General features: G+C 44.2%; 48 protein-coding genes and 1 pseudogene (1 of these 49 running past the window's edge). 18 read left to right on the top strand and 31 right to left on the bottom strand.

The genetic code is table 11. From position 1 onward, the window contains the following. The 6 genes from A7325_RS00965 to ispH all read right to left on the bottom strand — a co-directional run. Positions 1–483, bottom strand: partial view of a C13 family peptidase gene (locus A7325_RS00965; protein WP_068403834.1) — the beginning only. The gene continues 990 nt to the left of window position 1, outside the view; 483 of the gene's 1473 nt are visible here — the first part of the coding sequence; the start codon lies at positions 481–483; the stop codon falls past the left edge of the window. A gap of 252 nt (positions 484–735) precedes the next feature. Then, positions 736–2742: a molecular chaperone HtpG gene (gene htpG / locus A7325_RS00960; protein ID WP_227514911.1), complete on the bottom strand. Its 2007-nt coding sequence runs from the start codon at positions 2740–2742 to the stop codon at positions 736–738. A gap of 308 nt (positions 2743–3050) precedes the next feature. Next, positions 3051–4571 (bottom strand): catalase, encoded by a 1521-nt coding sequence (locus tag A7325_RS00955; RefSeq protein WP_068403854.1) that lies wholly within the window; start codon positions 4569–4571, stop codon positions 3051–3053. A 332-nt stretch (positions 4572–4903) separates the two neighbouring features. Continuing rightward, the gene (locus tag A7325_RS00950) at positions 4904–5719 is read right to left on the bottom strand and encodes a thioesterase family protein (protein ID WP_068403833.1); all 816 of its coding nucleotides are present in this window, start codon (positions 5717–5719) and stop codon (positions 4904–4906) included. Between the two features lie 101 nt (positions 5720–5820). Beyond that, positions 5821–6066, bottom strand: a complete 246-nt coding sequence (locus A7325_RS00945; RefSeq protein WP_068403832.1) for a hypothetical protein — start codon at positions 6064–6066, stop codon at positions 5821–5823. A 1-nt stretch (position 6067) separates the two neighbouring features. Beyond that, positions 6068–7024 (bottom strand): 4-hydroxy-3-methylbut-2-enyl diphosphate reductase, encoded by a 957-nt coding sequence (gene ispH / locus A7325_RS00940; RefSeq protein ID WP_068403830.1) that lies wholly within the window; start codon positions 7022–7024, stop codon positions 6068–6070. 431 nt (positions 7025–7455) lie between these two features. Here ispH and gmk point away from each other — a divergent pair, with 431 nt between their 5' ends. The 6 genes from gmk (at position 7456) to A7325_RS00910 (ending at position 15592) form a co-directional block, all read left to right on the top strand. After that, positions 7456–8082 (top strand): guanylate kinase, encoded by a 627-nt coding sequence (gmk, locus tag A7325_RS00935; RefSeq protein ID WP_068403828.1) that lies wholly within the window; start codon positions 7456–7458, stop codon positions 8080–8082. Positions 8083–8284: 202 nt separating this feature from the next. Beyond that, positions 8285–8545 (top strand): DNA-directed RNA polymerase subunit omega, encoded by a 261-nt coding sequence (gene rpoZ, locus A7325_RS00930; RefSeq protein WP_068403827.1) that lies wholly within the window; start codon positions 8285–8287, stop codon positions 8543–8545. A 449-nt stretch (positions 8546–8994) separates the two neighbouring features. After that, on the top strand, positions 8995–11184 hold the full coding sequence (locus A7325_RS00925; protein ID WP_068403825.1) for a RelA/SpoT family protein: 2190 nt from the start codon (positions 8995–8997) through the stop codon (positions 11182–11184). Between the two features lie 128 nt (positions 11185–11312). Next, positions 11313–11693 (top strand): RidA family protein, encoded by a 381-nt coding sequence (locus A7325_RS00920; protein WP_068403824.1) that lies wholly within the window; start codon positions 11313–11315, stop codon positions 11691–11693. Between the two features lie 160 nt (positions 11694–11853). Continuing rightward, positions 11854–14151: a primosomal protein N' gene (locus A7325_RS00915; protein ID WP_068403823.1), complete on the top strand. Its 2298-nt coding sequence runs from the start codon at positions 11854–11856 to the stop codon at positions 14149–14151. Positions 14152–14386: 235 nt separating this feature from the next. Then, positions 14387–15592 carry a cation diffusion facilitator family transporter gene (locus tag A7325_RS00910; protein WP_068403822.1) on the top strand — a complete coding sequence of 402 codons (1206 nt, stop codon included), beginning with the start codon at positions 14387–14389 and terminating at the stop codon, positions 15590–15592. Positions 15593–15756: 164 nt separating this feature from the next. On the opposite strand, the gene A7325_RS00905 is transcribed toward A7325_RS00910, so the two are convergent. Continuing rightward, complete coding sequence (locus tag A7325_RS00905) at positions 15757–16071, bottom strand: hypothetical protein (protein ID WP_068403821.1); 315 nt, start codon at positions 16069–16071, stop codon at positions 15757–15759. A 180-nt stretch (positions 16072–16251) separates the two neighbouring features. On the opposite strand from A7325_RS00905, the gene A7325_RS00900 reads away from it, so the two are divergent. Together A7325_RS00900 and A7325_RS00895 are read left to right on the top strand one after the other, a co-directional pair. Next, complete coding sequence (locus A7325_RS00900; RefSeq protein WP_068403819.1) at positions 16252–16956, top strand: hypothetical protein; 705 nt, start codon at positions 16252–16254, stop codon at positions 16954–16956. Between the two features lie 75 nt (positions 16957–17031). After that, positions 17032–18918 (top strand): monovalent cation:proton antiporter-2 (CPA2) family protein, encoded by a 1887-nt coding sequence (locus tag A7325_RS00895; RefSeq protein ID WP_068403818.1) that lies wholly within the window; start codon positions 17032–17034, stop codon positions 18916–18918. Between the two features lie 24 nt (positions 18919–18942). Here the strand turns inward: A7325_RS00895 and A7325_RS00890 are convergent, their stop codons facing one another. After that, entirely contained in the window at positions 18943–19872 is a 930-nt protein-coding gene (locus A7325_RS00890) for a DUF2628 domain-containing protein (protein WP_068403817.1), read from the bottom strand. Positions 19873–20261: 389 nt separating this feature from the next. Here A7325_RS00890 and trmB point away from each other — a divergent pair, with 389 nt between their 5' ends. The 3 genes from trmB (at position 20262) to A7325_RS00870 (ending at position 24357) form a co-directional block, all read left to right on the top strand. Further along, a complete protein-coding gene (gene trmB, locus A7325_RS00885) occupies positions 20262–21077 on the top strand; it encodes a tRNA (guanosine(46)-N7)-methyltransferase TrmB (protein ID WP_068403853.1) in 816 nt (271 codons plus the stop codon). A 1092-nt stretch (positions 21078–22169) separates the two neighbouring features. Further along, positions 22170–23228, top strand: a complete 1059-nt coding sequence (gene recA, locus A7325_RS00875; RefSeq protein ID WP_068403815.1) for a recombinase RecA — start codon at positions 22170–22172, stop codon at positions 23226–23228. A gap of 40 nt (positions 23229–23268) precedes the next feature. After that, entirely contained in the window at positions 23269–24357 is a 1089-nt protein-coding gene (locus tag A7325_RS00870) for a regulatory protein RecX (RefSeq protein ID WP_068403814.1), read from the top strand. 49 nt (positions 24358–24406) lie between these two features. Here A7325_RS00870 and A7325_RS00865 read toward each other — a convergent pair whose 3' ends face one another. The 7 genes from A7325_RS00865 to A7325_RS00835 form a co-directional block, all read right to left on the bottom strand. Then, positions 24407–25864 (bottom strand): anion permease, encoded by a 1458-nt coding sequence (locus A7325_RS00865; RefSeq protein ID WP_068403812.1) that lies wholly within the window; start codon positions 25862–25864, stop codon positions 24407–24409. 326 nt (positions 25865–26190) lie between these two features. After that, positions 26191–26919 (bottom strand): YidB family protein, encoded by a 729-nt coding sequence (locus tag A7325_RS00860; protein ID WP_068403810.1) that lies wholly within the window; start codon positions 26917–26919, stop codon positions 26191–26193. Between the two features lie 383 nt (positions 26920–27302). Then, positions 27303–27674 carry a hypothetical protein gene (locus A7325_RS00855; protein WP_227514910.1) on the bottom strand — a complete coding sequence of 124 codons (372 nt, stop codon included), beginning with the start codon at positions 27672–27674 and terminating at the stop codon, positions 27303–27305. Positions 27675–27756: 82 nt separating this feature from the next. Further along, complete coding sequence (locus A7325_RS00850) at positions 27757–28050, bottom strand: succinate dehydrogenase assembly factor 2 (RefSeq protein WP_068403808.1); 294 nt, start codon at positions 28048–28050, stop codon at positions 27757–27759. Between the two features lie 153 nt (positions 28051–28203). Further along, entirely contained in the window at positions 28204–29109 is a 906-nt protein-coding gene (gene folP, locus A7325_RS00845) for a dihydropteroate synthase (protein ID WP_068403807.1), read from the bottom strand. Positions 29110–29300: 191 nt separating this feature from the next. Then, the gene (gene ftsH / locus A7325_RS00840; protein WP_068403805.1) at positions 29301–31196 is read right to left on the bottom strand and encodes an ATP-dependent zinc metalloprotease FtsH; all 1896 of its coding nucleotides are present in this window, start codon (positions 31194–31196) and stop codon (positions 29301–29303) included. Between the two features lie 450 nt (positions 31197–31646). Then, positions 31647–32279 carry an RlmE family RNA methyltransferase gene (locus A7325_RS00835; protein ID WP_068403803.1) on the bottom strand — a complete coding sequence of 211 codons (633 nt, stop codon included), beginning with the start codon at positions 32277–32279 and terminating at the stop codon, positions 31647–31649. A 400-nt stretch (positions 32280–32679) separates the two neighbouring features. Between A7325_RS00835 and A7325_RS00830 the strand changes: the two genes are divergently transcribed. Together A7325_RS00830 and A7325_RS00825 are read left to right on the top strand one after the other, a co-directional pair. Then, positions 32680–32991 (top strand): YhbY family RNA-binding protein, encoded by a 312-nt coding sequence (locus A7325_RS00830; RefSeq protein WP_068403801.1) that lies wholly within the window; start codon positions 32680–32682, stop codon positions 32989–32991. Between the two features lie 158 nt (positions 32992–33149). Then, positions 33150–33980 carry a hypothetical protein gene (locus A7325_RS00825; RefSeq protein ID WP_068403799.1) on the top strand — a complete coding sequence of 277 codons (831 nt, stop codon included), beginning with the start codon at positions 33150–33152 and terminating at the stop codon, positions 33978–33980. 165 nt (positions 33981–34145) lie between these two features. Here the strand turns inward: A7325_RS00825 and A7325_RS00820 are convergent, their stop codons facing one another. Continuing rightward, positions 34146–34871 (bottom strand): CHAP domain-containing protein, encoded by a 726-nt coding sequence (locus tag A7325_RS00820; protein WP_068403797.1) that lies wholly within the window; start codon positions 34869–34871, stop codon positions 34146–34148. 164 nt (positions 34872–35035) lie between these two features. Between A7325_RS00820 and A7325_RS00815 the strand changes: the two genes are divergently transcribed. Further along, positions 35036–35551, top strand: coding sequence for a hypothetical protein (locus A7325_RS00815; protein ID WP_068403795.1), 516 nt, complete (start codon positions 35036–35038; stop codon positions 35549–35551). Between the two features lie 298 nt (positions 35552–35849). On the opposite strand, the gene lpxC is transcribed toward A7325_RS00815, so the two are convergent. The 12 genes from lpxC to A7325_RS00755 all read right to left on the bottom strand — a co-directional run bounded on the left by lpxC (position 35850) and on the right by A7325_RS00755 (position 51582). Further along, positions 35850–36767: a UDP-3-O-acyl-N-acetylglucosamine deacetylase gene (lpxC, locus tag A7325_RS00810; RefSeq protein WP_068403793.1), complete on the bottom strand. Its 918-nt coding sequence runs from the start codon at positions 36765–36767 to the stop codon at positions 35850–35852. A gap of 294 nt (positions 36768–37061) precedes the next feature. Further along, positions 37062–38258 carry a cell division protein FtsZ gene (ftsZ, locus tag A7325_RS00805; protein ID WP_068403791.1) on the bottom strand — a complete coding sequence of 399 codons (1197 nt, stop codon included), beginning with the start codon at positions 38256–38258 and terminating at the stop codon, positions 37062–37064. Between the two features lie 242 nt (positions 38259–38500). After that, a complete protein-coding gene (gene ftsA / locus A7325_RS00800; RefSeq protein WP_197488851.1) occupies positions 38501–39793 on the bottom strand; it encodes a cell division protein FtsA in 1293 nt (430 codons plus the stop codon). A gap of 195 nt (positions 39794–39988) precedes the next feature. Next, complete coding sequence (locus A7325_RS00795; protein WP_068403787.1) at positions 39989–40786, bottom strand: cell division protein FtsQ/DivIB; 798 nt, start codon at positions 40784–40786, stop codon at positions 39989–39991. A gap of 479 nt (positions 40787–41265) precedes the next feature. Then, positions 41266–42387, bottom strand: coding sequence for a D-alanine--D-alanine ligase (locus A7325_RS00790; RefSeq protein WP_227514909.1), 1122 nt, complete (start codon positions 42385–42387; stop codon positions 41266–41268). A gap of 11 nt (positions 42388–42398) precedes the next feature. Beyond that, a complete protein-coding gene (gene murC / locus A7325_RS00785) occupies positions 42399–43856 on the bottom strand; it encodes a UDP-N-acetylmuramate--L-alanine ligase (protein WP_068403785.1) in 1458 nt (485 codons plus the stop codon). Between the two features lie 77 nt (positions 43857–43933). Continuing rightward, complete coding sequence (gene murG, locus A7325_RS00780) at positions 43934–45019, bottom strand: undecaprenyldiphospho-muramoylpentapeptide beta-N-acetylglucosaminyltransferase (protein WP_068403783.1); 1086 nt, start codon at positions 45017–45019, stop codon at positions 43934–43936. Between the two features lie 400 nt (positions 45020–45419). After that, the gene (gshB, locus tag A7325_RS00775) at positions 45420–46391 is read right to left on the bottom strand and encodes a glutathione synthase (RefSeq protein WP_068403781.1); all 972 of its coding nucleotides are present in this window, start codon (positions 46389–46391) and stop codon (positions 45420–45422) included. 134 nt (positions 46392–46525) lie between these two features. Then, a complete protein-coding gene (gene pyrE, locus A7325_RS00770) occupies positions 46526–47257 on the bottom strand; it encodes an orotate phosphoribosyltransferase (protein WP_068403780.1) in 732 nt (243 codons plus the stop codon). A 76-nt stretch (positions 47258–47333) separates the two neighbouring features. Beyond that, positions 47334–48320, bottom strand: a complete 987-nt coding sequence (locus A7325_RS00765) for a hypothetical protein (RefSeq protein WP_068403778.1) — start codon at positions 48318–48320, stop codon at positions 47334–47336. A 61-nt stretch (positions 48321–48381) separates the two neighbouring features. Further along, positions 48382–49239 carry an NAD-dependent epimerase/dehydratase family protein gene (locus A7325_RS00760; RefSeq protein ID WP_068403776.1) on the bottom strand — a complete coding sequence of 286 codons (858 nt, stop codon included), beginning with the start codon at positions 49237–49239 and terminating at the stop codon, positions 48382–48384. An 81-nt stretch (positions 49240–49320) separates the two neighbouring features. Continuing rightward, positions 49321–51582, bottom strand: coding sequence for a DUF4105 domain-containing protein (locus A7325_RS00755; protein ID WP_227514908.1), 2262 nt, complete (start codon positions 51580–51582; stop codon positions 49321–49323). A 208-nt stretch (positions 51583–51790) separates the two neighbouring features. On the opposite strand from A7325_RS00755, the gene ampD reads away from it, so the two are divergent. From ampD to A7325_RS00740, 3 genes are all read left to right on the top strand, one after another. After that, positions 51791–52405, top strand: a complete 615-nt coding sequence (gene ampD, locus A7325_RS00750) for a 1,6-anhydro-N-acetylmuramyl-L-alanine amidase AmpD (protein ID WP_068403774.1) — start codon at positions 51791–51793, stop codon at positions 52403–52405. A 154-nt stretch (positions 52406–52559) separates the two neighbouring features. After that, positions 52560–54110 (top strand): murein biosynthesis integral membrane protein MurJ, encoded by a 1551-nt coding sequence (murJ, locus tag A7325_RS00745; protein ID WP_068403772.1) that lies wholly within the window; start codon positions 52560–52562, stop codon positions 54108–54110. Positions 54111–54253: 143 nt separating this feature from the next. Beyond that, complete coding sequence (locus A7325_RS00740) at positions 54254–54910, top strand: hypothetical protein (protein ID WP_068403771.1); 657 nt, start codon at positions 54254–54256, stop codon at positions 54908–54910. 81 nt (positions 54911–54991) lie between these two features. Here the strand turns inward: A7325_RS00740 and A7325_RS00735 are convergent, their stop codons facing one another. Further along, the gene (locus A7325_RS00735; RefSeq protein ID WP_082894233.1) at positions 54992–55627 is read right to left on the bottom strand and encodes a GNAT family N-acetyltransferase; all 636 of its coding nucleotides are present in this window, start codon (positions 55625–55627) and stop codon (positions 54992–54994) included. Positions 55628–55880: 253 nt separating this feature from the next. On the opposite strand from A7325_RS00735, the gene ribF reads away from it, so the two are divergent. Next, complete coding sequence (gene ribF, locus A7325_RS00730) at positions 55881–56894, top strand: riboflavin biosynthesis protein RibF (protein WP_068403847.1); 1014 nt, start codon at positions 55881–55883, stop codon at positions 56892–56894. A 105-nt stretch (positions 56895–56999) separates the two neighbouring features. On the opposite strand, the gene A7325_RS00725 is transcribed toward ribF, so the two are convergent. Together A7325_RS00725 and A7325_RS13900 are read right to left on the bottom strand one after the other, a co-directional pair. Continuing rightward, a complete protein-coding gene (locus A7325_RS00725; protein WP_068403769.1) occupies positions 57000–57239 on the bottom strand; it encodes a DUF2789 domain-containing protein in 240 nt (79 codons plus the stop codon). A gap of 174 nt (positions 57240–57413) precedes the next feature. Further along, positions 57414–57671: pseudogene (locus A7325_RS13900) on the bottom strand (DDE transposase); the annotation flags it as partial.

Here is a 57671-nt window from a genome sequence, read left to right as displayed (position 1 = left end):
GAAAAATATCCATAATAAAGCGAGTGTCTGCCATAAAAACAGCACTAAAAATAAAATAGGTAAAAAAGAATAACTCCAACTTGGCAACCACCCATAGCTGCCAAAAAACTGTACCAGGCTTTGCAGTAACGCTGATAGCGTATCAGCAACCAGCCATAAAATGACAGGCACAAAAACCAGCGCTTGGTTACCAGCGCGGCGAGCTAAAATAATACCGCCGAGCAAAATAATCATTGGCCAAATTAAATAGCTGACCAATCCTTGCTCATTAAAGACGCTACCATTTGCGGCGGCTAACCACGAGAATAGGACATTACTACCCAGTGCCAATATGGCGAATACCGCAAACTGGATAAAGGTGGGTTTTACCCAAGAGAACGCCCGCGTCGACCCGACCAGCATCCACAAGGTGGCAATAATATTGGCCGCGAAATTGAGCGAGAAGCGCTGAAGCGATACGGTTTTTAATGACGCAAGTGACAAAGACTTAGACCTCTAGCCAGTCGAGAGAAATAACGCCAATTTATTATTATTTGACGATAAAATAGGATTGAAAAGCGAGAAATCTAACTTAATATTTTAGCTCGCTAATCTATCGCGATTGTAACGGATTGTCGCTCAAGAGGATAAGGCTGATTTGTAAAAACTGCCGAAAAATTACTCTAAACGTTGATTGACAATCCATTAAAAAAGGAGGCCTTAAAATCAAGACCTCCTTTTATTAAGCAGCAATTATTATCGCATCAATAGCTCATTGACGCGTTTTAGATAAGCGGCTGGATCTTCTAGTTGACCGCCATCGGCAAGTAACGCTTGGTCAAAAATGACCTGCGCCAGCTTGTCAAAATTGTCGTCAGACTGCTCGCTACTCTCTAACTTTTTAATCAGTGGATGGTCAGGATTGACCTCAAGCGTTGGTTTGCTTTCTGGTACATCTTGACCCATTTGCTTCAGCATCTGAATCATTTGCGGTGACAGCTCACCTTCACCAATGACTAGACACGCTGGACTATCAACCAAACGCGTTGAGACTTTAACGTCTTTTGCGCGCGCGCCAAGTGCTGTTTTTAGCTTATCAACGACAGGCTTCATGGTCTCTTGCGCTTTTTCAGCTTCAGCTTTTTCGGCTTCGTCCTGCAAGTCGCCTAAATCAACCGCACCCTTAGCGATATTTTGCAGCGGCGTGCCATCAAATTGGGTCAAGAAGTTCATCGCCCATTCATCAACACGGCTGGTCATCAAGATAACTTCGATGCCTTTTTTCTTAAACAGCTCAAGCTGCGGACTGTTTTTAGCAGCTGCTAAATTATCCGCCGTCAGATAATAGATGGCTTTTTGTCCGTCAATCATACGACCTTTATAATCTTCAAAGCTGATCTCAACCTTGTCGTTGGTGCTAGTGGCATAACGCAGCAATTTGGCAATACGCTCTTGATTGCCCATATCCTCGCCAAGGCCTTCTTTAATCACATCGCCAAATTCGCTATAGAATTGGGCAAATTTTTCTTGTTTATCGCTATCTTCGCTGTTAGCAAGGCTCGCTAGCAAGGTCAAAATACGGCGCGCGTTACCATCTCGGATAGATTTAACATCGCGCGATTCTTGCAAGATTTCGCGGCTGACGTTAAGCGGCAGATCCGCTGAATCAATGACCCCTTTCACAAAACGCAAATACATCGGCAGCAATTGCTCAGCATCGTCCATAATAAAGACGCGCTTCACATAAAGCTTTAAGCCGTGCTGCTGCTCACGCGTGTATAAATCCATCGGCGCTTTTTTCGGAATATATAAAAGCTGGGTATACTGAACGCGACCTTCAACGCGGTTGTGTGTCCATGTTAGCGGCGCATCCATGTCATAAGTGATGTTTTTATAAAAATCGACATACTCATCATCTTCAACCTCAGATGCTGAGCGGGTCCAAAGCGCACTGGCTTTGTTAATGGTTTCCCACTCGTCGGTCAAGACCATCTGACCGCCTGCTGGCGCGTCACTGTCGTCGCCCTCTTCTTTCACATCTTCTTGCCAGACTTCTTTACGCATCTGAATCGGCAAGCTAATATGGTCTGAGTACTTATTGACCAAACGCTTGATTTTGCCGCGGTCTAGATAATTATCTTCGCCTTCGCTGTACTCTTCTTTTAGATGCAAAGTAATGCTGGTACCGCGCGTCTCTTTGGTAATTGGCTCAACGGTAAAGCTACCGGTGCCGTCTGAAACCCAGCGTACACCTTTATCGGCAGGCTCGCCCGCTTTTCGTGACTCAACGCTAATGGTATCAGCCACGATAAATCCAGAGTAAAAACCAACCCCAAATTGACCAATTAATTGTCCATCTTGCTTTTGCGATTCAGACAATTTGTCGAGGAAAGCCTTAGTACCAGATTTGGCAATCGTTCCTAAGTTTTCGATGGCGTCGGCTTCATTCATACCGATGCCGTTATCGATAAAGGTAATGGTTTTGGCATCTTCATCGACAGCGATACGAATCTTTAACTCGCCGTCATCTTCATAAAGACTGTCGTCATTGGTCGCTTCAAAGCGCAATTTGTCGCAAGCGTCCGATGCGTTCGAAACCAATTCACGCACAAAAATATCGGCATTAGAATAAAGCGAATGCGTCACCAAATGCAGCAGCTGCGCCACTTCTGCTTCAAAACTGTGTTTTTTTAATTCTGGGCTGTCTTTATTAATATTGATGTCATTAGCGTTTTTATTATCCGCTTGGGTCTGTTCACTCATAAAAACTCCTATTATTGATACCAAAAATGCTGTTACCAGCACGCATAAATCACAAATTTTCAAATACTAGCAGTTTAGCCAATTTGATTACCCAATCTAATTACTAAATTTGATTAGCAAGAAGGCGCTGTAAATACTGCTAGGCTGCCTAATCAGATAGGGGCACGGGTAAAAATTTCAAGATCAAATAGGCTAAACTAAGCTAAAAAAATAATTAAGCATAAAAAAAACCGCCCCAGTTTCCTAAGGCGGTGTTTTTAGATAAATATAGAACAGCTAAATTCTATCGTTTTTATTTTCTACAGAGATTATAAACAGCTAGGTAAATGACGAGCAGGATCATTCTCACGTGCTGCCATAGCGTCTTCAACGCTCATGCCAAGGGCTTTGGCAACGCCTACGCCATAAGCAGGGTCGCACCAGTTACAGTTGCGAATATGACGATATTTAATAAAATCAAGCGCATCACCCATCGCGCGGGCGGTATTATCAAACAACACTTGCTTTTGCTCATCGTTCATTAGGTTAAACAGTGCGCGCGGCTGGCTAAAATAATCACTATCGTCTTCACGGAAATCGTAATGCGCTGCGTAGCCATCAATCTTTAAAGCTGGCTCAGCGTACTGCGGCTGATCTTGCCACTGCTCAAAGCTGTTTGGCGTATAGTGTGGACGACCACCGTAGTTATCATCGACACGCATTTGACCGTCGCGGTGGTTACTGGTCACCGGACAACGTGGTTTATTGACTGGGATCTGCTTGTGATTGACGCCAACGCGATAACGCTGAGCATCGGCGTAGCTAAAGAGACGCGCTTGTAGCATACGGTCTGGTGAGGCACTGATGCCAGTCACGAGATTGTTCGGCGCAAAAGCCGCTTGCTCGACGTCTAAGAAATAATTGTCTGAGTTTTTATTAAGCTCAATCTCGCCAACTTCAATCAGCGGATAATCCCCTTTTGGCCATACCTTGGTCAAATCAAACGGATGATAAGGCACTTTATCGGCATCGGTTTCTGGCATGATTTGCACGTACATTTTCCACTTTGGAAAATCGCCATTGTCGATGGCACTGAGCAAATCTTCTTGATGGCTTTCACGATTCGAGGCGATGATTTCAGCGGCTTCGGCATCGGTTAAGTTTTTGATACCTTGCTGAGTACGGAAATGAAATTTGACCCAAAAACGCTCATTGTCGCTATTGATAAAGCTATACGTATGCGAGCCAAAGCCATGCATATGTCTATAAGAGGCTGGGATACCTCGGTCGCTCATGGTAATGGTGACTTGGTGCAAAGATTCTGGCAATAACGTCCAAAAGTCCCAGTTATTGGTTGCCGAACGCATATTGGTACGTGGGTCACGCTTGACCGCTTTGTTTAAATCTGGAAATTTGCGCGGGTCACGAACGAAAAATACCGGCGTATTATTACCGACCAAATCCCAAATGCCTTGCTCGGTATAGAATTTTAGGGCAAAACCGCGAATATCACGCTCAGCATCAGCAGCGCCGCGCTCACCTGCCACCGTACTAAAGCGCGCAAACATCTCCGTTTGCTTACCCACTTCGCTAAAAATATCAGCACGCGTATATTGAGTAATGTCATTGGTGACAGTGAAAGTACCAAACGCGCCCGAACCTTTGGCGTGCATACGGCGTTCAGGAATAACCTCTCGGTTTAGATCAGCAAGCTTCTCGTTAAGCCATAAGTCCTCTGCGAGTAGAGGACCGCGTTTGCCCGCGGTTTTACTATTTTCATTATCAACCACTGGCGCGCCATTACTCATGGTCAACGGCGTCATATCGTAAGGGCATTTTTTATCGTTCATATCGTTCATGGTCATATTCCTTTAGTTATCGTTGTTGCAAGGATAAAGTGAAAGGTAACCTTCACTATCAAAACCCATCATAGCAGTTTTGAATCACCTTGCCTCGTTGTGGTATTCCATTACAACCGATTTTCAATTATTTGTATAATCAATTAACTATATACTTTTGATTTATTTTATATAATTAGATAACAAAATTTTTATAGCCTAACGTTATGAACTAAATGCCATTTGACAGGGCAAGTTGCAACTTTGATAACGTTACGTTTGGTTGCTCGTTGTTTAATGTTTAACCCATACTTATTTAACGCATAGTTGTTCAATAACTAAAATTAACGCGGCATAGGGCGGATAGTCAAGATTTGCTCACTACGACCAAACGGCCCGTGCACATCATGCAGCACGGCACTGGTCAGTCCAATACCGTCATCGCCGTATTGTTGCACCGCTTCGATGCCAAGCCAGCGCCCTTTTGGCGCGCGATGCATATGGATTTGCAAATCCGTATTGGGGAACATCCATTGCAATTTTGATAAGCCGAGTCCCAAGCGTGGCACGACGCCATTGGCGGTATCGACCATCCCCATTAGATGTACCAAATCGTCAGTCGTTTCGCCTTCTACCATCTCAACATCATTGGTAATCCATACCATACCACGACCAGCACGGCGGTCGGGCTCGGCAACCAAGTGGACGCTTTCGATAAAACCGCCCGGCCAGCCTTTCATACCATCCCAAACAGGCAAATCCTCAGGCTGATACAGCGCTTTTTGATCTTCAAGTCCGGCAATCTCACTAGTATCTTGGGTCAGCAGTCGCCAAGCACGGGCGATAATGGCATCACGGCCACGACTGCTCATGACCGCCTCAATTAGCTCAATCGTTCTACCCGGACGGATACAACGCGTGGTAACGGTAAACTCATCAAGCGGTATCAAGCCTAAAATATCCAGACTGATACGAGCGATACGCATATTTGCTTGCGGCGCATAACTTTCAAGCTCAGCGGTCAGCAGGCCAGTCGCTGGTGCCATATGCTGCTCGTGTTCATTCCAAGCGCCTTGTGCATGTTTGGTTGGCTGATAATGGGCAACGCTAACGCCACCTTCTAGCTGCTCGCGTTTGATAAACTGATAATAAGCTGGCATGAACATCCTTAATCTAATCTTCTTTATTAATGCTGTATTCTCGACCACTTTAATAGGTTGGTCTTTCATAATAACGGTTATATTTAATTTACCTTTAGCATTTACTTGGTAAGCTGTTGTTTTCTCATCATAAGCATGGTGCGACTTTTGGCCATTATAAATAGAAAAAACGCCATGACAGCGATAAGCGCGCCATATAAAAGACTATACTCTTTCATAAATTGCGCAGTGTTCAGCACCAGCATGACAATCAGCACAACGATGGTAAACAGATTAATTTTTAACTGTTTATTAATCTCAGCAAGCGTCGCTTCTGCTAACACAAAGCCTTTTTTCTGCTTATTCATGCTATTTACCTACTTGCGTGACCGGAATTCGCAGCGCTTTTGGCAAGCTAAAGGTCACGTTTTCTTCGATACCTGACAGCTCACTTGGTAAATCTCCGCCCCAATCTTGCAATTGTTGTAGCACTTCTTGGATTAATATCTCAGGCGCAGACGCGCCAGCAGTAACGCCAACACTTTGAATGCCATCAAACCAGTTTCTATCCATCTCAGTGGCATTATCAATCAGATAGGCGCGGCAATCCATACGCTCAGCCAACTCACGCAAGCGATTAGAGTTTGACGAGTTTGGCGAACCAACCACCAACACCACTTCACAACGACCGGCTAAATCTTTGACCGCGTCTTGGCGGTTTTGGGTGGCATAGCAAATATCGTCTTTGCGTGGGCCTTGAATACTGGGGAATTTTTCACGCAGCGCATCAATAACGCGCGCGGTATCATCCATCGAAAGAGTCGTTTGGGTTACAAAAGCCAAATGCTCAGCGTTTTGCACATTTAAAGCCTCAACATCGCTTTCATTTTCGACCAAATGAATTTGCCCGCCGTGGCGACGATTAAAACGCCCCATAGTGCCTTCAACCTCAGGGTGTCCTGCGTGACCAATCAATACCGCATCCATCCCGTCTTGGGCAAATCGTGCCACCTCGATATGTACTTTGGTAACCAATGGACAAGTGGCGTCAAATACGGTCAAATCACGGCGCTCTGCTTCATCTTCGACCGCCTTTGAGACACCATGCGCTGAGAAAATCACGATTGAACCATCCGGCACTTCGTGCAGCTCTTCGACAAAAACCGCGCCGCGATTGGCCAAATCTGAGACCACAAATTTGTTATGCACGACTTCATGACGCACATAAATGGGTGGCTCAAAACGTGTCAATGCTTCGTTCACTATCGCAATCGCGCGATCCACACCAGCACAAAATCCACGTGGATTGGCAAGATAAATTTGCATAAGAGGGCCTATCATTAGATAATTTATGGTTAAAGCTTAACGTCAAACTGCTTAACCTCAAAACTTGGGATAACATCCATGCTCTACTTTAGCATAATTTGCTTTTATTGCCTTTGAAAATAGCCCTGTTTCAAATGAACTGAGCATTAACGTTCATTGACACAGAGCCTTTTAATGCAAAAACAGACAATAAATAAGATTAAGTGCTAAAAAGCTTGCGCGAATTAAATAAAAGCGCGCCAAGCAGTTTATAATGACGTATCAATGAGAAATCAATACAACTTTATAGCGCCATACTTGATGGCGTTTTTTGTTTTTACCAGCTCAACACTTATTTGCGCCGTTTTTAGCTTTTTATTAGCGCATACTTTACTAGTACCTATTCCATTGTGGCACCTTACATTAGCAAACTATCCATTAGGAAAAACCGTATGACAGGTTCATTATTTATTATTACCGCCGCCTCAGGCACGGGCAAAACCTCACTGGTCAAACAGCTACTGGCCACCACCAACGACTTGACCGTTAGCGTATCGCACACCACGCGCGCGCCGCGTCCCGGCGAGATTGATGGTCAGCATTACCATTTTACCGACGTTGATAAATTTGTCACGGCTATCGGCGAAGGCAAGTTTTTAGAGCATGCCGAAGTGTTTGGCAATTATTATGGCACATCAGAGCAAAGCGTGCGCGCGCAGCTGGAGGCAGGCGTCGATGTTATCCTTGAGATTGATTGGCAAGGCGCGCTACAAGTGAAAAAGATATTTACCGATGCGACGATGATTTTTATCTTGCCGCCAAGTTTAGCGACCTTACGTCAGCGCTTATCGACGCGTGCGCAGGATACCATGGAAGTCATCGAGCAACGCTTGGCGGGCGCGGTCACGGAGATGGCGCAATATGTACATTTTGATTTTGTGGTGATTAATGACAATTTTGAAGTGGCGTTAACCGAACTAAAAGCCATTATCGTCGCCGACAGACAAACCCTTAAACGCCAGCAGCAGCGCTATCATCGCACTATTGCCAATTTGCTAAATAGCCAAGTCGACGAATAAGCAAAGAAAACCTAGGGGAAAGAAAGCTTAAAAGTAAAAAATCTCGATTTTCGTATAACTAACAGCAGATATAAAAAGCAACTACGCGCCTAAGCAAAAAATGCTATAATGTCCAGCTATCCCCCTTTTATATTTTTGATATTATTTTTATTGAGTGACGGACAAGCGCCGTGACTGATAAAAACAACCGAGGTAGCTATTTATGGCACGAGTGACGATTGAAGATTGTTTGGATAATGTTGATAATCGCTTTGAGCTGATTTTGGTCGCCAGTAAGCGCGCCCGTCAATTGGCCAAGGGTATCGCTGAGCCGATGGTTGACGTCGATAACGACAAGCCTACGGTCTTGGCATTACGTGAAATTGCTGCCGGCAAAATCACCCGTGATATTTTAAATCAGCCAGAGCATAACTTTGCGACAAGCTCATTAGATTTGGCTTTGTCGGGCGATCATAGCTTTTAATACAGAGCTGTTTTTAGTAAAGCCTAACTTTTAGCAATAAGCACGACCACTTTATTCCGTGCTGACATTACTAAAAGATAAGAACCACAGCATCGGCTGTGGTTTTTTGGTTATGAAACGACTGATAACACCAAACGCTTGCCAATTTTTGCGACCATTTATAGCGAAAATCATATCACTCAGGTAGAATTTTTTATTTTCTGCCTGACTTACGCGCATAAGAGTTGACATTGAGAACGATTTACGATTAATTAGAGGGTGGTCTGCCCTCTTTTCGCTTTGTGCGTTTTAAGTTAGTATGCTTTGACCTAATAGCTTACTCTTTTGCATAACCGCCGCTTATTCATCCAGCTATCATTTACCCAACAGTCCTGAACCCATTAAAAGTCCGTAGCCGACGAACCGTCCTGAACTGATAAATAGGTATTGGAAAATAGGATTACCACCTTATGACTCAAACCTTGCCCAAACTCAGTCATCCTTTAGTTGATGATGCTCAATACAACCTGCTGCGCTCAGTAGGTTATCTCACTGCGGCTGAACGTAGTGATATTATTGATGCCTGTGAGTTCGGTGATATAGCGCATATCAAAGATAAGCGTAAATCAGGGGAGCCTTATATCACGCATCCGATTGCCGTCGCCGAAATATTGGCAGGCTTTCGCTTGGATCGCGATACCATTATTGCAGCAATCCTTCATGATACGGTAGAAGATACCGAGGTTACCGCTGAAGATATTGAGCAGCGTTACGGTAAAATAGTATCCAGACTGGTCGATGGCGTGACCAAATTAAAATCATCAACCCATAACAAGCAAGAAAACAAAGCCGCCACCTTTCATAAAATCTTGACCGCTACCCTTGCTGACCCGCGCGTCTTGATTATTAAACTGGCTGACCGCTTGCACAATATGTCGACGCTCGATGCGGTACGCCCCGAAAAACAGCGAACTACTGCACAAGAAACGTTAGATTTTTATGTACCTTTTGCGCGCTTGATGGGCCTCAATGACATTGCCGATTATATCGAAGTGCTTTGTTATCGTAATCTTGATTCTGATATGTATAACAAGCTGTCTGATAAGCTGCTGCAACATGGACTTGGGCGTAATTTTCAAAGAGAAGCCATTCATCGCTACTTGAGCATTGTGCTAAACAACCTTGATCTGAATGGCATGGTCAAAGTTTTAGACAATCGCGTGGTTATCTTCCGGCAGTTTTTCCGTAATCGCGGTGAAATCAATGCGCTACTGCGCCATTATGCGTTTGAGATTGTGCTTGATAACATCGAAGCTTGTGACAAGCTCGCTTATTATCTCATTAAAAAATATCAGATTGATGACAGTCATATCGCCGATAACATTCGGCGTCCGCTGCCCGGTGGCAATCAGTCGCTCACCCTTATTTATGAGCGTGACAATGATTTTGTTAAAGTCACCATCTTAACCAAGCAAATGCAAAACGCGGCAAGGCTTGGCGTTATTGGTGCCGAACACGCCTCCGATGTCAGCCAGTCGGTTATTCAAGCATCACTGCGTAATATGAAAGACTTGGTTGACGAAGACACGTTAGATGCCGACAGTCCTGATTTTTCCGCGGCCGTTTCTACTATTAATGAGCTGATGGATTATCTACACTCGAGTAAAATCATCTGCTACAGCCCGCAAGGCCGCGCTTATGAGCTGCCACAAGGCGCCACAGCCCTAGACTTTGCTTACGCCGTCGGCCCTATGGTGGGCAATGTCGCGGTCGGTGCCAATGTCGATAACAAGCATGCAAAACTCGGGACGGTGCTGAAAAACGGGCAGTTGGTCGAGATTGAAGTCAGCAGTCATTCTGAACCAAAAGCGGAATGGCTCGGCTTTGTGGTGACCAATAAAGCCCGCGTGGAGATTTTACGTTGGTTTAAAGACTTATCGCCTGCAGATAAACAGCATCATGGCAGAGAGGCTTTAGACCGCGCGCTAAAAACCTATCAGAAAAGCCTCGATGATTTGACCGAAAGCGATTGGAAAAACCTGACCGAATGGCGGGGTCTAACAGAAAAAAATGCGCTGTTTGAGCAAATCAGCTCGGGCACGCTGCTGCCGCAACTGGTGGTCACCCGTTTGTTTAGCGATGAAGTCAGTGATATGCAATCGCAAGAAAGCGTTGATGATATGACCCAACCGCAACAATTGATTGTCAACGCTTCAGGCGTTGAGCTTGATTTTGCCAATTGTTGTCATCCGATTTATGGCGACCCTATCGTTGGCCATTTATCACGTCATGGTCTGGTTGTGCATCGCCATAAGTGCTTTTCGTTAGACGATATCCGTAAAGACAATCCTTATCAAGTTATCCAACTGCGCTGGCGCAATGATAAAGCCATTAAGCAAGGCGACTCATCCGGGGAACATAACAGCAAAATCCGCTTCCCTGCTTACTTAAAACTATCTATTGCTCTAAGCGACGAGCAAATCAGTGAAGTGATTTATCATCTGCGCCAGTTAAATATCGGGGTCGAAAAGGTCGACGTGCGTAGCAGCGACACCATTATTCATATCGTCGTGCGTAGTCGCAATCATTTAGCGCAAGGCATTCGCGAGTTGCGTTCGCTACTTGGCTTCCCTAATATTATTAGGCTTTATCAATTATAAAAGCCGTTAAAATACATGTTAAAATCTATCCCTTTTAAATCCATTCAATATTGAGCATTTAATATCGCCTGAAATTTTTTGGCCAATTTTTTAACCAAAAAACATCAAAAACATCATAAGGAAATCATATGACCCGTCAAACCATTCAAACCGATAAAGCGCCAGCCGCCGTTGGCACCTATTCACAAGCGGTAAAAGTAGGCAATACTGTTTATATTTCCGGTCAACTGGGCTTTGACCCTGATACCATGGAGCTAAAAGAAGGCTTTGAAGCACAAGCTAAGCAAGTATTTGCAAACATCAAAGCCATCTGTGAGGCAGCCGGTGGCAGTTTAAATGATGTGGTTAAATTCAACGTCTCTTTAACCGATTTAAATGACTTTGCCGCGCTAAACGACGTATTTATCGCCAACTTAAGCGAGCCATATCCTGCCCGCGCTGCCGTACAAGTGGCGGCGCTACCTAAAGGCGGTGTGGTTGAAATCGAATCTATCATGTATATTGAATAAGACGATTATTGAGCATTACTGAGCATTACTGAGCATTACTGGTTTATAGTAAATGATAATAAGCTTAGCTTCATGCTAAGCTTATTTGTCTGTGCCTGTTTAGATTTGCGTTGTTGTTTCTATCCTCTATTCATTCGATAAAAGACTGCGAAGCCCAGTTATGTTGCTACAAGTTGCCCTGCCCGTGCCCCTTTATCGGGTATTTGACTACCGCTTGCCGGCAAACACGCCGACATTAGCAAATGGCGCTGCCATGGCGCTACCAGCGATTGGTAGCCGTGTTGAGGTACCTTTTGGTCGTCAAACCTTAATCGGTATTGTCATTGCTCATATTGAGGAAGCGGCTAGCGACGTACCGACGAATAAGCTCAAACCTATTAATAAATGCTTAGATGCTGAGCCCATTTTAGACAGCAATATGCTAAAGCTCGCGCATTGGCTGGCGCGTTATTACCACTATCCGCTCGGTGACGTGTTAGCGGTGATGTTGCCAACCCTCGTACGCCAAGGTAAGCCGCTGGATTTACTCACTACCCATTGGCGGATTTTACCGCACGTCACTGATGCTGACTTTCATAGCAATGCCAAAAAACAAAAGCAGCAGTTTGAGATGCTTAAGCTACACGGTGAGCACGGCGCTAGTGAAGACGTCCTATTATTAGAAGGTATGCAGCGACCCTTCTTAAAGATGCTAGAAGAAAAAGGGCTTATCGAGCGCTATATTGAAGCGAAATCTGCGCCCGCGCCCGTTACTTTAGCAAAAATGCCGCTTGACCTAAATGAGGAGCAACGGCTTGCCGTCGATGGCATTATTGCTGCGCATGAAAATAAGCAATATACGGGGTTTTTATTAAATGGCATTACCGGTAGTGGTAAGACTGAAGTCTACTTGCAAGCGATGCAAGCGGTCTTGGAAGCGGGCAAACAAGTTTTGATACTAGTGCCAGAGATTGGATTGACGCCGCAGACGCGCGCGCGCTTTGCCAGTCGCTTTGCCGCTCATATAGTCTTATTACATTCGGGTATGAACAATACCCACCGCCTGCAAGGTTGGCAAGATTGCCGTACTGGTCACGCGCAAATTATCATCGGTACACGCTCGGCGGTGCTGTATCCGTTTGCGAATTTGGGCTTAATTGTCGTCGATGAAGCGCATGATGGTTCTTATAAACAGCAAGACACGCTGCGCTATCATGCCGCTGACGTCGCGCTGTATCGCGGACTCCAAGCCAATATTCCCGTCGTACTTGGTACTGCGACGCCTTCGCTTGAACATCTAAAACTGGTCGATGATGGCAAGCTTATCGAATACCAACTGCAAACTCGCCCTGGTAACGCCAAACCTGCAACCATGCAGCTGATTGACGCGCGCCAGCAAAGCACCCATCAACAGACGACAGACGACGGTGCACGTTATGATACCGGATTGACCGACGCGCTTATCGGCGCGATACGGCAAACGCTAGAAGCGGGCGACCAAGTATTGATATTTTTAAATCGCCGCGGCTATGCGCCAGTTTTGCTCTGCGAAGCGTGCGGTTGGCAAGCCGATTGCCCGCGCTGTGATGCGCATTTAACCGTGCATTATAATAGCCAATCGCAATCCAATTCCTATTCAAACAGCTCTTATTTAAAGTGTCATCACTGCGACTGGCAGGCCTATATTCCGACGGTTTGCCCTGATTGTGGTAGTCAAAATTTGGACGCCAAAGGTATCGGAACGACGAGGCTAAGTGAAAATTTGCATGCAATTTTTGCCAATCCGCAAACCAGTAAAGCGCTGTATCCTATTATCCAAATCGATCGCGATACCACCAGACGTAAAGACAGCTGGGAGAATATTTATCAGCGTATCAATGAAGGCAAGCCTGCCATCTTAGTCGGTACGCAAATGGTCGCCAAAGGTCATCATTTTCCCAACGTCACGCTTGTCTGCTTGCCTAATGCCGATCGCGGTTTTTTGTCCGCCGACTTTCGCTCGCCGGAGCATACCGCCCAGCTCATGATTCAAGTGGCAGGCCGTGCTGGTCGCGGGGACAAATCGGGGCGCGTGCTTATTCAAACGCTGCAACCTGATAATGCGCTGTTATTAAAATTGGTAAAAGACGGTTACTTATCATTCGCACGTGAGCTATTGCAAGAGCGTAAAATGATGGGCTTGCCACCGCATAGTTATGCTGCCCTAATACGCTGCGAAGGTAAAACGTTAGCTGCCACCACGCAAGCGCTAAAAGATGCCGTTGGTATTCTTCCAAACGCTCATAATCTTGCTGTTCTCGGCCCTATCGATGCGCCGATGAGTAAAAAGAACAGCCGCTACCACGCGCAATTACTGCTATTAGGCAAAGACCGACAGCAATTACATAGGGTACTCAATCACTGGTGGCAACCTGTACTTGCTTTGCCAAGCGCCAAATATCTAAAACTGACCTTAGATATCGACCCTGTCGGCTGGTAAACGTTCAATCTTAGAATACACCGCGCCAGTTTTAATCGTCATTCTATACATTAGCGTCAATAAAGAACGCTAGCCAAAATTCGCCTTATATCGTTTACTGCCTAGATACAGCAAGCCTTTAGTAAATGTGCTAAATTCTCTATAACTGTCTGGTTATGCATCGCAAGCCCAACTTTATAAGCAATCAAAGCTTTATAAATCCTCTATTTCACCTTTTATTATCCCGAGTATTGTTATGAATCAAGAGCGCCCGAAATCTAAACAACATGACCATTCTCATCAGAATGCGGCGATTGATACCCATAAACATGCTCAAAATCATGCAGATAATAGTAATATTCAAGACAGGTATACCAAGGATAATCAACACCATCATGACCACGATGAGCATCTAGAAGAGACGGTTGCACCGCGCGATACCAAGGGTTATCAGCGCACTTTGCTGTTTAGCTTTATCATCATTACAGGCTATATGTTTGTCGAAGCCATTGGCGGCTGGCTCACGGGTAGTTTGGCGCTGCTGTCTGATGCTGGTCATATGCTCAGTGACGCGGTAGCGCTTGGCGCGACGTTAATGGCCTTTAAAATTGGTGAAAAAGCGGCCACCCATCAAAAAACCTTTGGCTATAAACGCTTTGAGATTTTGGTGGCGACGGTCAATGGTGCAACGCTGGTTATTATTGCCATCATGATTTTTTATGAGGCGATTAAACGTTTTAACTCGCCGCCTGAGATTGCGACCCAAGGGATGCTTATCGTTGCGACCATTGGTATGCTGGTCAATATTGTGGTCGCTTGGCTGATGCATCGCGGCAGTCGCGGCACTGATACGCATGGGCATGCACATAATCATAACCATGGCGACAACCATGCACAGCAAGATGGACAAACTGAAGCTAAAGCACCAGTTAATTTAAATATGCAAAGTGCTTATTTGCACGTATTAAGTGACTTAATGGGTTCGGTTGCCGCTATCGTTGCCGCGCTTTTGATGATGAGCTTTGGCTGGGTTTGGGCAGATGCGGCAGCGTCGGTCATTGTGGCCATATTGATTTTATTTAGTGGTTATCGCGTGGTACGTGATTCGGTACATATCTTGATGGAAGGCACGCCAGAAGGCATCTCACTGGTAGAGGTCGAAGATAAACTACTTACCCATCCACAAGTCCAAAAAGTCCATGACCTACATGTTTGGAGTATCACCAGCGGTCTCAACGCCCTATCTTGTCACGTGGTCGTCGATGGTGAAATGAGTATTTATGAATCGAGTATCTTGATTGCCAGTTTAGAGCAGAGCCTTCTTGAGCTTGATATTCATCACGCAACGATACAGGTTGAAAGCTTAGCGCATCCGCAAACCAAAACCCATAGCGACGCCTTAGTCTGCGATATCTCCCAGCAGGCGACTAATAGCAATAGTCATATTGGTCACAACCATTAGGCATGATTTTAGGTAAGATTTCTAAGACACTAAACTTTAAACATTAGCCATTAATAAGCCAGATACGACATATCAAAAACAGTGCCCTTCTTATAACAATCAATTAAAACTAACCATCCATTAAAACCAACTATCCATTAAAACGTCGTCTATTTATGTTTCATTTATAAGCGACGTTTTGTCAAATAGTACTTTATCAAGTAATGGCTATAACGCAGCACAAACCAAATGAACCAAACTGCTGTTATGAGCCAAATACTTAGCCCCAGCCCCAACAGCGTCATGCGAATCCAAAAATCTAGCGCGCCGTCCATAAACTGTGGCAGATAAACCGGTCCCATATTTGACGCCAGTAGCAACCAAAATCCAAATACTAGCGCCAATCCTGCACCGGTAATTTTTAAAATCACTCTACTAAAAATTCTTAAGAAGCTCCGCCGATTATGATGATTTAGGAAGTATTTAGAGCCATTATCCATAAAAAAAAGCGCCTAAGAAAGAGAGTTAATTTTAAACAAGCTTATATCAGGTGACTTTTTTCATTGTAATAGGATGTTAAAAATCATGGGAAATTTGGCCGCGTCGCCATATTTTTTATCTAAATTCTGTATACTTAAAGCTGAAACGCCCAATTTGCCACTACTGGATTATTTTCTGCCATGTCAAGACGCTCAGCTCCTTTCGTTGCTCCAAGCTACATTGATGACCCTATCTCAAGCGAGGGTAAAAAGCATGCCAAAGCATTGCTATCGACGCTGCAAGAAGATATTGCCAGCTTTCGAGATGAGCAGTTTCCGCCTGATATTTTGCGGCAAATTCGTGATATGCCGATTTATGAAGGCAATTTAGCCGAAGTCCAAGCTTATCAGCAGCGTTGGCACAGTCTGCTTGAGCGCGCGATGGCATTTTATCCGGCGGCCAATCTGCCACCCGACTATTTGCCTTTGCCCGCCAGCCTTGAGATACCGCAGTTTATTTATCATGTGCAAAGGTTACATCTGACCAAGACCCGCGCCAAAGAATCCAAAAGTTTTGGCTCGGTCGGAGCGCTGACCGATAAATGTGGCGATTATAGTGCCGATGAAATCGCCCGTATGAGTGCCGTATTTGACAATGATGATGAGGCACGTTTGGTGGCGCATCGTGAATTTATTGATTTGCGCGCATATGTATTTTGCCGCGATACCAAGGGCGAGATGCTAGAGCCTGAGCGCGTACGCTTTTACCGCACGGGGCTTATCGTTCATGCCCTACCTGATTTTAAAATCGTCGACAGTCGTCAGACCCCGCGGAAACGCCGTAACGATGCTTATAGCAATCCGCTGGCAGACAATGGCGTATGGAAGATTTATCGTAAAAAATAAACGATGTTCAAAATTTTTGACTATTGATCTACCCCGTTTTACTGCTTATTTTATCGTTACCGCTAAGGATTCCAGATGCTCGCTGCCGCCGCCGGCTCACCAAACTTGATGTTACAAGCTACAATTTTCTTGGGGGCAGCGCTGCTGTTTGTACCACTTGGCAAGCGTTTCGGTATTGCGACGGTGTTAGGATATCTGATTACTGGTTTAATATTGGGCCCCAGTGGTTTAGACGTTGCAGGCGACGCCGAGAGCTTATTGCACTTTTCCGAGTTTGGCGTGGTCATGCTGTTGTTTATTATCGGTCTTGAGTTGCAGCCTTCACGATTATGGGCGCTACGGCGTTCGATATTTGTCCTCGGGGGATTACAAGTCGGTCTGACAGGCACGCTATTGATGTGGCTGTTACACCAGTTTTTTACCTTGCCGCTCGATACTGCTTTTATCGTCGGCTTTGGTTTGGCGCTGTCATCCACTGCTTTTGTCCTGCAAATATTAACAGAGAAACAGCAGCTTTCTAGTACCCATGGCCGTGAAGCCTTTACCATTTTATTATTCCAAGATATCGCCGTTATCCCTTTATTAGCCGTCATTCCGTTTTTATCAGGGGTGCGCGAGCAAAGCTACGATTTGATTTATTTTGGTAAAGTATTTGCCGTTTTTGCCGGACTTATCTTTGCCAGCCGTTATATCATTCGACCTTTCTTTAAATTTGTGGCATCTAGCGGTGCTTCAGAACTTTTAACCGCCGTCGCTTTATTTATCGTCATGGGCGTGTCTATTTTAATGGGACAAATTGGCCTATCGATGGCATTAGGTGCATTCTTGACTGGCGTATTGCTGGCGGATTCTGAATATCGTCATGAGCTAGAAGCCAGTATCGAGCCGTTTAAAGGCTTGCTGTTAGGGCTGTTTTTTATGTCGGTCGGCATGCTCACCGATGTCAAACTCATCTTAGCAAAGCCTATCTTTATCATCGGCTGCGCTATGGCGTTGATGGTGATTAAATTTGCGGTGATTACTGCGATTGCAAAAGTATCGGGCAATCGCTGGCCGACCAGTATTCGTTTGGGGGTTACCCTCGCTCAAGGTGGTGAATTTGCCTTTGTATTATTCAGTGTGGCGAGCGTGCAAAATGTATTGCGTCCTGAGCTTGCCAACACTTTAAACCTTATCGTCACCATCTCTATGGCACTGACGCCACTGGCATTTTTACTCTTAGAAAAAATCGGTGAGCCGCTCTTTGCCAAAAGAAAACCCAGCCGCGAGTACGATACCATTCCTGACGATGAGCATCAGGTGATTATTGCCGGTTTTGGGCGTGTGGGGCAGATTATCGGTCGGGTGCTGCGTATGCACAACATCGAATTTACAGCGATTGAGCGCTCGGCAAATCGCGTCGATTTCGTGCGTAAATTTGGTAACCAAGTCTATTATGGCGATCCAAAAAACCCCGAGATACTACGCGCCGCCGGTATCAAAAAAGCACGCGTTTTTATCCTTGCCATCGACGATGTAGAGCGCTCTATTACCACCGCTCAATATTTGCGTAAAAACTATCCTGATATGATTGTCTTAGCACGCGCCCGTGACCGCCAGCATTATTACCGTTTGCGTGAAGTCGGCGTCCGTCATATTTGGCGTGAGACCTATTTATCGTCTTTAGATATGTCACGTGAGTCGCTACAACTACTTGGTATCTCAGCAGAAAAAGCACGCGAAACCGTCCAAACTTTCCGCGATTATGATGATGATTTGATTGAACGCCAGCAAGCGATCTATGACGACGAAGCCAGTATGATTGAATCGGCACAATCAGCCATAGCGGAGCTTGAGAGCTTATTTGATGAAGATATCGATAAAGCCCGTAAAATGGATTTGACGGACTTTTATGACGCGCTAAAAAACCAATCCATACCCGCCGATGAAAAAGACGATCTGACCGCTGACTCTAAAAACTAACGGCTATTATAGTTTTATCGTTTATTAATCCTCGCTACAGCCTTTAGGCGCTTGCCTTTTATTTAGCGAGGTCGTACAGCGCCAATTATCACTATCGGGCAGATGATAAAAAACCAGCGTCTGCTCATTTAAATAACGTAATGGAAATTTGACGTTTTGAATGGTAGCGATAACTGCGCAATCGGTGTTTGTCACGCCAGCAGCTTGGGTATCAACCGCGATATTGACTTGCTGCGTGCCCATATCTAAAGGCAGATTAAGCGGACACTGTCCTGTTTGCCGATAGCTAAGCGCCACACGATTTTGTGCCGTTTTAGCAGTATCATACGCATCAAATAATATTTCATTTTCTTTAGGCTTGGCGACAATGGGCAAAAACTGTAGCTTGATTACCATTAATGCAAAAGCAAAAAATCCAAAGCCTAAGCCTAAGCCAAATAAACTGACCCCGCCTTCCTTTTTTAAATGCGCTTTTTGCGCCGCTTCATCGCGCGGATAATCATTGATAGCATCTGCAATCTCGCGCCGTGCCATACGGTAATAATAAGCATCTGTCCAGCGTGCCACCATAAACGACCAAAACAGCCAAATCAGCGCCGCGATAGCGATACGTATGCCCATCTGATACGCATCGGCAATAAAAGGCATCGCCACAAACTCAAACGCTACCAATATCAGCGCCACATTCAGTTGAATAAATGACCAACCTGCGACGCTATATACAATCGCATCCATATAGCGCTTGCGATACAACAGCCAAGGAAAGGTGACAAAGAACGCCGCCCAGTGCCATTTAGGCGACAGGTAGCCTTGCTCATCAAACTCCTTAAAGCGTTTAAGATAATACGACTGGCTACGCTGACTGATAAACCATTTATCCAGTTGTTCGCGTTTAGCAGCGCTCAGCTGTTCTTGATAAAACGGTGGCGGCGAATCCGTCTCGATAAATAACATGGTGATAGGCCTTACTGATTATTAAGCATAAATATTAACGCGCGGATTTGTATATCGTTTTTTTATCCAACGTTTCTGATTAAGTGGTTATTTTTAAACCCTTATTTTTAAAACATGCTGGCTATATGATAACGCCAAAAGCCCTGCGTAGAAAACCCATATATATGAAACCTATATATACAAACAGCCTATAAAGTTATAAGCGTTATAGCGGGTGCGCTAAAACTGTATTGTGCGTTCACAGTGGTGACGATTTCACTTATAATGAGGCAACTTTATCTACTTAATTAAGCTTTGTTAATCCTATGAGTCAACATCCTAAGCACAATGACATCAATAGTAGTGGTAACGATACGACTGATGCGCAAAACCCCAATACCGCTGATACCATGAACACAGAAATGCAAACCGCTTCTAACATTAACACTGATAGCGTTAATACTGATAACGTGGATGTGGATACTGATGCCAGCAGTCAGACTGAAGAGTCAACGGACAAGCACATTCGTATCGTTAATACCTTTATGAAACGGCGGACGCACATGAATAAAAATGCCGAACTGGCATTGACTGCGCCAGAGTTTGCGCATTACTTGGTCAATAACAGTTTCGGTGATGGCAATCTTGAGGGCATTAACGATTTACGCGCGTTATTTGCAGATAGCCCGAATGGCAGTGATGCGCCGCTGACTTTAGAGATTGGTTTTGGTCTAGGCGATTCGTTTATCGAGATGGCCGCCGCAGAGCCGACGCGCAATTTTGTTGGTGTTGAAGTCCATGAGCCAGGCATCGGTAAATGCGCCTATATGGCAGGGACGCAAGGGTTAACCAACGTTAAAATCATCAACGGTGATGCCATCCAATTGCTCAAGCAGCTACCAGAAAATCATATCGACCGCATTCAGCTTTACTTCCCTGATCCGTGGCAAAAAAAGCGCCACTATAAACGCCGTTTTGTCAGTCCTGAGCGCATGACAATTGTTACGCGCAGCTTAAAACAAGGCGGCTGGTTCCATACGGCGACCGACTGGGAACATTATGCCTTTTGGATGGTTGAGGTTTTAGATGCTTTTGCTGGACTGACCAATCAAGCAGGCGCAGGTAATTTCACCGTCCGTCCTGACTTTCGTCCAATGACTAAGTTTGAGCGCCGCGGTTTAGAGCGCGGACACGGCGTTTGGGATTTGATCTATATCAAGGATTAGGCTTGGTAGCGTAACCCTAGCATTCCTGCACGATAGCGGCTAAGATACTAATAACGTACTTAGCCGTTTTTTTATGCCAATTCATTTTTCCGCTTTTAGCTGAATTTTGCTACTTTTAGCATAGCCCTTGACATATAAGGCTTTGCATGTCGTTTTTAAGATATTGAGCCATTCAAGGCTGTTATTGAACGCCCTGTAGGCGCAGGCATTATGTGAAACATAGGCGTAACAGAACAATTTCTTTATTAAATTTAAAGTTGCAAAAATAGAAATCATCAATATTTCGCCTGTCTCTAAGTTTTTATGTCTGCGCAAACATCGGTAACATAAGGGTTTGCTGAGTTCTCCCCATAAGCTGTGGATAACCCTGTGTATAAGTCGCTACTTGACAAGCATTTCCTTAGATAGCTTAAAGGGTTAGGTAAAATCGTTCATTTTTTGTACAATTTTAAAAGCATTATAAATCAATTACTTACGACATATTTAAAAGATAAATAATATATTTTTAATTTTTTTCAAATTAATTTAAAGCTTATCAATGTTTCACAACCTACAAATAAAAATACTTTTTTTATTGTGGACAACTTACAAAACTATTGACAAACCGCCCTGTTATTAAGTTCAAAATATAGGGCAAAGCATAACTACTTCGTCATAATATCAGTAGAATAATAGGCGACATTCACTGTCGTTTAGCCGCTTGCTACGCTAAATATTGGGCTTGGCTTTTGTTATAATAGCCTTATCTAAACAACAGCGATATAACACAGAATAGCGCGACCAGTATCGCAAAGATAAACCTACAGCCATTATTATGGCAAATGAGCATTCGCATCTATGAACTTTTTTTTGCTTTTATCATGATTCGTTTTTACTGTATAGTAAGGTGATATAGCCGATATCACTGTCTTAAACCCACTATAACCCTCTACCTCAAACTTGCCAAACGTGTCGTTTACTGATGATGAAAGTCGTGAGTGATTTCACTGAGCAAGTCGTTATTTAACAAACGCTTTAAACCTATCGTTTTAAATGCCACGTTTGACATAACCAGACCATCTTATATTTATTATTTTTCACAAGGAGTCCTACATGGACGAAAATAAAGCCAAAGCCCTCAAAGCGGCATTAGGTCAAATTGAAAAGCAATTTGGTAAAAACACCATTATGCATCTTGGTGACGACTCAGCCACGCTTGACGCCGATGTGGTCTCTACCGGCTCATTGGGTCTAGATATCGCGCTTGGTATTGGCGGTCTACCAAAAGGTCGTATCGTTGAGATTTACGGTCCTGAAAGCTCTGGTAAAACCACCATGACCTTGCAAGCGATTGCCGAATGTCAAAAGCAAGGCGGCGTTTGTGCCTTTATCGATGCCGAGCACGCTCTTGACCCAGTTTACGCCCGTAAACTTGGGGTAAATACCGACGATTTACTCGTGTCACAGCCAGACAATGGCGAGCAAGCGCTTGAGATTACCGATATGTTAGTGCGCTCAGGGGCAGTTGATATGATTGTCATCGACTCCGTCGCGGCGCTAACCCCGCGAGCAGAAATCGAGGGTGAAATGGGCGATTCGCACATGGGTCTGCAGGCACGTTTGATGAGCCAAGCGCTGCGTAAAATCACCGGTAATGCCAAACGCTCGAACTGTATGGTGGTCTTTATCAACCAGATTCGTATGAAAATCGGCGTTATGTTTGGTAGCCCTGAAACCACAACCGGTGGTAATGCACTAAAATTCTATGCGTCCGTACGTATGGATATCCGCCGTATCGGGGCGGTAAAAAATGGCGATGATATCATCGGTAACCAAACCCGCGTCAAAGTTATCAAAAATAAGATGGCGCCGCCATTCCGTCAAGCTGAATTTGAAATCACTTACGGTGAAGGTACCAACCATCTAGCAGAAGTGATTGATTTGGGCGTTGAGATTGGCGCAGTTGGTAAAGCAGGCTCGTGGTATAGCTATGGCGATGAAAAAATCGGCCAAGGTAAAGCCAATTCGGTACTGTTTTTAAAAGAAAACCCTGCAATTGCTGAAGAGATCGAAGCGAAAATTCGGGCTGAAAAACTTGGCGTAGTCGACCCTAATAAAGCTCCAGACAAGGAAGAGCCTGAACAAGACTTTGCTCCTGAGCCTGTGCAATAATAGATTTTTTGTAGAATATGATTGTCTATCATGATTGATTATGAAAATTAAAACCTTAGCTGAAATACTCGCTGAGTCGGAAGCCGATTCAGCGAGTGCTACTCCTGCCAAATCCAAAAAGTCTACCAAATCCAAAAAGTCTACCAAATCCTCTGAGTCTGCTAAAAATTCTCAGCAGCCCTATCAAGAAAAGTCCAGGAAAAGGGCTAAACATACGACTTATACAAAAAAAGAAGCAACACCTTTACAGGACGATGCTATAGCGGATATAGACTCGCTTGTCTCATCTTCCTCTTATAATAAAAAACCTTCTAAAAACAAAAAGCGCAAAAAAAACTTTCATCCAGCGGCAAATTTCATTCCTGAGCCTAATAACGTACCTGCCTATCAGCCACCAGAAGCGCAAAGTATTAAACAGCTACTTGCCGAGGTCAAACACGATGTTCATAGTAGCGAAGATAATGACCATACAGACAGTAACACTGCTAAAGGTCATAGTGAATTAAACCATCAAGCTAATAATCAAACAGACAACCTACCTGCGGCGCTTAAAGCCTATTTGCGTACGCCTGAGCAACGCCAAGCGGATATCGACGCCATCAAAGCCGAAAGCCGTTTGCGCTGGTTGGCATTTTATTATCTATCGCGCCGTGAATACGGTAAAGCTGAACTCAAACAAAAGCTGCTAGACAAAGAACAAGACCCCGATAAAATTGATGCCCTACTTGATGAGTTTGCAGAAAAAGGCTATCAAAGCGATTATCGTACCACGCTGATGTTGATACGAGAAAATATCCGTAAAGGACGCGGACGCGCTCGTATTAAGCAAGAGTTCTATCATAAAAAGATAGCCATGCCCGGCAATATTGATGAGCTGATAGACATGGCTAATGTCGAATCTGAAGAGTTTAGTGAATTTATCGAGGAAGATACCGATAACTTGGTCGAAGGCGTCGATTGGCTAAAACTTGCCGTCACCGCCCGTACCAAAAAATATGGCGATAACATCCCAACTGAGCAAAAAGACAAGGCTCGCCAGCTACGATTTTTGCAATATCGTGGCTTCAATACCGATATCTGCTTTGAGGCGTTAAATTATACGTTAGATACCTTAGATGAGCGCTTCTAACCAATTTGAGCAAAATCATCGATGATTCATAATATTATCAGTCTATTTATCAATAATAACCAAGCAGTTTCCACCAAATCAAACCTGCGCCTATCCATACCACAAGATTGACCACACTCATGATGGCGCCGATAATCCACCACTCTCCTAGGGTCACATAGCCCGAGTTAAAAATAACCGGCGCCGTACCTGTTGCATAATGGGTCAGCGTCATCATAATATTGCCTGCCGCTGCTAAAATAAGCGCATATAACATCGGCGGCGCGCCTAGGCTTAACCCTACTGCATAAAAAGCAGCAAACAAGGCGGTAATATGGGCGGTGGTACTGGCAAAAAAGTAATGAATATACAAATAAACCAACGTCAAAATCACCACAGCGCCGATCCAGCCGACGCCTATCACGCCAATCATTGATTCGATGTTGCTTGAGAACCAGCCAACCAAGCCTAATTTATTGAGGTAAGACGCCATCATAATCAGTGCCCCAAACCATACAATGGTATCCCATGCTGATTTTTCTTTAAGCACGTCATCCCAAGTTAATACGCCTGTCAGTATAAGCGCCGTCAAACCGATAAAAGCAGTGGTTGTCGCATCGACACTTAATTGTTCACCAAAGATTAGTGCTGGAATATTGGCCCACAATATCAGCATTAAAGCGAAGACGCCCAACATGATTTTTTCCTGCGTGCTCACCTGCCCCATCTCGCTTAGATTGTCTTTAGCAAACTGTTTGGCATCTGGGGTGACTTTGACATCGGGCGGATAAATCAGATAAATAACCAACGGCATCAATAATAAACAGAGCATCCCCGGTATAAACATGGCCACTGCCCACGTCGTCCATGACAGCTGAATCTCACTCCCTGTGGCTTTATTGACCAAATCTACCACCAGTGGGTTTGGCGCGGTGGCGGTAATAAACATACCAGAAGTAATCGGATTAGCGTGATAATTAACCATCGCTAGATAACGGCCAATTTTATTTTGCGTGCCCTCTTCTGGCGTTGAATGAAAGCTTTGCGCAATTGACCGCATAATGGGGTGAATAATACCGCCACCACGAGCGGTATTAGAAGGGGTAATCGGCGCTATCATCAGCTCCGCTGCGCTTAACGAATAAGCAACGCCAATGGTCTTTTTTCCAAATATCGAGATGAAGTAATAAGCAATACGCCGCCCCAAACCCGTTTTTATAAGTCCTCGCGATATCATTACCGCAATACCGATGAGCCAAATCAGCGGGCTTGAATAGCTCGATAAGGCATCAGCGATGGCGTCTTTTGGACTGTCATTAGTCACCCCAGTCAGCGCCACCAACATAACGGCGATAATGGCAATCGCCCCGATGGGCAAGACTTTACCGATGATGGCCACAATGGTGGCGATGAATAAGGCCAGCATATGCCATGCTTCTGGTGTTACCCCATTTGGTACAGGAATCACAAACCAGATAATCAAACCAACTAAGATGGCAATTGCTGCTTGGATAGGCTTAAATGGCATGAGTAATATCCTTGTAAAATACTTATACCTTTATATCGCATGACTTTATATAAAGCTTTTTAAAGAAACTGGGTAATAACATGCAAAGCTATGAAGTAGCCTTAAATAAATTATACCGTTATCATAAATTTTTTGAATCTTCTTAGCGACTTTAGTCACGGTTCTTAACATATCTATCTTTTTAGCACTCGACTCACATAGAAAACTCTGCGCCCTTATCGCGTTAGAATGTAAGTATTTTTGCTAAGCTAAAACAAAAAAAAGAGCGCATGTATATGCACTCTTTTCTTAATGACGGAAAGGAAGATTTATAAAGGACAATTATTTTACTTTAATGTGCCTAATCGATTTGATAACTGATTGATAATTTGGTCAATCTCTTCATTGGCTTCAGGTTCATTTTCCAAATTGCCATTTGGCGTTAATTGGTTCATAACCTCAGGCAGTAGCTCAGCCAGACCTTGGTGAACTTCCATCTCATTTGCGCCGGTATGCGCCGCTACCTGCTGAATCTCACTTTCATCAAATAGACGGGTAATCTCATTAGGATCAAGATTATCATTGACCTCTTGGTTACTCATCCAAGAACGCGCTTGATTCTCGTAACCCATGCCAGTGATTTTTGATAAAGCGCCACTCAAACCACCATTGCGTTTGATCCAACTGAGTACCATCGGCATCAATGCAGCGATCAGCATACCTTTACCACCAAATCCCGCGCGCGAGGTTCGACCGCCACCCATTTGACCACTTAAGACGCTACCTAAAATATCGCCAAGTCCACCCGCGCCTGCACTCATACCGCCGCGCTGGTTTGCGCCCGTAAGCCCGCCGATGATGTCATCTAAACCAAAACCATTATCACTGCGGCGCTCATACTGCTGTGGATTGTAGCCACTTGGCTGGGTGCCACCACCTAATACACTGCCCAATATATCGCCTAAACCACCGGTGCGGCGTGGATTAATACGTTGGTTGACCGGGTTGCGTTGTCTATCCTCTGGGTCCATCGCACTGCGCGCCACTTGGCTGACTAAGTTTCCTAATAAGCTCATGATATCGTCCTTTTATTATAAATAATGTATCGTCAAATATCTGATCTTCTTTACTCATCTAAAAATCTATTCGCCACGGATATGGCAAATCCTTAAATAATAAAACAAATAAGATTTTGACGATTATGATTACTATAGCAAAACCCTTACTTAGCCTAGATAGACGTTTTGTTATGGCATGTAGCGGCATGTTAGTGATTGAAAGGATGAAATGAGAGGTAGGAAAAGATATATAAAGAATTGCACCATATAGATGACGCTACTTGTATTATTTTCTTAACGCGTGGTCTTTATTTACGCCATTTTAGCAGAAACGCTATTGGCTAAAATAGACAATTTGCGCCATTGCTCGGCGCTGACTTGATCCCGAAATATCGCGACTGCTAAAGGGCGCTGATAAGGTTCTTTGACAATAAAAATTTAAAGCATATCACCCAAGAATAGCTGCTGACTGCGACCAGCTCAGCTTGCCACAAGTTATCGCCGCGACTGCTCCGCATCAGAAGTTGCCAATGTTGATAGATGCTCTTATTTAAGGGCGGCTGGCTTAGATGCAGTAAAATCGGTCGCGATAGCGCTAAATAGCTTAGGGCAGCGGCACTTACAATCAATATGAGTACATACTGCCACAACGCCAATGACGCAAGCGCTGCCAATATCAGCAGCGCACTGACCAAAAGCAGATAAAACATCAAACGTATACGGCTCGCAGGCTGGATTGGCGCGTCGATACGTAAGGAGCTTAGCAATGTCATCGTTAGCATCCAAGCAGGATTTTATGTATTCAAAGCCTCTATCTAAAAGGCTGGTACTTTGAAAAAACCTTAATGGTTACGTTTAACTTTTACTATGACGCCATGTTTTAATTTTATTAACCAAATCCCATATCGCTGCATTTTCTGGACGGCTTTGGTTGGTAAAATAATCCAATAAATCTGGGTCTTCATGGGTCAGCATTTCTGCGAAAGTCGCCTGTTCACTCGGGTCGGCAGTTAAATATAACTCTTTAATATAAGGATCAATATAAAAGTCCAATTCTTTTAAGCCACGGCGTGCTTGATAAATAATGCGGCGTTGCTCGAGGGTGGGTTCTGGTTGCTTGTTTGGCTCTGGTTGATTGCTAATTGTCATAAAAATATTCCCATAGGTTTAAATGGTATTTAACTAAATAGACGTTAAATAAATAGTAAGATTAATAAATAACAGGAGTCAGCCGTGCTTATAAAAGCCTCGTCTATAAAAGGCAATCTAGCAACAGCCAGCTTATAAAAAGCTATTAGCCTATCAGCTTTGATTATACGCCGATAATTGCTGCCATAGCGTCACCGCTTGCTGCATCATAGCGACATTATGGGTGCGGATAATACTAGCGCCCTGTTGTAGTGCAAAAATCCCCGCCGCCGTTCCTACCGCGTCACGCTCTAGCGCTTGAGTATTGGCAAACGCTTCGACTCCGCTTTTGCTTAATACTTCAGCTAAAAAACGCTTACGTGAAATACCAAACATCATTGGCAATCCGAGCGTTTGCAGACGTTCGAGCTGACTTAATAACGCACAATGATGCTCATAGTTTTTTGCAAAGCCAAAACCTGGATCGATAATGATTTTTTCGCGCTTGATGCCCGCGTTTGTCACTTCAGCGATACGCGCTGTTAGCTCGGTACTGACTTCTTTAATCACATCATCATACTGAGCAAGATTGTTCATCGTCGTAGGCTCACCGCGCATGTGCATCAGCATGACAGGAATATCAAGCTTAGCTGCCATCTCTGCTGCGCCTTCACGCTTCAGCGCGCGAACATCATTCCAAATATCAGCGCCCGCTTCAAACGCTGCCTGCATAACGATAGGATTACTGGTATCAATAGATAACCAAATATCCTTGTTTAGACTACCTAGCTGTTGGCGAATCGCTTTGACGACTGGCACGACACGCTGCACTTCTTCTTCGGTAGACACAGCAGCGGCATTGGGCCGCGTAGACTCACCGCCAATATCAATAATGGTTGCACCCGCGCCTATCATGTCTTTAGCGTGAATGATGGCGCTATCAATCGCAGTAAACCGTCCGCCATCAGAAAAGGAATCAGGTGTGACGTTTAAGATCCCCATAATATGCGGCTGTGATAAATCTAAAGTTTTATCGCGGCTCGTTACTTTATAGCTGGGTAAATGCTGGAATAATGACATAACTTATCCATTATAAATTGTATTTTAAAGAACTGTGTTAGCGGTATTTACACTGTTTAAGATTATAAACGTCCATGATAGCAGCAAATCTTATTCCGTCCTAAAGCCTTCGTCAAATGACGCCCACAAAAAAGCCCTTTATCAAAAAGGGCTTTTTATCGACTATCTATGAGATTGTAATAAACGAGAAACTACATCGCTGGTAATGGCGGCGGTGTAGAGTTCGTCGGTTTAATATCAGTTTTCGATAAGTCTACTTCATTAGGCTGATAGACTCTTGGCGGACGAGGCTCTTCACCTGCCAAAATATCCTGCAACTGATCGCGGTCAATGGTTTCCCATTTCATCAGCGCATCTACCATCGCATGCATTTTGTCTTGATTGCCTTCAATCAATTCGCGGGCGATATCGTATTGCTCTTCTAGCATACGGCGTACTTCTTCATCAACTTTTTGCTGCGTGGCTTCCGAGATCGTCCGACCGCCACCACCAAAGTAACCTTGTGAGCTATCATCGTCTTCGTAAACCATGATGCCTAGCGCATCTGACATACCATATTTGGTTACCATCGCGCGTGCCATTTTGGTCGCACGTTCAAAGTCGTTTGAAGCGCCCGTTGACATTTGATTGATAAAGACTTCTTCAGCAATACGGCCACCAAACAATATCGCAATATCGTTAAGCATTTTTGATTTATACATGCTGGTCTGATCATGCTCAGGTAGCTGCCAAGTCACACCAAGGGCAAAGCCACGCGGCATAATCGTCACTTTATGAACAGGATCGGTGCCTGGTAGCAATTCTGCAACCAACGCGTGACCCGCTTCATGATAGGCTGTCGCGCGGCGCTCTTCTTCACGGATAACCATAGATTTGCGCTCAGGACCCATATATAGCTTGTCTTTTGCGTCTTCAAAGTCATTCATATCAACGCTACGTTTGTTACGACGCGCGGCAAATAACGCCGCTTCGTTAACAAGGTTGGCAAGCTGCGCACCACTGAAGCCCGGCGTACCACGTGCCAATGCATGGGCATCAACACCAATAGTATTTGGTAATTTGCGTAGATGCACTTTTAGGATTTGCTCGCGACCTTTAATATCGGGCAGACCTACTTGCACCTGACGGTCAAAACGACCTGGGCGCAATAATGCTTTATCAAGGACATCTGCACGGTTAGTTGCCGCGATGACAATAACGCCTTCGTTACCTTCAAAACCATCCATTTCAACCAATAATTGGTTCAATGTCTGCTCGCGCTCGTCGTTACCGCCGCCCATACCAGAGCCACGATGACGACCGACCGCATCAATCTCATCAATAAAGATAATACAAGGCGCGCTCTTCTTCGCTTGCTCAAACATATCCCGCACACGTGAGGCACCAACACCGACAAACATCTCAACAAAGTCAGAACCTGAAATCGAGAAGAAGGGTACTTTGGCTTCACCAGCAATGGCTCTTGCCAATAGTGTTTTACCCGTACCTGGAGGACCAACCATTAAGATTCCACGTGGAATCGTCGCGCCAAGCTTAGTAAATTTATCAGGGTCGCGTAAAAACTCAACAACCTCGACGACTTCTTCTTTGGCTTCTTCACAGCCAGCAACGTCATCAAAGTTCACCTTGATTTGGTCTTCGGTCAGCATTTTGGCTTTTGATTTGCCAAAGCTCATTGGACCGCCGCCTTTGCCGCCAGCACCGCCCTGCATATTACGCATAAAGAATAAAAACAGACCAATAATCAATAAAATTGGGAAACTGGCTATTAGCAGTTGCATCAAAACACTTTGACGCTTAGGCGCGGTGCCCTGAACTTCAACTTGGTTTTCGCGCAATAGTGGCATCAGCTGATCATCAGTCACAGCTGGACGAATGGTCTCAAATGATGAACCATTTTTCTTCTCGCCGGTGATTTGCTCGCCATCGATTTCAACACTGGCTACTTGGTTTTCTGACACGGCGGTCACGAACTCCGAGTAGTTAAGATTATCCGGCTCAGATGATTTGTCAAAGCCGCTAAACACCAGCACTAAAACACCGATCACCACCAGCCACAATAAGGTATTTTTTACCATGTCGCTCACTAGTTATTCCCATCCCTTACTTATTGGTGTGTTTACTAAACACGTGACGTCTATATATAAACGTATGTCTCACTATTCAATGCCTAGCTGCAAATTATTATTTTTACTTAGATTTAATGACTCTAAAAACCTGAGCAAAATAATAAATAAACGAACTAAAATGAATAACTGAGCGGTTAAAGCGTTTACTCTCAGACGACTTTGCTTAAAACATAGGCTTGATACGTAGATGTAAAAATATAGATTTAAAACAAAGTTAATATATCATGATATGTGGTGCTAACCTGTATAATTCAAGCAGCAATCACATTTATTCAGTTAACGGATTGTAGCGTTTTTACGCTCATTAACCATAGCCTTTATGGTGACCTTTTATCACACTTTATAGGATGGATGATTTGCGCAACTGCTTGACGTTAAAACCTTTTTATTAAATAGTTAAACGACCTACTACTTAATGGCAATCCAAAACATCTCTTTTGAGCGTGGTCGTGAAGCACCCGGTTTGATACTACGAATTTTACTAAAATCCGCCTGCATCTGCTTGCGTAATTCTTGCGTACCCTCGCCTTGAAACACTTTCATAATAAGCGCGCCACCTTCGGGTAAGGTTGTCAGCGCGAAATCGACCGCCAGCTCGCATAAATACATCATGCGCGGCTGATCAATGGCACTGTTACCAGCGGTATTAGGTGCCATATCCGATAGCACCACATCGACCTTTCGGTTGCCGACTTCTGCCATGATACGCTCGAACACATCTGCCTCACGAAAATCACCCTGAATAAAGGTCACATCGGGCAAAGTATCCATCGGCAGTATATCAGAGGCAATCAAGACGCCTTTTTCACCGACCAATTTGCCAGCGACTTGCGACCAACTGCCGGGCGCACTGCCCAAGTCAACGACGGTCATGCCTTTTTTAATCAGGTTGGTTTTCTCATTTATCTCCAGCAATTTATAAGCAGCGCGGGCACGGTAGCCATCTTTTTGGGCTTTTTTCACATAAGGATCGTCAATATGCTCTTGCATCCAAGCACTACTACTTTTTGACAATTTTTTATTTTCAATACGCGTGACCAAAATGACTGCTCCTATTGTCTGGTAATATACCTGCTTGCAAATACATCGTTTGTAAAACACGACTGGCGGTTTATAAAGGGGTTATTTATGACAATTTTAATAAGTGTCTACTAATTATCTATAAAAGCGCTTTTATCAGCATATGATTACGCTAGTGCTGAACAACGAAATCTTGTATCTGTCTCATTACCCTTTAACCGCGAAATTCTCTTGGCAAAAACACTGCTTTATAAACCTGGAGCGTTTATAATGTACTCATACTTTCAGTTTAACATTTTCATCACGTAAAATCGTGCAAAATCCTGCTGATCTCATGCAAGGTGACCATAGATTATCTATAATGGTCATTATCTGCTCGCAATAGTACCTGCTTTTATTTTTACCAACATCTAGGAATAGTATGCAACTCGATAACGCTACCGTTAAACGCCTAAAAGGCATTGGTCATGACCTAAAACCGATTGTTATGATTGGCAATAAAGGCATTACCCCAAGTATCGCTGAAGAGATTGATCGTGCTTTGACCGATCATGAACTTATCAAAGTAAAATTGCCAGCTGGCAGCAAAGAAGAGCGCGATGTCATTGGCGCTGAGCTTGCCGCAGCGGCTAATGCGACTTTGATACACTCAATTGGCCGTATGGCACTGTTACTGCGTCAAAACCCAAACGCCAATCCAAAGCTGTCAAACCTTGCGCGTCACGCCCAATAAATAAGCTACCTATTTAATTTTAGCTTATGTTCTATCTTATTGAATAAAAGCCGCGCTGCATTTGCTCGCGGCTTTTATGCTATTTATAGTCAGTTTAAATAAAATACTACAAGTATCATAATGCGCTACTGTTATTAAACTCTGGATATTATCGACCTATGAGCCAAATTTTTAATTTATGCTTAGCAACTGATACGCTAGCCGCTGATGCCGAGCAGCTAGGTGTCACCATAGGAGACTTAAAAAGCATTCAAATAGAAGTGGTCGCAACTTTGGTCAATAGGGCTGTCATTGCCCAGCCTACAGAATGGCAATTACAGCTTGATTACTGCATCACGTTACCGCTTAAATCGTTAGCAGCGCAATTGTACTGGCCAACATGGCAAGCTGAACAAGTGGGTTTTGCAGATTATTTATGGGAGCAGACTTGTCTTGAGTGCTTTTTAGCAGGCAAGTTGATAAACAGCGCCGTTTCGATAAATGAAAATAATAACAAAACAAATCCTTATATGGAAATTAACGCCAGTCCTGACGGCCGTTATGCGCTTTATCAATTTGCCGACTATCGTAAGCCTGCGACATTACCGCCAACGCCGCTGTTACAAGGAAATGGGCAAACACGGGCTTCTATTAATTGGACAGCTCCTCCCTTCTCAGTGAGTAACGCCGCTGACAACGCAGCGCTGCAATCGGGTTCGATGCCAACCTCCTCTTTTAATGGTCCATTAATAGCTGGCGCTAAAACTTATCATTTCGAGCGTAGCTTTTATTTATCATTAAACCAATTATCCCAAATACAGACTACCAACGATGAGATTGGCATTGAATACATCCATCCTTGTGTGATTTTAAGCTTTGATACTAAATTCGGTAAGACGGCGTTATATTTCGCGCCCAATCACGCCGCCCCGCCCGATTTTCACGACACGCAGTATTGGTCAGTATTTGATGAAAAAGTGGCAATGCTCAAACCTCATTCTATTCTTTAATCATATTTACCTTTTATTCTCATGCTTTAGAGCAAAAAAAAACCAGTAATGCCATCAAGAGCATTACTGGGTTCGGAGAAAACACTGAATTCTAAAATCTATAATCGTTATTTCACGCTTGCTGATTAGTCAGCCATAGCAAGATAGATACCGCGCGCTTGCTGATTAGTCAGCCATAGCAAGATAGATACCGCGGTTCGATGCATCGTCAACGTATTTAGAATCGCGCCAAGTGGTATAACTGTATACACCGCTATATGGGCTGATGCTACTCTGGCGGAAGTCAGATACCCAATCATTGCCATCAAAGATTTGAATATGACCATGCGGATGCTTTGAGCTGCGATCATAAACCACAACATCGCCTACTTGTGGCTGTGTATTATTACTAATCTTAGCAAAGCCAGCTTGGGCTAGCGTACCACGAGAGGCATACTGATAGGCTGACGGATTTGGCGTAAACTCGTAACCTGCTGATTGTAATGCTTTACGGACATAACGGGCACAGTAACCTGTGCTGCTTGAGCGCGCAACGCGTGACGCATTGGCGGCGGCGATAGCAGGAGCAGAATAACGATCAGGTACTGATTTTGCTTGCTGCTGACGCTGCTCATAAGATAAGCGGCTGGTTAGCGAAGCAAGCTGATATTCTTTCTGTTTTGCATGCGCACTAAGATTGTCAATCGCTTGGCTGATTTCGTCATTGCTAGAAACATAAGCACCGCTATTGGTGCTATAGATATTGCGACTTGAACCGTAGTTCGCAGAAGTAGAGATATTTGTAATGGTATGACTCAAGGTATTATTTGGTTGAAAGGTTGTTTCGACAGCACCACTCGTCTGTGCTATACCCATTCCCAATACTGACAAAATTAATAAAGCTTGTTTCATAAATTTACTACCTATTGTAAATACAGGATTGCTCGCCGTCCGTGACAAAGCATGAATTAATTTAGGGAAGATGACCATGAAATAAACATGATAAAATCCGTAGTACAAAAGCTCGCTGTTTATGATGAATATCGCTGCTGTCACCTAGAAGATGAGTGTTTACGATGTCAAAGAAACAACCTAACCGACTTGCTAAACTGATTGATCATCAAGCTTTTGCCGGTAGCGCACTACCACAAACTCTTGCTGACAATATGCGTTTATATCTACAAGCAACGACCGAGGTAAAAGAGCTTTTGGTAGATTGTCTACCTGAGGAAATCCTCAATAACTGCTGGGTCGTGGGCTTAACCGCTGAGCAACTTATACTCAGTGTGGGCTCGATAACCGCTGCCAATCATATTCGCTATTTACAGAACGCCTATTTGCAGGTATTAACAGAGCAGTCGATTACATTTAAACAACTCAAGCAAATTCGCGTCGTCGTAGCCAATATTCCCGCTCATAATAATTATTCTAAATCATCAAAAGCGTTATCAGCGACCTCATCAAAGCCTCGTAAAGCCCATGAAAATCAGGCCCTTAGCCAAAACACAAAGCGGACTATATCACAGGCTGCAGAGCATGTCACCACCGATAAAAATCTTAAAAATGCACTTTTGCGCTTAATTAATTCCTAAAAAAGTACGGTTTGCTATGTAAAGTTATGTAAACTAGACCCATATTCGACCCGGATAAAGCTGCGTTTTTGTAATCTTACAAACAAAAAAAATCATCTGTCAGTGTGATTCATAATGTGAACCGTACTGACAGATGATTTTTTTATCTCCTACAGCTTTTATTCTATCGAAGTTGTAGCTCATTTTTTCAAAAATAGATGAGAAAATATCTATTTAAATGAATATTATTTAGTACTGCTTATAACCAAGTTATGTAATATTGCGTAAATGTTTCGATACTTCGTGTATATTCGTGTATTTATCCTTCGACTGTTATACGATTCAAAGGTAAATATTCGATAGGACAACTTACATTGTCATCAAAAGTTACAATTTCAAAGTTACTAGGATCGGATAATATCTCGCGTACCAACATGTTGTTTAATGCATGACCAGATTTATAAGCATTAAAACGGCCTAAAATAGGATAGCCAATGAGGTATAAATCGCCTAAAGCATCGAGAATTTTATGACGCACGAATTCATCATTAAAACGTAGCCCCTCTTCATTAAGAATATTGGCATCATCAATAACAATCGCATTGTCCATACTGCCACCTAACGCCAAGTTATTTTGGCGTAGAGCCTCGATATCTCGTAAAAAACCAAAAGTACGCGCTGAGCTTAATTGTTCAATAAAATTTTGCGTCGAGAACTGCAATTGTGCATGCTGAAAATCTTTATTAATAGCAGGATGGTCAAAATCAATCTCGAAATTTAACTCAAAGCCGTCATAAGGACGCAGCTCTGCCCATTTGTCGTCAACTTTGACGCGGACAGGACGTACAATTTTAATAAAGCGCTTTGCTGCTTCTTGTTCACAGAAACCTGCTTGCAGCAGCAAACCTACAAATGGCGCGGCGCTACCGTCCATAATCGGTATCTCCGACGCTGACACGCGAATTAATAGATTATCAACCCCAAGCCCTGCTATCGCACTGAGCAGATGCTCAACGGTACCCACACGCGTGCCACCAAATACTAGATTCGATGACATCATGGTATCTTGTACCAAAAAGGCACTGGCAGGAATCGGTTCGCTACCTGCTATATCAGAACGCTCAAAAATAATGCCAGTATTAATAGGCTGCGGATGAAACTCTAAGTCAACAGGTTGACCACTATGAAGACCAGTACCTGTAACGGCTATTGCTGTTTTTATGGTTCGTTGGTTCATGGCTGTCTTCTCACATATTTTGTTACAATTGCCATAGTGTAGCATTACCCGACCCTATTTCGCTAGCGCTAAAAAGCGTTAATTTGCTTATCTCTTTGATTGATAACACTTATCGTCATTATTTTAACGTTTATTTTTATAACGTAACAAATGCTCAATCTTAGCTAAATTATGACTAAAGCCTATTTATTAACCATCAACCTTATATTTTTTTATTTTTTTAAAAAACAAAAAAGCCAGTATCGAAATACTGGCTTTTTTATCCAAACTATCTAACGATTGCTTTGTTAAAGACTATTTATTCTGTTGACGCTTAAGGTAGTCTTGAATGCTGTTGGTTTTAGTTTTAGGCTGTTCTTGCGTCACATTTGCGCGTACGGGGCTTTCTTGATACTGCGCTTGGGCTTGCTTTTGGCTGTTTAGCGCACTGGTATGCAAGTTCGGATCAACAGGCTGGGTACTATTAACAGAAGGTACTGGCTGCTCCACGACTTCAGGCTCTTGACCCGCATTTTCATCTAAGGTCAGACCCGTTGCGATAACCGTCACATGCAAATCATCACCCATTTTTTCATCAATAACAGAGCCGTAGAAAATATGGGCATCGTCGATATCGGTGATTTCTTCAACGATAACACTGATTTTGCTCATCTCATCGAGTGATAATGACTCAGATGAAATAACGTTAACGAGTAAGCCTTTGGCATTCTCTAAACGTAAATCATCAAGTAACGGCGATCTAATGGCTTTTTCGGTTGCTTGACGCGCACGATCATCGCCACTAGCACGTCCAATCCCCATCATAGCATGACCTTTAGCAGTCATTGCGGTGCGAATGTCATTAAAGTCAATGTTAATCATACCTTCGCTAGCGATGGTTTCTGCAATACCTTGTACCGCATGCAATAAAACGTCATCGGCCTTTTTGAAAGCATCCTGCATAGAGATGTTGCCGTAGACGCTCATAAGCTTATCATTAGGAATCGTAATGATTGAGTCAACGAAATTGGTCAACTGCTCAATACCTGCTTTGGCAGCCTTAATACGCTTACCACCTTCAAACTTAAACGGCGTCGTCACAACCGCTACAGTCAAGACTTCCATTTCTTTGGCAATACGCGCAACCACTGGCGCCGCACCCGTACCTGTACCACCGCCCATACCTGCGGTAATGAACACCATATCTGAATGCTCGAGTAACGCACGGATGGCTTCTTCATCTGCTTCTGCCGCTTCACGGCCGACTTCTGGGTTTGCCCCTGCGCCAAGACCGCGGTTGGTTTTGGCACCAAGCTGCAATTTATGCGGCGCTGTAAGACGATCGAGCGCTTGTTTATCGGTATTGGCACAGACAAATGTTACACCTCTAATCCCTTGTTGTACCATATGCTCAACCGCATTACCGCCGCCGCCGCCCACACCGAATACAGTGAAGCTTGCCTGGCCGTTACTTTGAAGCTGATTATCATCTGGCATGGTGTATTTTGACATAAAAAGATTTCTCCAGTTGCAGATAGCGTGATGGTCGATACGTAGTAACACACTCATAGGGCGCGCTATCGACTTACTATATATAAACGTATTTAATTAAAACAGGGCAATGGCTTAAATAGTCATGCGTTGCCAATGTATGCCGTTATGGTACAGGGTGCTGCTATTAATCTGTTTGCTTATTATGCTGTGACTTACTCTTCTCTGCTTAACGCTTAACAGAAGCAAATTTGCCAGCAGAATTATAATATCTTTTTGAGTACACTGGCAAAACGTTGTCCGGCACTTTGAAAAACACCCTTCACGCGACTTTTTTGAATCGCTTCTGGCTCACTTTTTTCACTACGACGAAATTGCTCGCTCTGACTATATAGTAAGGTACCAAATGCGGTTTGATAAGCGCGATCATTGACCTGCATATTCAGCTGTTTGAACGATTCATCATTGTCAAAGTGATTATAAGCGCTAATCGCAGGATGGGTATTGGTCAATACTACTGGCATTTTTAGCAATTTTTTGGCAAAAGGTATCATGCCTTTAATAGAACTGCCGCCGCCTGAGAGTACCAACCCTTTATCAATATAGCCTAACAAGTCGGCGTCGTGTAATTGGCGTACCACTTCGGTAAATATTTGCTCATAGCGCGCTTCGATAATGCGCGCTAGATTATAAGTACCGATATTAATCTCGTCACCTGAGCCTTGCGGCTTAAAAAGAAAGAACGAGCTGGGATCGACGCTATTGACATCGACCGTGCCGTGCGTTTTTTTAAGGCGCTCAGCTTCTATCATTGAGATACCAACATCGGCTGAAATGTCCATCGTCACTTCATGGCTACCCGTGGCAATACAATGGGTAAAAATCAGCTTATTTTCTTTATAGACGCAAATACTGGTGGTACTGGCACCAATATCGACCAAACAAACCCCTTGCTGGCGCTCATCGGGCATCAAGCTATATTCTGCGCTGGTCACCGCATCAAAAACAATGTGGTCGATACCGACGTCACAGCTTTGCAAAAGTTTTTGAATATTCTGACGGCTAGAGACAGGCATCATCATCATATGATACATGACGGTGATATTGTGGGCGACCATGTCAATGGCATCGTCAACCATAAACTCTTGATTGTCGATATAAATACCTTGTTGGCAACAATGCATCAAATAATAATCAGGCGACAAATCTTGTGACTTAGCATTGGATAACGCTTGCACCATATCTTGGGCACGGACAACTTCGTCTTCTACCCTAACATCTCCGGCACTGTTTTTACTTAACAGCTCAGGAGTCGCTAAGGTCAGCCAAACGCTATGCACGCGGCAATTGGCAGTGTCTTCAGCTTCTTGAATCGCTTGTCTGATAGCGCCTTGTAAGCGTTCGCGATGCTTTATCTGACCTTGATAGAAGTCGTTATTTTTAACTTGCCCCACACCCATAATACGTATGTCTTTTGCAGACACAACATTACCAATAACGACATAGACTGCCGTGGCACTTAAATGGACAACAACCAGATTTTCAGTATTTTTCATGGTACCAGACAAATTATCGCTAAACAGGAGAGCAAATGATGTCTCCATTAAATCATTGAAAAATGCGTTATGATCACGCGGTCATATTATCAGTAAACTCTCTTTATCAAGAAGCAAACGGGTATTGGAAATCGATTGCTTTCTTAATTTATGGTGCTTTATTTTTATTGCTTAGTATGATTTTACGATGCTATTTTATGGCGGTGTTTCACCATCTTTTGGGGGCGCCAAATTCCATGCGATAGTAAATCCATTTTTATAACGAAGATCGACGGACTGCATTTCATCGCGGCGATTACTTAATTGATTACCAAGCAGTTGACTTAAATTCAACAGTTTTTGCGCAGTGTTTTCATTGTCAACGATAACACGTAAGCCATTATCAAAGCGAATCAGCCACGTCATTCTTGGCGATAAAATGATATCCTCAACTTGCATATCGAGCGGTGCATACCAGTCGTTAACTTGTTGCATCTGTTGCATAATAACTGGCGCTTGCGCTATATCGCCTTGCAGCGTCGCAAATTGCTCTTGCGTCAGCTCTCTACTATCAGCCGGCACAAAAACCGCGCCTTTCGCATCAACTAAACGCTCGGTACCAAAATTTGCCACGGCCTGTTTTGGTAGCGCTTTCACGACAATACCTTGTTGCCAGTCACGGCTGATACTGACTTGGTCAACCCAAGCAAGACCGGTAGAGATATCTCTGAGCGCCTGCAAATCAGAGGTAAAAAAACTGCTCACGCTCTGTTGGTTCATCACTTGTTGTAACGCACGATATTGCGCTACGGTCAGCCCTCTATCGTCGACATGAATAGCGGCAGGCGGTGCATCACGCAATGCTTTACCGCCCATGACCAATATCAGCACCAGCAAACCTAACACCAACACTGTGAAAAAATATCTGAGCATAGAGGGTATTTGCAAATTAGATTTAGGGCGCGAGGTGTTATCACTCATCAAGTCAGCGATGTCATTGACAGTTTGAGTCATAATACACGTCGTCCCTATTTTTGCTTAAACTATTTGCATAACGCCAATAGTGCTTATTATTAATGGTAAATCTGCTAATCGGTACAGCAATCGATGAAACTGCCATATTATCAATTTATTTGTCTAAAACGAGCGATAAAGCTCAGTTAGGCGCATTAAAACGTAACATTTTTCTTATTTAATGAATAACTTAAAGAAATTTGCATAAATAACCATAAATATCACTAATATAGACCAATAATTACAATATTAACGTATTTTACGTTTAAACAATAGCCTAACCCTTACTACTAACAACGAATTTACACAAGTTTACACGAAGCTGTGTTATAGCAGGGCTAGCGATACATTTGTCTGTATTAGACAGCGCTATTAATGATTAAATATATCGCTGATCAAATAGAACTTATGATCAAATAGAGCTTATATAGTCAATTTAAAAACCATTCACACAATTTTATATGTGGCTAAATGCCTAACTATAAAGTTTGCGCTAGAATATGCCAGCATAAAGCATCAAAATCCATACCGCGAGCTTTGGCAGCCATTGGCACTAAACTATGACTGGTCATACCCGGCACGGTATTAATCTCGAGTAGCCAAAAGTTGCCTGCTTCGTCTTGCATCGCATCAATACGTCCCCAGCCTTTAGCATCGACAGCACGGAATGCCGCCAAGCTCAAATCTTGCAAGTGCTTTTCATCCGCAGTACTTAGCCCACAAGGTATGTAGTAGCTGGTATCGTTACGATTGTATTTGGCTTCAAAATCATAGAAGTTGGTGATATCAGCAGGCTCAAGGCGAATAACCGGATAAGCTTCGTCATCGATAATAACAATGGTAAATTCGCGCCCAGTAATCCAGCGCTCAGCCATCACCGCGTCACCGCACTGCACCGCCGTTGCATAAGCGGCAGGCAATTCATCGAGGTTATTGACTTTGGTCATACCAATGCTTGAGCCTTCATGGACTGGTTTGATAATCAGCGGCAAGCCAAGCATATTCACCACTTGCTGCCAGTCGGTATCCGCGGTTAACAATGAAAATGGCGCGGTTGATAAGCCGCAGCCTTGCCAAAGCTGCTTGGTGCGGACTTTATCCATTCCAAGCGCTGATGCCAAAATACCTGAACCAGTTTGCGGAATATTAAACCATTGCAGCACGCCTTGTAGCAGACCGTCTTCGCCGCCGCGACCATGCAAGACATTAAAAACGCGATCAAACTTACGTAGCTCGGTAATATCTTGATCTTTTGGGTCAAAATGAGTGGCATCAACACCTTGGTTTTGTAGCGCTTTTAATACGGCAGCCCCACTGTCTAATGACACGCTGCGCTCGTTGCTACTGCCGCCACAAATGACGGCAACTTTACCAAACTGACTGGCGTCTTTGACTTTGCTGTTTGCGATGCTAGGAACGGCCTTATCGTTTTGCTCATGACTTGCAGCATTATCTTGCTGTGCTTGTGCCGCCGCTGCTAACGCCAGATCTGGATTGACAATCGTAGCTTTAGCGTCTGCATTGATACTTTTATCAATGTTGCTTTCATTTTTTTGCTGATTGTTTTCTTGTTTAATGTTTTCTTGGTTATTAATAGTCATGAGTCTTATTCCTAAAATTCTTTTGCGGCTTGTTTGATATATAGATTATTAGCGGCCAATTCGACTGCTATTTGTCCGACATTTCCTGCCCCTTGGGTGATTAGCATGTCATTGGCTTTGAGCAAACGCTGCATGACCGGGGCGATATTAGCTTTATCGATAATCGTTGGCTCAACGGCGCCGCGCAAACGGATACTGCGTGCCAAGGCTTTGGTATCAGCGCCCGCAATCGGAGTTTCACCAGCAGGATAAACGTCCAATAACAACAACTCATCAACGCTTGAAAGCACTTCGACAAAATCATCAAAGCAATCACGCGTACGGCTATAGCGGTGCGGCTGGAACATCATGACTAAGCGGCGCTCAGGGAAGCTTTGACGCGCCGCTTTTATAGTGGCATCGACTTCTCTTGGATGGTGACCATAATCATCAATCAGCAAGACGTTACCATCGTCTATCTCTACAGACGCTTGCTGCTCAAAGCGGCGACCGACACCGGCAAATTTTTGTAGGGCGCGGGTAATTGCTTCATCGTCGACGCCTTCGTCGGTTGCCATGGTAATAGCAGCCAGTGCATTATAAACGTTGTGTACACCGGGGATATTCAAAGTCAGACGTAATGGCTCGCGATCACGGCGTAGCACGGTAAAGTGAGTTTTTGTACCTTCGCTGACCAAATCAACCGCCTGTACATCGTTAAACGGCTCAAGCCCAAAGGTTAATACCGGACGCCCGATGTCATCAATCATAGCGTACAATTCAGGGTCGTCACCGCAGACCACCGCTAAACCATAAAACGGCATATTTTGTAAAAACTGGATATAAGCGGCTTTTAATTTATCAAAACTGTTGCCATAGGTTTCCATATGGTCTTGATCAATATTGGTGACAATCGCCGCCATCGGATGCAAAGTTAAAAACGACGCATCAGATTCATCGGCTTCGGCAATTAAATAACGGCTGCTACCAAGCGCGGCATTTTTACCAGAAGCATTTAATTTACCACCAATGACATAAGTCGGATCGAGCTTACCTTCTGCCATCATCGTCGTCAGCAGACTGGTGGTGGTGGTTTTACCATGCGCGCCCGCTACAGCGATACCATGACGATAGCGCATCAACTCGCCGAGCATATCTGCACGGCGTACCACAGGCAGACGCGCTTCAAGCGCTGCCTTTACTTCAGGGTTGCTACGGTCGATGGCAGATGAGACGACGATGACATCGGCATTGGCGATATTTTTGGAATCATGCCCAATCGCGATATCAATACCAATCTGTGCTAGGCGCTTCGTCACCAAGCTTTCAGCAATATCCGAACCACTGACTGTATAACCTTGATTGTTCATCACTTCAGCGATACCACACATCCCCGAGCCACCAATGCCAACAAAATGCAAATGCTGGATACGGCGCATTTCTGGTATTTCAATCAAACGTTTGGTTAAAGATTTAGCAGAGGTCGGCATAGGGTTTTCTCTTTATTGAAGACGAACAAATTTGGTTAATAATAAGTAATAAAAATAATAAACAAAACAATCAGTTTTTATAACGCTTGCCAGATAATATCGGCAACTCGCTGACAAGCTTGACGATTGGCAAGCGCATGGCCTTTTTCTGCCATTTCCAAACAAGCGCGTCTATCTAGCATATTGAGCTCATTACTCAGCTTGTTAGGAGTTAGCTCGCTTTGTGGCAACAAAATCCCTGCTTGGTGCTCGGTCAAGGTGCGCGCATTGGCGGTCTGATGATCATCAACGGCGCTTGGTAGCGGGACAAATATTGCCGCTATCCCAACATTTTGAATTTCCGTCACCGTCAATGCCCCCGCTCGACAAACCACGATATCAGCCCAATTATACGCCGCTGCCATATCATCGATGAATGGCTGCACAGTAAACTGATGAGCGCTTAACGCTTCACTATCATACGCCGCTTGCGTAGCGGTTTCATTATCGCGTCCACATTGATGACGCACCTCAAACGGACGGTCAAGCAAAGCCAATGCTTTTGGCAGCGTCTCATTTAACACTTGCGCGCCAAGCGAACCACCAACCACCAACAGTTTAAGCGGCGAGTTATCATTAACATCGTAACGCACACTAGGCTCGGCAACTCCGCTAATAGCATTGCGCACGGGATTTCCCACCGTTTCAATCTTGCTATCATGCTGGCTATTCGCAAAGGTATTCTCAAACGCTTGCATGACCTTGGTCGCCATCTTGGCCAAATAGCGATTGCTCATGCCTGCAATGGCATTTTGTTCATGGATAATTAGCGGCGTTTTGGTTAAGCGCGCCGCAATACCGCCGGGCGCGGTGACATATCCGCCAAAACCAACAACCACATCAATCTGATTGCCACGGATGACTTTGATCGCCGCCATCGTCGCTGACAACAAATTAACCGGTAACTTAAGCAAGCGCCCTACGCCTTTACCGCGCAGCCCTTGCATATCAATCGCATGAAAAGGATAGCCAGTCGGTGCAACCAAGCGATTTTCCATGCCATGTGGCGTACCCAGCCAGTGAATAACAGCGCCGCGCTTGGTCAATTCTTCGCTAACTGCTAGCGCTGGAAATACATGCCCGCCTGTCCCCGCAGCCATCATTAATATATGCGGTGTTTTCATGAACGTCTGCCTATCTTTTCTTTATGTATATGAAAGACTTATTATCTTTTGATTGCGCTATCTATCGAACCAAAACAGCCTTATAAAAGCCCGCATAGTATAGTGTAAATCGCTGCCGGATAGACAGCATTTTGTGCCGTATGAATAATAAAAATCCAAGCCGTGATTCATCGCGGCTTGGCTTTTATAAATTCACTTAACAGGTCAAAAAATCATTTTTCATGATTTTTTATCACTTTTTAAAAGTGCTATTAAGAGATACGGTCTATCATTATAGCTTAGCACACTGTTTTTTAAGTATTGTGCACATAGCTTAGTGATAAATTACTCTATCCTTACGGCGTTGCCTAAACTTATCGTTTAAAGGCTTTATTTAGACCAATACTTTAGAATAAATAGCTTAAACAGCCAGTTTTTTCTCGATAGCGACAATAAAGTCAGTTGCAATATCAGTACCGCATTGGTCATCAATCTCACGCACACAGGTTGGACTGGTGACGTTAATTTCAGTGATACGGCCACCGATTAAGTCTAAACCGACGAACATTAGCCCTTTTTCTTTGACAATCGGTGCCACTACCTCTGCTACTTGGCGCTCGATATCGGTGAGCGGCATCGCAACCCCACTACCACCGGCGGCAAGATTTCCGCGCGTCTCACCTTTTACCGGGATACGCGCCAAGCTATAATCGACCACTTCACCATCGACGATTAACACACGCTTATCACCTTGCTTAATCTCTGGCAAATAACGCTGCGCCATAATAGGTAGCGTCTCAAGTTCCGTTAAAATCTCCAGCGTCACGCCGATATTCGGACTGTCAGCGGTCAAACGGAAGATGCCCGTACCGCCCATACCATCTAATGGCTTAACGATAACGTCTTGCTGCTCAGCGATAAATTGACGAATATGCGCCTGTTTACTGGTCACAATCGTTGGGCTCATATAATCGCTAAACCACGTCGCAAACAGCTTCTCATTACAATCACGAATCGCTTGTGGGTCATTCACCACCAACACGCCTGCGGCTTTAGCATGATCAAGCATATAAGTGGCATAAATAAAGCGCATGTCAAACGGCGGATCTTTACGCATCAAAATCACATCATAGTCGCTGACTGGCGCTGTCGCTTTATCCCCTAACGCATAAAAATCCTCGGGGTCACGCTTGACTGTCACCGGCTGGCTATCGACCATCAATTGCCCACGGTCTAGCCATAAATCATGAATCTGACAGTAGCCAAGGCTGTGCCCACGGTCTTGCGCCGACCACATCATCGCCAGCGTGGTATCTTTTTTATAATTGACCAGCTCAATTGGATCCATAATGACCAGTATTTTTAACGATTTTTTTTGTTGTTCTTGGCTCATGATAAGGCTCACTTTCGTTATAGTATTAATTATTTAAGCAAACATCTCAAAGACATTGAGGACATAGCGTATGGCTCAAATGTCACTTAAACTTTATTTAAACATGACCTGAGTGCAGCCACATTTGCGATAAATTATACGCCGTACTGGGCGCGGTAATGCTGCATTTTTGCAAGCTGGGCAGCATCTTTATCTGTGCTACTTCCTGCTAAGTAGCTGATTAAATCGTCAATATCGACCAAGGCACGTACCGGCACGTCTAGGGTTTCTGCCAACTCTTGAATAGCAGAGCGCTCCGCTAAACCTTTTTCTTTACGGTCAAGCGCAACGATAATACCAGCCACCCTGGCGCCCGCTTGCTCCAAAATCTCAACCACTTCGCGCATTGCCGTACCAGCGGTAATCACATCATCAAGCACCCAGACGGCCTTGCCACTGACATCAGCGCCGACTAAATTACCACCTTCGCCATGGGTTTTGGCTTCTTTACGGTTATAGCCCCATTTAGCATTGATGCCATGGTGTAGCCATAACGCTTGTGCGGTTGCGGCGACAAAGGGTATGCCTTTATAAGCCGCTCCAAAAATGACCAGCTCTTGCTCATTTGTACCATTATCACTAGCTGCCATTTGTTCAGCCATCTTTTCCGCTAAGGCATCGGCATAACCACGGGCTAATAACGATAACATCTCACCTGACGCCAGCAAACCTGCATTAAAAAAGTATGGACTAATACGTCCAGACTTAAGCACAAACTCGCCAAATTTTAAGACCTGATTGTCTAAAGCCAATTGGATAAATTGATGCGATGAAAATGAGGCGTTTTGTGCATGTTGAGCGTTATTAAGCGTGGCGGCATTCAGCATAGGGTCTTCCTATCAGCAAAGAAAAATGAAAATTGAACAATCAAAAAGTTGTGCAAGGCATTATAGTCGCGTCGGCTTAACTTGACCAACCGTTGATATCATAATCTTGCATATTCGCATAACGCGTCAATAATCCGCAGCGCGATGAGATAGTAAAGTAGCATTGCCCATCGTGACTGACTTGTATGTCCCAGCCTAAATGATAGGCAGCAACGATAATATGCCCCGTAAATAAGCGCACTTGACGATAAGCATGGCGCTGTGCGGGCTCAAACACTATTTGACTGAGCAAATAACTACGCAGATGCTGACAAATTTGCGCCGCGCTGTAGCTGTGATTGATGGTTCTGCGCGTACCGCATTGCTTTAAAGCATGGACGGCGACACTACAAGCCATAATATCGGTCGCCAAACTGCCCGCGCCGCTGTCAAATTGCTGCGGCTGCAATACCACTTGCCAATCGTCAGCATAGACGCTATTAAGCAGCTCATCAGGATTATAACGTCTGGTCAATGCTCGTAGGGATTCTGTCTTTAAAGGCTTATTAATATTATTATCAATATTTATGCTATCGACACTCGCAAACCCATAACGTGTCAGCTTTGGGTATGCCTGTAGCGCGCGCTGAATATCTGCCATATCAAGCAACGTCATATCAGTCAATGGCGATAATAACGGCTGATCGCTATGATTGTGATAAAAACTCTCGGGCAACTCAATCAGCTTTGCCGCACTGAGCAGTGATAAATGCTCGGCCAATGCTTCTGAAGCCACTAGCGCCCATTTCGATAAGCGGTCCGTCTTAGGCTGATAAAAACGTGCCGAGCTGCCATATAAGCGGCGCAGCTGACCATTTAAGCGCCGCGCAGGCTCTGGAATATCAGTCAATGGCCGAGCAGGATCGAGTGGCAAACGCTTAGGATCAAAATTAGGATGGACAATCGCCGGCTGCTGACTATTTGCTAAATGAGCGGACTGCTCAGCATAACCTTCTGCAAATTGCTCCTCTGCCATAGAATCAGCACTGGATAAACCATCGTCAGAAGTAGAATGCTGAGTCATAGATGTTCCCTAGGCTTACCAATTTAAAAGATGTAAAAATAAAAGCAATCAAACAGTCATTTTACTTTTGATGTTGTTTTTGCTCTTGATGCTGCAAAATATCTCGATAACCTGCTTGCCAATCAGGATAGTCCAGCCACGCTAACGAAATATTGCTATGCAAACGTTTTCCCGTTACTTTCGTTTTTGAATTATCCATAGCAGGCGGCTTTGCATCTATTTGTTCACTTAACCAAGTGCTCAGCTCAAAAGTGGTGACTGGTGCATAATCAGTAGCGATATAAAGTGGTTTTGGCGTGCCTATGGTCATGACATTGGCAATAATAGTAACCAAATCACGATCCATAATGCGATTGCTCCAGTGCGCTGCTGCCACTGGCTCTTTTTGTTCCTCGCGGGCTTTACACAGCCGCATCAGGCGCTCGCGTCCATAAATACCACTCGGGCGAATGATAATCGCCTTATTACCGAAACCTTGTTGCAATACTTGTTCTGCTTGCAATATCACTTGCGAAGCTTCACGCTCTGGCGTTACAGGGGCGGTATTTTCATCAATCCATGCGCCATTATCCTGCCCATAGATACCCGTTGATGAGATAAAAACAACGCGCGTAAGGTTGGTTAGTTTATCCGCCAATGTTGCCAAATGCTGGCTGATGGCTAAGTAACTGTCATGATAACCGCTGGTCGAATAGTCATCAGGGGTGACGATAATCGCTATCGCAGTAAAGTCTTGCAGCTGCTCAGCGCTGAGCGTTAACGCATCGGCTTGCAAAAACTTAGCTGAATCATGGATATCATAATGATGACGCTCACGGCGTGCCAGCCCCATGACGTTTAGGCCGTCTTGAGCGAGCTTATTGGTGACGGGTAAGCCGATATCACCTTGACCAATAATTAGTAAATTTTGCGTACTCATCATTTATCCTTTGTTCGATAACTGCTTGTGAGGACTGTCTATTAAAACCTTTATTAATAAAACGGCTTTTCATAAAAGATGCTAAAAATAGCGTCTATACGACAGCTGTATGTCTTCTTTGGCATCGATACGATCTTGCCATTCGTAGTTGGCATTGATACGTAACGCTTGTTTTTTATCAATATCGTATTGCAGCCCTAACGTCGATATCGGCTGCCAATAATGCCCACGGGCATTAGACTCGTCGCTGCTGCCATGATACCAATATGGCAGTTGCAATTCAGCCTGCGCACGTAACTGATTGTTAATCTGATAACGGCAACCAGCATTGACGCCTGCGCCGACACGATAGCCTTTATTAATACCGCGGCCTGCTTGCGCCGTACCTGCCAAGAATGTATAGCATAGCTGCGGCGGCATCTCGCCTGTGCCCGCGCTAGGGGTGCCAAACGCCCATGACCAACCCGTCTCATAGCCCAAACTGCCGACTAAATGATCGCTACCCTCTTGCTGTGAGCCGTCATTTACGCGTGTCGCTTCGATACTTGCGCCCCAGGTTTTACCTTTTTTGGCAGAATTGACTGGATTGAACGAGCGACCGCGCACCAAGGTCACATTTTGCAAGACCACACTACTTGGATGATTGGCCTTATCATTATCGCTGTCATACAGACGCAAGGTTGCAGCCGCGCCTTCTAAATCAAAGAACTGCGGGAAACCTGACGGACGGTCAAGGGTATCGTGATAACCTGCGCGCACGCCTAAATCAATATAATTATTATCACCGCGCTGCCCTAGCCCGATAAATCCCAGTTGCAAGGGATGTCTGTCTATCGGATTGTTATCCGCTACTGTAATAAGCCGTGGGAGCAATGTCTGACCGTCAGCGGCTATGCTTGAGACAGCATTAGACTGAGCAGATTTAATCTCATTCAGCGTCTGCTTAGCACTATTATGATAGCCCAATTGCGCACGCTGCTCTTTAACCTTGTTTAACTGCGCTTGACGCAAGGTGCTATCGGCGGGCGTATAATTGGTGCTGGCAAGTAGATTTTCGCTATCGAGCAATTGCACGACATCTGAGGGAATAACCGCATAAGGCAGGCGGCTTAATAAATGCTGCTGCGGGCGTACTACATCAATCAAGCGTAAAATCTCAGACGCACAGTTATCAGTGGTAAAGTAATATGGCAACTTCAAATCCTTGATCTCCCAAACATGCAGCATAATTTGCTGCACTTCCGCTGGGGTCAAATCCAATTGATAGGTCCACGCATCGCGCTCATCTTCTTGCAGGTATTTCGCCAGCTTCTCCGGATATGGGTCAATTTCAATCAAATTGTCATAACCACCGCTCATCGATTTGATGGCATAGACCAAAAAGTTATCGCTTGAGTCGCCACCTACCGTATAATTTAACGCAACCGCATGATGAATTTGGCTTGGATCGGCAACGCTGGCTTTAGAGTCAATACGCAATAATGTATGAGCAAAGGCTGAAATAGGATTGTCTAAATATTCTTGTGCAAACATAATAGACAGCTGCTCAGGTGCCAGCTTTTGCATCCAGTCATTCAGCTCTGGACAGTCGGTTTGCAAGCCGCTTTTGTCGATATTGAGTGTATCAGTCAGCCATTGTACGCGCGCGGGAAAACGGCATAGTACTGAGCTTTGTACTGAATTTTGAGCGGTAGGATTAGAAAGCTTGCTATTAGCAGTCCTATTATCCGGAGTCGTAGCCATTTCGTCAGCAAGGGCAACGAGCAAGGCATCAAGCTCGGCCGCTGAATCATGCTGTCCATTTTTACTTAAGTAAAATGCATCATCATCAACGATACTGCTGTCTTTTTTCTTGCCGATTAGATTCCTTTGATCATCAAAGAAATATAATAACCGTCGCCATGTTATATGTTGGGCAAGATTTTTTACTTGTGCGTGCGCGCGCCATGATGCTAATAGCTGCTCTGTATCGGCGTTATTAATATTTTTAGTATGAGATGTAGAAGAAGCTACCTCTATCTTTGGGCTGTGACTTTCTTCGATGATATTATTTGTTTCGGCATTTGCTTTGGCAACAATGGGCTTCGTATAAGTCGATAATATTGGCTCAGCATTTTGTGATGTAGTGACCAAGTTGCTATCAATAGTTTCATTGGCATCCAGCGCCAACTCCCCTGTCGTCACAAGAGACGCGGGCGTTGGCAAAAACGCCTGTGCTTGCGAGGTCAGTAGCAGTCCAGCTATGGTAAGCGGCAAATGCGCTCGCCTGCCAATGTTTGTTGGCGTGTTTGTTGGCGTACAATCTAGCGCCAAAAGGTTCGAATATTTTGAATATATGGACATGAGTAACATCTCGCACTGTAGGGGTCAGACGCGTAACGCGTTAGAATTCTATCGAATTATTAGAGTGATATGATGTATCACTGTCTTAAAACATTTTAAACAACTTTTTTTAAAGGTTATTTTTAGTTAAATGCGCCATTTATTGATAATAAAATATAACTAATAGTATTTACTGCGCACTTATTATCACATTATAGAAGAGAGTATTATGTCCATAGCATCGCCAATGACTATCCATGCCGGTCGATTATCCGCTGCGACTTGGCTTGCCTCGCCCAACTTTAATAAACGTCCTGAAAATATCGCGATTGATGCTATCGTTATTCACAATATTAGCTTGCCGCCCAATGAGTTTGGCGCTTGTGATGCTGACGGTCTACATTATGTCAAAGCCTTGTTTACCAATCAATTAGACTGGGAGGCGCATCCATATTTTCAAACTATTAAAGGTGCAGAAGTCTCAGCACATTTATTTATAGAGCGAGATGGCGCGATTACCCAGTTTGTCGATTTTAACGAACGCGCGTGGCATGCTGGGCGCTCCAGCTACTTGGGTCGCCCTGAATGTAATGATTATAGCATTGGCATTGAGCTTGAAGGCTCAGATTTTGTGTCCTTTAGCGCGGCTCAATACGAAACACTTGCCAAAGTTATCGTCGCTATCTATGACGCTTATCCAAAAACTCGTAGGCATCTTACTGGTCATAGTGATATCGCGCCCGGTCGCAAAACTGACCCCGGTGATTATTTTGAATGGACAAAGTTGCGAGAGATGGTTACCCGCCATATTGCAAGTCAGTCATCACTTTACAACCAAGATTGAGTAAACACTCTTATTAAAATTTCTGTAAACGACAGATGTTATTCCACATTCAATCCATTTATCAGGACAATGAAAGTGCTATAATCCGTCAGTTTTTCAACAATGCTACATTAGCAAACAACCATCAGCAAACAAATTAGCAAAATAGGTTCTCATGGCAAAAAGTCGGTTATTTCGTTCAACCATGGTGGTCAGTAGTATGACCATGCTGTCGCGTATCTTAGGTTTGGTGCGTGATGTCGTCTTGTTAGGCGTCTTTGGCGCCGGCGGTCTGATGGACGCCTTTTTGGTCGCCTTTAAGATTCCCAACTTTTTACGCCGCCTATTTGCCGAAGGGGCCTTTAGCCAAGCGTTTGTTCCTGTACTGTCTGAATATAAAGAAAAATATAGTTTAGAGCAGGTACAGATTTTAGTCAGTCGCACGTCAGGGGCGCTATTGCTAGTATTATCAATGCTGACGGTCGTGGTGATATTAATCGCCCCTTGGGTAGTGACCTTATTTGCCCCAGGCTTTGCTGATCAGCCCGATAAATTTGCTATCACTGCTGAATTGCTGCGCCTAACCTTCCCTTATTTATTGTTTATTTCTATGACCGCTTTTGCCAGCGGTATTTTACAAAGCTACGGGCGTTTTGCCGCGCCCGCCTTTGCGCCTGTTTTGCTAAATCTATGTATGATTGGTGGTGCTCTAGTGTTTGCGCCGATGTTTGATGTGCCTATTATGGCTCTGGGTTATTCCGTCGCTATCGCAGGTTTATTGCAGTTATTGATACAACTACCACAGCTCTCGCAACAAAAACTACTGGTCGCCCCAAAAATAGACTTTCAACACGAAGGCGTGCGCCGTATTTTGAAATTGATGCTGCCGGCTATTTTTGGCGTTTCTGTCACCCAGATTAATTTGCTGCTCAACACCGTATTTGCCTCATTAATGATTGGCGGTTCGGTTTCTTGGTTATATGCTGCTGAGCGTATGAGCGAGTTGCCACTTGGCTTAATTGGGGTGGCAATCGGTACGGTTATTTTACCAAGTCTATCGAAAAGTGAAGCGCAAAAAGACGACGTCAGCTTCAAAAAGACCATCGACTGGGCAGCGCGCTTAATTATTTTGGTCGGCGTACCGGCATCGGCAGCACTGTTTATACTCTCTGACGTACTCATGCAAGCGCTGTTTTTACGTGGCGAATTTACCCTACGCGATGCACAAATGAGCTCACTGGCGCTAAAAAGCATGGCAGGCGGCATCTTAGGTTTTATGTTAATTAAAATCTTCGCGCCCGCCTTTTTTGCCCGTCAAGACACCAGAACGCCAGTCAGAATCGGTATTATCTCCGTCTTTGCCAATATGATTTTTAGTGTGATTTTTATCGGTATCTTTTATTTCTTAGATATGCCGCTACATGGTGGTTTGGCATTGGCAACGACGGGTGCGGCATTTGTGAACGCAGGCTTGTTATATTACTTCTTGCATAAGCGCGAGATTTTCCGCTTTGGCAGTCATTGGAAAAAGCTGTTTGGCCAGTTTGGGCTTTCTACCGCCTCTATGGTTGCGGTGCTTTATGTCATGCTGCCCTATTTCCCAACCAATGATGCGCAGTGGAAACGTATCGTTGCGCTGCTGATTATGTGCGTCGTTGGTGCGGTGGTTTATGGCGTCGTGCTACTAGCAACAGGTTTCCGGCCGCGCCAGCTAAAGCATGGTTAAGCACTTATTATTAAGCATTTATTGTTAAGCCCTGAGTAGGGCTGTAACTTACCAAACCAAAACAAGCTAGGTATGAGAATTGACAGTGAATGCGGCTGATAGTTGCCATAATTACTACTAAATACATAATTTTGGGGACTAACATGACGATTAAATCATCAGCTTCACAGACAGCTTTATCAACAACCTTGTCACGCTTACCAAGCCTACTGACTGTTGGCATCTTGTCTACTGGACTACTTTTAAGTGGTTGTAGCAATAATGATAAGGGCGACACTGAGACTGCTGTCAATAATAATGAAGACACTACAGCAATCGCTGAAACATCTAATGACACTGTGACTGACGAAGCAAAATCAGTGGGTACGGATAATATGAGTGAAGATGCGCAAGTAACAGATAGCACTCAAGATAAAACCATCATCACGAGCGATACTATCAATCCAGTGGCCTCAGTGAACGATGACGCTAAGCAAAAAAGCTTGGTGACCAATCCAACTCAAAATGGCACGCCAGAAGATACGGTTAAAAAAGCGTTAGACAGTTTGTATTATGGCGACGCCAAACAAGCTGCAACGTATTATAAAGTTGATATGACAAACTTTGAGGAAGAGCTTGCCAAAACGCAATCCGCGTTTCAGCAAACCGTTGATGGGGTGACTTTTACTGATACTAAATACAACGATGATAAAACCCGTGCCACCATCATGGGTGAGATTATGTTAAGAGGTCAAAGTAAGCCTGCGCCATTGACTTATGAGCTACAAAAAATCGACGGCAAATGGAAGATTTTAGGATAAGGCATCTAGCTGCCATTCTCTAACCTTGCTTCATTTGGCGTTATTACTGGTCATTACTATTTTTATTAGTCATCGCTATCTTCATTGATCATTACTATCGGCAATGACCGCTTTACCAAGCATCACGACATCGGCGATAAATCCCTGCATATCGCAAACCTTTGGCATATAGCCCCACTGCTCAAAGCCAAGTTTACGGAACAATCCTAAGCTTGGCTGATTATGGGCAAAGATAAGCGCAACCACGTTATGGATACCTAAGCTCGGCGCTTGCGTCAGCATCCAGCGGGTCAATAAGCTGCCCAATCCTTGACCATGATGCTCTTGATGCAAGTAGATACTAATCTCCGTGCTGATATGATAAGCGGGCCGTGTATACAAATCGCTAAAGCTACCCCAAGCGACGATTGGCAAAACCATTTTTTCGACACTCATATCTGCATCTTCAAGCACAGCTCTAACAATATAAATCGGCCGCGTGTCACTATTTAGATGTTCATCAAACCAATCTTGCCGCTCTGCGCAAGTCACGGGTGTGAGATTGGCGGTTGCTTGCTTGCCGGCGATACTTTGGTTATAAATGGCTAAAATTGCGGGTAAGTCGTCTTGAATGGCACGCTGCACTATAAAGCGCTCGTTAAGTTTATAGACGGATGATGTAGGCTGTATAGAGTCATAGCCATTATCATAATCCGTCGTAGAGATAGCAGCAGGCATAGCGTTTCCATCATGAATATTCATAGATAATAATAAAAATAGGGATAAGTGATTAATAGACGTTTAGCTGTTAGCATGGTTGTTTGATTAACAACAGACTATAGGATGTTAGTAGGGCTATTTTACTTTATAATGGCTGCTTTTAAACACATCTGTTTTAAAAGTTTGTTTTAATCGCAGTGTGTTTTTCATTTTTTATTGGTCTTATCTATCATAGCTGACATTTATGAACACCTATTTTCTTGAGCAACTGATGGCGTCGCCAAACGCTTTACCGGCCAATACTATCCCAGTAGCGTTGCCGCCCTGCGTACTGACTATCGGTAACTTTGATGGCGTCCATTTAGGTCATCAAGCGATGCTGTCGCAAGTGCGTGAGCTTGCCAAAGCGCAAAATCTTGGCTCAGCTGTCATGATATTTGAGCCACAGCCGCGTGAGTTCTTTGCGCCAGCGACCGCGCCTGCTCGCCTCACCAACCTTGCCGAAAAGCAAGCTTTACTGGCAGAATACGGCATCGAGACACTAATTGTCGCCAGCTTCGATAGCGATTTTCGCTCCCTATCAGCGCAGGCATTCGCCGATATTTTGGCACTGCGCTTAAACGTCCAAGCTTTGGTATTGGGTGATGACTTTAAATTTGGTCATGACCGTACTGGTGACAGTCAGTTTCTACGCGATTATGGCTTAGATGTGACCAATCTGCACACCGTTATCGACGATAAAGGTAAAGGCGCGCGCATTAGCTCGACGCGTATCCGAGACTTATTGATGGCTGGCGATATTGACGCAGCTAACGCCCTACTGGGACGCGACTATGCGATGACAGGCGTCGTCATTGGTGGTGATAAAATCGGTCGTACCATGGACTTCCCCACTGCCAATGTCGATTTAAAACGCATCAAACCTGCCTTACATGGTATTTTTGCTGTCGATGTTGTTAGTCTCGATGACAATGGCAATGTCATACCAAATGGTCTAACCGCACTCACTGATAATGAAAATCCAGGGGTGAAAGGTCTACGTCCGCATAGCTTATTTGGTACTGCCAATCTTGGTATCAGACCGTCGGTAGATAAAGAACATGATTGGCGCTTAGAAGTACACTTTCCTAAGCTGCAAGCAGACTTATACGGCTTAACCTTGCAGGTACGCTTTTTGCATTATTTGCATGGTGAGCGCCATTATGAAAGTTTAGAGGCGTTAAAAGCAGGCATTCATAATGACGTGATTGATTTACTCGAATGGCGTGCCCAGCAGCCTGATTAAATAGATAGCTATCATTATCAGACCGATAATAAAAAACCCACAGCGTTCATAACGTTTGTGGGTTTTATTTACGGTACTACTTTTTATGTCTATACTTTATTGTTTTTAGGCGTCAGGGTGCAGACGTACATTTAATTCGTCAATAGTCTCTACCCAAGCGGCATCCTTAAACCATTCTTCTTTTAAAAAAGCGCGTTGATTGTCGTTCCAAATATGCGCATCGGTGAGCTCTTCTTCTTTGGCTAATTGATTCTTTTCAATAAATGCATCTATTGCTTCGTCCGAGCTATCCAGCCCTAATTGCGCAAAAAGTTCATTCATACTATATTCAGGTTCACCCAACATACCTTTTCTCCTTAAATGATACAGATTTAATTGTGTTTATTGTTTGGATTTACCACTTTATTGTAGCAAGCTTTATTTGAATAGCTGTAAATCAACGTTTAGCTAACGTTATCAATTGTATTGTCTATTATTTAAGCCACAAAAAAGCCCTCTAATAAGAGTAATGCCAGTCAGTTAACGCTGACTGGTATTTTTTTTGGGATATTTTTGTGGTTTACCCTTAACTACCCTCGGGCAAGATCGCTTTCTACGTTCAGGAATAACAAACAATTTCCCTTCCTCTAAAAGTGTATCTAACAACTTAGGGAAGAGGCCTGCAGCCTGTAAAGGCGCAAACCGTAACAGATCAACAATCGTAATAGACGCCATATGAAAGCTAATTCGTAGAGGGCTAACCTTAGCTCTAACTGCCATATAGCGCATCAAACGTCT

Origin of the sequence: Psychrobacter sp. SHUES1 (genome assembly GCF_001652315.1) — a bacterium.
In the GTDB taxonomy this organism is placed as follows: Bacteria; Pseudomonadota; Gammaproteobacteria; order Pseudomonadales; family Moraxellaceae; genus Psychrobacter; species Psychrobacter faecalis.
This window is presented reverse-complemented; position numbering and strand designations above follow the sequence as displayed.

Coding starts and splice junctions, on each gene's coding strand:
- murC (WP_068403785.1), bottom strand. CDS start 43,856: ATGCCGACCTCTGCTAAATCTTTAACCAAACGTTTGATTGAAATACCA.
- A7325_RS00830 (WP_068403801.1), top strand. CDS start 32,680: ATGCAACTCGATAACGCTACCGTTAAACGCCTAAAAGGCATTGGTCAT.
- A7325_RS00900 (WP_068403819.1), top strand. CDS start 16,252: ATGTCAAGACGCTCAGCTCCTTTCGTTGCTCCAAGCTACATTGATGAC.
- A7325_RS00855 (WP_227514910.1), bottom strand. CDS start 27,674: ATGACATTGCTAAGCTCCTTACGTATCGACGCGCCAATCCAGCCTGCG.
- A7325_RS00955 (WP_068403854.1), bottom strand. CDS start 4,571: ATGAACGATAAAAAATGCCCTTACGATATGACGCCGTTGACCATGAGT.
- trmB (WP_068403853.1), top strand. CDS start 20,262: ATGAACACAGAAATGCAAACCGCTTCTAACATTAACACTGATAGCGTT.
- A7325_RS00735 (WP_082894233.1), bottom strand. CDS start 55,627: ATGCCTGCTGCTATCTCTACGACGGATTATGATAATGGCTATGACTCT.
- A7325_RS00795 (WP_068403787.1), bottom strand. CDS start 40,786: ATGACTCAAACTGTCAATGACATCGCTGACTTGATGAGTGATAACACC.
- A7325_RS00790 (WP_227514909.1), bottom strand. CDS start 42,387: ATGACTATTAATAACCAAGAAAACATTAAACAAGAAAACAATCAGCAA.
- ftsZ (WP_068403791.1), bottom strand. CDS start 38,258: ATGTCAAAATACACCATGCCAGATGATAATCAGCTTCAAAGTAACGGC.
- A7325_RS00950 (WP_068403833.1), bottom strand. CDS start 5,719: ATGCCAGCTTATTATCAGTTTATCAAACGCGAGCAGCTAGAAGGTGGC.
- A7325_RS00860 (WP_068403810.1), bottom strand. CDS start 26,919: ATGAGCTTATTAGGAAACTTAGTCAGCCAAGTGGCGCGCAGTGCGATG.
- murG (WP_068403783.1), bottom strand. CDS start 45,019: ATGAAAACACCGCATATATTAATGATGGCTGCGGGGACAGGCGGGCAT.
- A7325_RS00895 (WP_068403818.1), top strand. CDS start 17,032: ATGCTCGCTGCCGCCGCCGGCTCACCAAACTTGATGTTACAAGCTACA.
- A7325_RS00820 (WP_068403797.1), bottom strand. CDS start 34,871: ATGAAACAAGCTTTATTAATTTTGTCAGTATTGGGAATGGGTATAGCA.
- A7325_RS00765 (WP_068403778.1), bottom strand. CDS start 48,320: ATGACTCAGCATTCTACTTCTGACGATGGTTTATCCAGTGCTGATTCT.
- lpxC (WP_068403793.1), bottom strand. CDS start 36,767: ATGAACCAACGAACCATAAAAACAGCAATAGCCGTTACAGGTACTGGT.
- A7325_RS00910 (WP_068403822.1), top strand. CDS start 14,387: ATGAATCAAGAGCGCCCGAAATCTAAACAACATGACCATTCTCATCAG.
- htpG (WP_227514911.1), bottom strand. CDS start 2,742: ATGAGTGAACAGACCCAAGCGGATAATAAAAACGCTAATGACATCAAT.
- ribF (WP_068403847.1), top strand. CDS start 55,881: ATGGCGTCGCCAAACGCTTTACCGGCCAATACTATCCCAGTAGCGTTG.
- A7325_RS00865 (WP_068403812.1), bottom strand. CDS start 25,864: ATGCCATTTAAGCCTATCCAAGCAGCAATTGCCATCTTAGTTGGTTTG.
- ispH (WP_068403830.1), bottom strand. CDS start 7,024: ATGCAAATTTATCTTGCCAATCCACGTGGATTTTGTGCTGGTGTGGAT.
- A7325_RS00920 (WP_068403824.1), top strand. CDS start 11,313: ATGACCCGTCAAACCATTCAAACCGATAAAGCGCCAGCCGCCGTTGGC.
- gshB (WP_068403781.1), bottom strand. CDS start 46,391: ATGAGCCAAGAACAACAAAAAAAATCGTTAAAAATACTGGTCATTATG.
- A7325_RS00825 (WP_068403799.1), top strand. CDS start 33,150: ATGAGCCAAATTTTTAATTTATGCTTAGCAACTGATACGCTAGCCGCT.
- pyrE (WP_068403780.1), bottom strand. CDS start 47,257: ATGCTGAATGCCGCCACGCTTAATAACGCTCAACATGCACAAAACGCC.
- A7325_RS00905 (WP_068403821.1), bottom strand. CDS start 16,071: ATGGATAATGGCTCTAAATACTTCCTAAATCATCATAATCGGCGGAGC.
- ftsA (WP_197488851.1), bottom strand. CDS start 39,793: ATGAAAAATACTGAAAATCTGGTTGTTGTCCATTTAAGTGCCACGGCA.
- A7325_RS00755 (WP_227514908.1), bottom strand. CDS start 51,582: ATGTCCATATATTCAAAATATTCGAACCTTTTGGCGCTAGATTGTACG.
- A7325_RS00740 (WP_068403771.1), top strand. CDS start 54,254: ATGACGATTAAATCATCAGCTTCACAGACAGCTTTATCAACAACCTTG.
- ampD (WP_068403774.1), top strand. CDS start 51,791: ATGTCCATAGCATCGCCAATGACTATCCATGCCGGTCGATTATCCGCT.
- A7325_RS00915 (WP_068403823.1), top strand. CDS start 11,854: ATGTTGCTACAAGTTGCCCTGCCCGTGCCCCTTTATCGGGTATTTGAC.
- A7325_RS00870 (WP_068403814.1), top strand. CDS start 23,269: ATGAAAATTAAAACCTTAGCTGAAATACTCGCTGAGTCGGAAGCCGAT.
- A7325_RS00815 (WP_068403795.1), top strand. CDS start 35,036: ATGTCAAAGAAACAACCTAACCGACTTGCTAAACTGATTGATCATCAA.
- A7325_RS00945 (WP_068403832.1), bottom strand. CDS start 6,066: ATGAATAAGCAGAAAAAAGGCTTTGTGTTAGCAGAAGCGACGCTTGCT.
- A7325_RS00890 (WP_068403817.1), bottom strand. CDS start 19,872: ATGTTATTTATCGAGACGGATTCGCCGCCACCGTTTTATCAAGAACAG.
- folP (WP_068403807.1), bottom strand. CDS start 29,109: ATGTCATTATTCCAGCATTTACCCAGCTATAAAGTAACGAGCCGCGAT.
- A7325_RS00725 (WP_068403769.1), bottom strand. CDS start 57,239: ATGTTGGGTGAACCTGAATATAGTATGAATGAACTTTTTGCGCAATTA.
- A7325_RS00760 (WP_068403776.1), bottom strand. CDS start 49,239: ATGAGTACGCAAAATTTACTAATTATTGGTCAAGGTGATATCGGCTTA.
- A7325_RS00925 (WP_068403825.1), top strand. CDS start 8,995: ATGACTCAAACCTTGCCCAAACTCAGTCATCCTTTAGTTGATGATGCT.
- recA (WP_068403815.1), top strand. CDS start 22,170: ATGGACGAAAATAAAGCCAAAGCCCTCAAAGCGGCATTAGGTCAAATT.
- rpoZ (WP_068403827.1), top strand. CDS start 8,285: ATGGCACGAGTGACGATTGAAGATTGTTTGGATAATGTTGATAATCGC.
- gmk (WP_068403828.1), top strand. CDS start 7,456: ATGACAGGTTCATTATTTATTATTACCGCCGCCTCAGGCACGGGCAAA.
- A7325_RS00850 (WP_068403808.1), bottom strand. CDS start 28,050: ATGACAATTAGCAATCAACCAGAGCCAAACAAGCAACCAGAACCCACC.
- murJ (WP_068403772.1), top strand. CDS start 52,560: ATGGCAAAAAGTCGGTTATTTCGTTCAACCATGGTGGTCAGTAGTATG.